Genomic DNA, 54,584 nt, shown 5'->3' with positions numbered 1-54,584 from the left:
TTGGCCCGAGTTTTGCTCAAGCCTGGGGATGCGGGCGAACTCCCAATCCTTGCAGAGAGACGACAAGACCGACTGCGTGCCGGACATCGCCATGCGCGATGCCGGCCACGCGGCGCCCCCGTTTGGCTGGCGTGCGCGTCTGGCGCTGGGCTTCGAACGCCGCGGCGAACGCAGCGTGCTGGCTCGCCGCGAACACCTGGGGCCGTTGCGGGTGCAGAAAGCGCTGTACCCGGAAGGCGATGCGGTCAGCCACGCGATCCTGCTGCACCCGCCGGCAGGCATCGCTGGAGGCGATTCTCTTACGATCGACGTGTCGGTCGGCGCAAGTGCCAGTGCGCTGCTGACCACGCCCGGCGCCGGCAAGTGGTATCGGGCTGACGGCCGACGCGCCGAGCAACGCATTCACCTCAACATCGAGGCCGGCGGCAGTCTCGAATGGTTGCCGCAGGAAAGCATGGTGTTCGACGGCGCGGACGGCGATGCGGCGCTGGAGGTGAACCTCAGCGGCGACGCACACTTCATCGGCTTTGACCTTTGGTGCCTTGGCCGCCGCGCGCGCGGCGAACGCTTCGAGCGCGGCCGCATGCATACCCGCCTGCGTATCGCCCGTGATGGCCGCCCGGTCTTCGCCGAACAGGCAACACTGCGCGGCAGCGATGCGCGTTTCGCGTCCGCCGCGGTGCTCGGCGGCGCCACCGTATTCGGCAGCCTGTTGGCAGCCGCCCCCAACATCGACGCTTCGCTGATCGAAGCCTGTCGTCATGAGCGCCCCACGGCCGGGCTAGGCGCCGTCACCCGCCTGCCCGGCCTGCTGGTGGCCCGCTACCGCGGCGACGACGCCGAGGCCGCACGCCACTGGTTCGCCGCCCTCTGGGCCATCGTAAGGCCGGCGCTGCTGAACCGCCCCGCCTGCCCGCCCCGCATCTGGAACACCTGATTTCCGCGAGAGACCCATGGAACTGACGCCCCGCGAAAAAGACAAGCTGCTGATCTTCACCGCCGCGCTGCTCGCCGAACGCCGCCGCGCCCGCGGACTGAAGCTGAACTACCCGGAAGCCGTCGCCTTCATCTCGGCCGCAATCATGGAAGGCGCGCGCGACGGCCGCACCGTCGCAGAACTGATGAGCTACGGCACCACGCTGCTGAGTCGCGACGACGTGATGGACGGCGTGCCAGAGCTGATCCCCGAGATCCAGGTCGAGGCCACCTTCCCCGACGGCACCAAGCTGGTCACGGTGCACCACCCGATCATCTGACTCTCACGTACTCACGACACGCCATGGAAGACAAGATCGAACACGCCCGTCTGCTCGCCCGTTTCAAGCTGCAGGTTCGTCGTCAGCTCGACCAGAGCGTCGACCTCGACCGCCTGGTGCAAGACGCCGAATACGCCCGCACCCGGCTTGCCGAAATCGAAGACCTCGCCGAGGACGAAGAACTGCTGGTGATGTTGCTGACCCTGCGCGAGATCCTCGTGCCGCGCAAAGCGGCTCCGGCGGCAACGGCCGATCTGGCACCGCCACCAAAGGCGGCCGAATCACGCAACTACAAATTCGGCGCGCGGGGCTGGTAGACGTGCAGATCGAACAGCTGACGCCCGCCACCTTTACGGCACACCGTGAGGCGCTCGCCACCCTGCTGATTGACGCGGTGGAGGGCGGCGCATCGGTCGGATTCGTGCTGCCGATCAGCCGTGACACGGCGCTGGCATGGGTTGACGGCCTCGCCGACTCGATCGCCGATGGCTCGCGACTGCTCTGGCTCGCGCATGACGCGGGCCGCCCACTGGGCACCGTTCAGCTCGAACTCGCGATGCGCCAGAACGGCCGCAACCGCGCCGAAGTGCAGAAACTGCTCGTGATGCGCGGTGCGCGTCGCCAAGGTATTGCTCGCGCACTGATGGCCGCGCTGGAAGACGCCGCACATGCGTTGCAGCGCGGCCTGCTGTTCCTCGACACCGAAGCCGGTTCGCCGGCCGAAGACTTTTATGGCGCGCAGGGCTGGCAGTACATCGGCGGCCTGCCCGAGTTCGCCTGCTCGCCAGACGGCGTCTGGGCCGCCAACGCGATCTATTACAAGACCCTGTTCCGCAGGAGCGCCACATGATTCCCGGAGAACTCGACACGCCCGAGGGCGACATCGAACTCAACGCCGGCCGGCCAACGATCACCCTGGTCGTCGCCAACACCGGTGACCGCCCGATCCAGGTCGGCTCGCACTATCACTTCGCCGAAACCAACGCGGCGCTGGATTTCGACCGCGCCGCCGCACACGGCTACCGCCTCGATATCGCTGCGGGCACCGCGGTGCGCTTCGAGCCGGGCCAGACCCGCACGGTCACGCTGGTCGCACTCGCGGGCGAACGCAAGGTGTTCGGCTTCCGCGGCCTCGTGATGGGAGAGCTGTAATGGCGAAAATCTCGCGCCGCGCGTATGCGGAAATGTTCGGCCCCACCACCGGCGACCGCGTGCGCCTCGCTGACACCGAACTCTGGATCGAAGTCGAGAAGGACTACACCCTCTACGGCGAGGAAGTGAAGTTCGGCGGCGGCAAAGTGATCCGCGACGGCATGGGCCAGGGCCAGAAGCTCTCACATGAAGTGGCCGACACGGTGATCACCAACGCGCTGATCCTCGACCACTGGGGCATCGTCAAGGCCGACATCGCGATCAAGGCGGGCCGCATCGCCGCGATCGGCAAGGCCGGCAACCCGGACATCCAGCCCGGCATAACGATTGCCATCGGCGCCGGCACCGAGATCATCGCCGGCGAGGGCATGATCATCACCGCCGGCGGCATCGACACGCACATCCACTTCATCTGCCCGCAGCAGATCGACGAAGCGCTGATGAGCGGCGTGACTACCATGCTGGGCGGCGGCACCGGGCCGGCCACCGGCACCTTCGCCACCACCTGCACGCCGGGCCCGTGGCACATCGCACGCATGCTCGAAGCGGCCGATGCCTTCCCGATGAACCTCGGCTTCCTCGGCAAGGGCAACGTATCCCTGCCAGGCCCGCTCGCAGAGCAGATCGAAGCCGGCGCGATCGGGCTCAAGCTGCACGAAGACTGGGGCACGACGCCGGCCGCGATCGACAACTGCCTCGCCGTGGCCGAGCAGTACGACGTGCAGGTCGCGATCCACTCCGACACGCTCAACGAATCGGGCTTCGTCGAAGACACCGCCGCCGCCTTCAAGGGCCGCACCATCCACACCTTCCACACCGAAGGGGCGGGCGGCGGCCATGCGCCGGACATCGTCAAACTCGCCGGCCTGCCCAACGTGCTGCCGAGCTCGACCAACCCGACGCGGCCCTACACCGTGAACACCATCGACGAGCATCTCGACATGCTGATGGTGTGCCACCATCTCGACGCCTCGATCGCCGAAGACGTGGCCTTCGCCGAGAGCCGCATTCGCCGCGAGACGATCGCCGCCGAAGACATCCTGCACGACATCGGCGCGATCTCGATGTACTCGTCGGACTCGCAGGCGATGGGCCGCGTCGGCGAAGTGGTGATCCGCTGCTGGCAGACGGCGCACAAGATGAAAGTGCAGCGCGGCGCCCTGCCGGGTGACGGTGAGCGCAACGACAACTTCCGCGCCAAGCGCTACATCGCCAAGTACACGATCAACCCGGCGATCGCACACGGCATCGCGCACGAAGTCGGCTCGATCGAAGTCGGCAAGCTCGCCGACCTGGTTGTGTGGAAGCCGGCTTTCTTCGGCGTGAAGCCCAGCCTGATCATCAAGGGCGGCATGATCGCCGCTGCCGCGATGGGCGACGCCAACGCTTCGATCCCGACGCCGCAGCCGGTGCACTACCGCCCGATGTTCGGCAGCTTCGGCGGTGCGTTGAAGACCTCTGTCACCTTCGTGTCGCAGGCCGCGCTGGACAACGGCAGCGTCGCGAAGCTCGGTCTGTCGAAACCGCTGGTGGCGGTGAAGAACATCCGCAAAGTCACCAAGGCCGACATGATCCACAACGACTGGTGCGGCCACATCGACGTCGACGCCGAGACCTATCAGGTGCGTGCCGATGGTGAGTTGCTGACCTGCGAGCCGGCCAGCGTACTGCCGATGGCGCAGCGCTACTTCCTGTTCTGACCATGGTCACCGTCGCCGACCTTCGCATCGCGCCCGCCGACCCCGGCGAGCCGGCGATCCGCGACCTGATCGCCGAGCTGGACGCGCTGATGCATGCGCTCTACCCGGCCGAGAGCAATCACTTGCTCGACGTCGAAACGCTGCGGCAGCCGCATGTGCGCTTTCTCGCTGCACAGTTGGCGGGCGATGTAGTCGGCTGCGGTGCCTACGTCGCGTATTCGGACTACGCCGAAATCAAGCGCATGTTCGTCGCCCCACGCTGCCGTGGCCTGGGCATCGCCCGCCGCTTGCTCGCCACACTCGAAGCCGACGCGGTGAACGCTGGCCTGCCGCTCACCCGGCTCGAAACCGGCATCCATCAGCCGGAAGCGCTGGGCCTCTATGAGCGCGCCGGCTACCGCTTACGCCCGCCCTTCGGCAACTACGCTGAAGATCCGCTCTCCGTTTTCATGGAAAAGGCGCTGCATCTGGCGCCCGCTTGAATCATGCTGCTGATTGAATCGCTCTACACCGGCGACGCTACGCCGACCGAAAAACTGGTTCTGAACTTCGACGCCCGCACCAAGAGCCGGCTGCGGACGCAGCTCGCGAGCAGTGAGGAAGTCGGCCTGTTCCTGCCACGCGGCACGATCCTGCGCGGCGGCGATTTGCTGCAAGCGAAGGACGGCCGGGTCGTCGAGGTGGTGTCGGCCCCCGAAGCCCTGCTGGAGGCGCAATGCGCGGGCGCCTTTGAGCTTGCCCGCGCCGCCTATCACCTTGGCAACCGCCATGTGGCGGTGCAGGTGGGCGCCGGCTGGCTGCGCATCCAGGCCGACCATGTGCTGGAAACCATGCTGATCGGGCTCGGCGCGCAAGTGCGTCCGGTGACCGCCGCATTCGAGCCGGAGGCGGGTGCCTACGCCCACGGCCACCACCATAGCGAACGCGGCGCCACCGAAGCCAAGATCCACATGATGGCCGGCGCATGAGCCTGAGCATTAGCACCGCCGCACCGGATTCGGACGACGCGCGGGCCTTGCTCGATGCGCTGTCCGACACGCTCGCCGCAATCACCGGCGATAGTGGCCGCAGCAGCTTCGACCCCGCCGACGTACGCGGGCCCGGCGCGCGCTTCGTGATCGCCCGCGACGCGAGCGGTGAAGCCGTGGGCTGCGGCGCCTACCGCCCGCTGCAGCCAGGCATCGCCGAGCTCAAGCGCATGTTCGCGCGCACACGCGGCGGCGGCATCGGACGCGACCTGCTTGCTGAACTGGAACGCAGCGCCGCCGCCGATGGCTATCGCGAGTTGTGGCTGGAAACCCGACGCGTGAACCTCACGGCGGTCGCCTTCTACCGCGCCCACGGCTATCGCGAGATCCCCAACTTCGGCCGCTACATCGGCCGGCCCGAGGCGATCTGCTTCAGCAAGACGCTTGCCGCGAACGAGGCCGCCGCGTGAGCTCGCTCGCCGCGCTGACCCGCCTGCTGCATCTCGCCAGCCCGGCCCTGCCGGTCGGCGCCTTCAGCTATTCGCAGGGGCTTGAGTGGGCGGTGGAGTGCGGCTGGGTCAGTAACGAAGCACAGGCGCGCGACTGGATCGGCGACCTGATGCGCTACGGCATCGCACGCTGCGAAGCACCGGCGCTGGTGGCGATGATGCGTGCCTGGCGCACCGGCGAAGTGAGCGAAGTGCTGCGGCTCGACGCGGAATTCCTCGCTACCCGCGAATCCATGGAACTGCGCGCCGAGACCGTGCAGATGGGCTACTCCTGCGCGCGCCTGCTGCGCGAACTGGAATCCTTGCCCGCCTTCACTCGCCAAGCCCTGACCGGCATCGGCGAGCTCTCCTACCCCGCCGCCTGGTCCGCTGCCGCCGCTGCCTGGACCCTGCCGCCGGAAGACGCGGTGGTGGCCTACCTTTGGGCGTGGCTTGAAAACCAGGTGATGGCCGCGGTCAAGATCGTGCCGCTCGGCCAGAGCGCTGGCCAGCGGCTACTCGTTGCCCTCGGCGAACCGATCCCCGCGCTCGCACGTGCGGCGATGACGATCGGGCCGGATAAATGGGAGAACTTCACGCCTGGGTTGGCGTGGGCAAGTGCGATGCATGAGGGGCAATACACGAGGTTGTTCAGGTCATGAACGGCGAGCGTGTTTCGCTTCTTTCGACTTCGGTGCATTTGTCGCCATGTTGCGGCTGGTCCGTTCAAGCCGGGTCCCGCCCCGGCGGGCGGAGTACTTTCTTTGTACGAACAAAGAAAGTACCCAAAGAAAGTCGCCCCGCTTCAACGCCCCTTGCTGCGCAAGGGGTGCCCTGTGCTGCTCGAAACATCGGGTGGCTGCGGAACTCGGCCCTGCGGGCCTCAAACAGTCCTCGCCACCGCCGCTGCGCGTCGGAACCCGATGCCTCTGCGCTGCTCGGCGTTTCAGAGGGGGATCGAAAAACGTCGACGATCGCCCGTTGCAGGCTGCTCGTAGCCCGGATCCAGGCCGCCGGCCGGAATCCGGCAGGTGCGCTTGAACATCTGGATACGTCCACCCCGGATTCCGCTCTCCTTCATCCAAGCTACGAACATCACACACGCGTTGCTCAACCGATGGTTTTGACTTTGGGTCCCGTCGAGAGCGCCGAGCAGCGCAGCGAACTCGGGGAATCGGCGCGCAGCGACGACGGCGAGGACTGTCTGAGCGGCGGGCGTAGCCCGGCGCGAGTTCCGCAGCCGCCCGATTTCGCGAGCAGCGCAGGGAAGTCAGGTGCGCAGCACCTGACCGCGAACGCCGGGTCGCCTTTTCTTGGTTACTTCTTTTGGCGAAGCAAAAGAAGTAACACGCCCGCCGGGGGCGGGACCCCGGCCGACGAAGGCCTGCAAACCAACAACGCCAATCGCAAGCAGCAAGCGCGAAACCGCACACCAAGCGTTGGGCTTCGCAAGACTCAGCCCAACCTACTTCCCCGCGTCCGCCTGCATGGCGCTTTCGCCAATTCAAGAAGACTCACACCATGACCACCCAACAAGCCCTCCGCGTCGGCATCGGCGGCCCCGTCGGCTCCGGCAAGACCGCCCTCACGCTCGCGCTGTGCCAGGCACTGCGCGAGAAGTACAACATCGCTGTCGTCACCAACGACATCTACACCGCCGAGGACGCGCAGTTCCTCGTGCGCAACGAAGCGCTGGCGCCGGAACGGATCATCGGCGTGGAAACCGGCGGCTGCCCGCACACCGCGATCCGCGAAGACGCCTCGATCAACCTCGAAGCGATCGACCGCCTGAACCAGCGTTTCGCCGGGCTGGAGATCATCTTCGTCGAATCCGGCGGCGACAACCTCGCAGCGACTTTCTCCCCCGAGCTCTCGGACCTCACGCTTTACGTGATTGACGTATCGGCCGGCGACAAGATCCCGCGCAAGGGCGGCCCGGGCATCACGAAGAGCGATCTGCTGGTGATCAACAAGATCGACTTGGCACCGCTGGTGGGCGCCTCGCTGGAGGTGATGGACCGCGACGCGAAAAAAATGCGCGGAGAAAAGCCATTTGTTTTCAGCAATCTCAAATCCGGGCAAGGACTTTCGGACATCATCGCTTTCATCGAAACCCAGGGCATGCTAGCCCCCGCCTGACTATTCAAGGAGAACACCCATGCGACCCATCCGCCCCCTGCTCGCTGCCGGTCTTGTCATGGCATCGGGTACTGCCCTTGCCCACCCTGGCCACGAGGCAATGAGCCTGGCTAGCGGCTTCAGCCACCCCTTCGGTGGCGTGGATCATCTGCTCGCAATGCTGGCCGTCGGACTCTATGCCGCCCGCCAGGGCGGTACGGCACGCTGGGCACTGCCGGCCACCTTTGTCGCGGCAATGCTGACGGCGGCTGGGCTGGCACAAGCGGGCATGCACTTTCCGCTGATTGAGGCCGGTGTCGCTGCATCCGTGCTGGTGCTGGGGCTGCTGATCGCGGCGGCGGCACGTCTGCCGCTTGCGCTCACCGCACCACTGGTCGCGACGTTTGCCGTTTGCCACGGTGCCGCACACGTCGCCGAGAAGGGCGATGCGGGCCTGCTCGCCTACGCGGCCGGCTTCGCGTTGGCGAGCGCGGCACTGCACGGCTGCGGTTGGCTGATCGGGCGCCGGATTCCGGAAAGCGCGTCGGGCGCACGTCTGCAGCGTGTTGCAGGCGGCGCACTGGCCATCGCAGGCGGCATGCTGCTGGGCGCCTGAGCGCGACGAAATCGGAGCGTGGCGCCGGGCGCCAGCGGCTTGCGCCGCGCCACGTCTGACCGAAGGCAAACCGCCGGGCGCGGCTTGCTCAAACGGATGATTGACACCTGCCCGCAAGCGGCAGGATGCTGCGCCAACACACTGCGTGGAGCTTGGCATGCTGGCATGGATCTCGCGACTGCTGGGCTTGGGAACGGCTAAACGCCAGGAAGCGGAGGCGCCGAACGAACCGGCCGCCGCGCAGGCAGCGACGATCTCGCCCACCCCCGAAGCGGAGCCGGCGCCTGCTGCAGAAGGCGCGTTGTTGCAGCAGGTCTTGCTGGACAAACAGCGGCGCGCCACTGGCTACCTCTTCTCGCTTCAGGCCGGACGTACTGGCCAATTGGCGGATCAGTCACCGCGGGTCCGCGCCCTGCTCGACGATTTGCTGATTGCCCGGCTGCTGACCCTCGCGCCGCACTGGCCCGCGCAGCGCAGCGCATGGATCGCAATTGACGACACTTCGCTGGCGCACGGTTCGCTGCCACGGCTGGCCGCGCTGCGCACAGTGCTCCATGTCCAGCCCGCCGAGCCGGAACAGGCGGCCGCGCCGGAGACGGTCAGCCGGATCCGTAGCCTTCAGCGCGAGGGCATCCGTATCGGCCTGGACGCAGCGCCCGGCGCACCGTGGTTCGAGTCGCTCGCCTGGCTCGCCGACGTCTTCCTGCTGGATTTTCACCAAGCGCCGGCAACACTGCAGCGCTATCACGCCCAGTTGGGCGGGCAGTTTGCGCTGATTCCGCGGGTTGCCACCGGCGTCGACACACTCGACGCGCTCGATGCCGCATGGAAGCTGGGCTGCAGCGAAGCAGCCGGCGCCTTCGCGCAGCTACGGGGCAACTGGCAAGGCAACCGCATCGCGCCCGGCCCCCTGCGCGTCGCAGCACTGCTCGCGCGGATCGGCAGTGACACCGAGAATCGCGAAATCGCCGCGGCGCTCAAGCAGGACATGGCGCTCTCCTACCGGCTGCTACGCTTCGTGAATACCGCCTCGGGCGGGCTGCAGCACACGATCGGCTCGATCGAACAAGCCCTCGTTCTGCTCGGTCGCGAACAGCTCTACCGCTGGCTGGCCTTGCTGGTGTGCGCGAGCGCGCAGCGCGGCGAGGGCGACGCGATGATGGAAACCGCGCTGGTGCGCGCCCGCATGCTCGAAGTGCTGGCCGATCGTGTCGCACCGGAGGCGCGCGACGATCTGTTCGTTACCGGGCTGTTCTCGCAGCTCGACATGCTGCTGCAGGTGCCGATGGAAACCGCGCTGGAACCGCTTGCGCTCACGCCCGCAGTGCGCGAAGCCTTGCTGGGGCGCCGCGGCCCATGTGCCGACTGGCTGGCCGTGGCCGAAGCCGGCGACAACAGCGACCCGGTCGCGCTGCTTGTCGCATGCCGCAAGCTCGGTATCCCGGCCATGCGGGCTGCGAGTGCGCGCATTACCGCGCTGGCCTGGGTACACAGCCTCGCGGCCGCACCGGACACTCAGGCGGCCTAGACGTCCATTCGCCGGTCCGGAAGCTGGTAAAGCAGATCCGGCAAGCCTTCCTCGTTGTCCGCTGCCGCGCCCTCGCGACGCAGCAGCACTTCAAAACCACGATGCTCGTAGAAGCGGCAAGCGCGCGGGTTGTCGCGGAAGCACCAGAGCCGAACCGGGAAGGGCAACTCGCATACCGCGTAACCGAGCAGTGCGCTGCCAACGCCGGTATCCACCGCATCCGGACGCACATAGAGTTGGTCGACCCAGCCACAGCCCCCGCGCTCCGCCAGCGCGCAGAAACCGACGATACGGTGGCCACGCTCGGCGACCAGCACACGGGAACACGGTATCAGGTGCAGCGCCACCCATTTGCGCACCGACTCGTCGTCATGCGCGAGCGGAATCGACGGCATCAGCGCCTTGCGTGAGGCAAGCAGCACATCGGCGACTGCATTGGCGTCGCGCCGCACTGCCGGGCGGATATTCAGCATTGCCTCAGGCCGCCGCCACAGCCGGCGGGCCGCGCCGCAGCAGGCCGCCAAGGCGCCAGGCCGCGGTGCCGCAAGCGACTGCGCTGAGGGCCAGCACCAGGCGCGTATCGAGCAGGATCAGCGCTGCGCCGACCAAGGCAACCGCAACGTTGGCGAGGCAGAAGGTGGTCGAGAGCAATCCCATCACCGCGCCCTGGCCGTGCTGGTCGAAGCTTTGCGACCAGTGCACCGGCATCGACGTACTGTAGATCGACAATGGCACGCCGATCAGCACGATCACCACGATGCCAAGCGTCGACCAGCCGGTTGCCAGCACCACAAAGCAGGCAGCCACCACCCACGCGGTGCTGCGCGCAGCGGCGAGCGGCCTGAATCGCTGCCCGATGCGCGGCCACACCAGCGCGCTCATCAAGGTCATCAGCAGGCACATGCCGGCGGTGACCCAAGAGATACCGGTCGGCCCCAGCCGAGCGAACTCGACCAGCCACAAGGGGTAGAACTCGTAGAAGCCATTCAGACCGAAGGTGAACGCAAGTTGGAGCCAGAATACACGCCGAACCGCCGGATCCTCCAGCAGCCGGAAGGCGTGTTGCTCACGCGCGAAGGCAACCCAGCCACGGCCGCCGGGGTCCGCTTTCGCGCCGGTGTTGGGCACCAGCCAGGCGAGCAGTACCAAGGCCGGCAGCATCATCGCCGCGGCCACCACGAACGGCACCCAGCCACCCAGCGGCATCAGGAAGCCACCCAGCAACGGGCCGACCAGCCAGCCGATGTAGAGCGAGGCATTCACCATCGAGAACGAGCGCGTCTTGTCGATCTGCGGATGCAGGTCCGCGGCGATCGCGCGGGCAATCGCGGCATTGCCTTCGCAGAGGCCGGTCGCAAAGCGTGCAAGAGCGAAGAGCGGGAAGTTCTCAGTCACAAGCGCAAATGCACTCAACGCGTAGCCAAGGATCGCAAGGGTTAGCGTGGCAAGCATGATGCGACGGCGGCCGTAGCGATCGGACATCGGGCCCAGCACCAGGCTACCGAGCAAGATGCCGAAGGGGTTCAGGGCAATCGCGATACCCAGCAGCAGCTTCGGATTGAGCCCGGCCCAGTGGGTGAAGCCGTTGACCGGGCCGTCGATGAACAGCGGCGAGAGAATCGGGTACGGCAGCGCGACGCCCACGGTGGACATCAGGGCGACGCAACAGACGGAGAACAACACCAGGCGCGGGTGACGCATAAATTTGAAGCGCCGCCAATCGTTGTGCGATCGCGGCGCTGGCTCATTTAATTGTTGAGTATTTTACTCAACAATCGCCGGATTGGCGAGCCGGTCGGTGCCGCGCGGGTAGCGCGGGCAACGCCGTGGGCCCTGCATGCGGCGGATCACGCCGAGGCAGGTGCAGGTTGGTCGAAACTTGAAATGCGTTGCTGTGCGCGGGCCACCGCGCTGACCAGGGCAAGGATCGCGGCGGTCGTGACGTTGCCGTGCAAGCCGGCGCCAAACGCGCTGCCGGGCACGCCTTCCATCGCGATCTCGACGAAGGCAATCGCGCGGGCATCGGAGCCCGCCGTCAGCGAGCGCTCCTCGAACGACACCACTTTCACCGGCAAGCCCAGCGCGTGCACCGCAGCGTCGAGCGGGCCGTTGCCAGTGCCCTCGCGGCGCGTCTCAACACCGCCGTCGCGGGTAACAAGGCGGATGCCCTGCTGCTCACCGGATTCAAACAAGTGGTGCTCGACATAGGCCGGCGACTCCGCCGCGAGGTAGGTCTCGCGGAAGATGCGCCAGAGCTCGGACGCCGTCACTTCGCGGCCGACATCATCGAGATGGCGCTGTACCTCGGCTGCGAACTCCACCTGCATGCGGCGCGGCATCGCCACGCCGTAATGCTCTTCGAGCAGGTAGGCGATGCCGCCCTTGCCCGACTGACTGTTCACACGGATCACCGATTCGTAGCTGCGGCCGAGGTCCTTCGGATCGACCGGAAGATACGGCACTTCCCAGATCGCGTTCGGGTCCTGCACCGCGAGGCCCTTCTTGATCGCATCCTGGTGCGATCCGGAGAAGGCGGTGAACACGAGGTCGCCCACATACGGGTGGCGCGGGTGGATCGGCAGCTGCGTCACCTCTTCCGCCACGCGCGCGACGGCGTTGATGTCAGAGAAGTCGAGCTTCGGGTCGACGCCCTGGGTGTAGAGGTTGAGCGCAAGCGTCACGAGGTCGACGTTGCCGGTGCGCTCGCCGTTGCCGAAGAGGCAGCCTTCGATGCGGTCGGCGCCCGCCATCACCGCGAGTTCGGCCGCCGCCACTGCGCAGCCGCGGTCGTTGTGTGGATGCACGCTGAGGATGATGCCGTCGCGGCGTGCGAGCTTGCGATGCATCCACTCGATCTGGTCGGCGTACACATTCGGCGTGGCGCCCTCCACCGTCGCGGGCAGGTTGATGATCACGCGCTTCGCCGGCGTCGGCGCCCACACCGCGGTCACCGCATCGACGATCTCCTTGGCGAATTCAAGCTCGGTGCCGGAGAACACTTCCGGGCTGTACTGGAAAGTCCAATCCGTCTCCGGCCGTTCGACGGCCAGCTGCTGGACGAGCTGTGCGCTTTCTACGGCAATCGCCTTGGTGCCTTCGCGATCGGTGTTGAACACGATGCGGCGGAAGTTCGGCGCGGTGGCATTGTAGAAGTGCACGATCGCGCGGCGCGCGCCGGCGAGCGACTCGAAGGTACGGCGGATGAGGTGCTCGCGCGCTTGGGTCAGCACGCCGATCGTCACGTCGTCCGGGATGTGGTCGCCTTCGATGAGCGTGCGGACGAAGTCGAAATCGGTCTGCGAGGCGGAAGGGAACGCGACTTCGATTTCCTTGAAGCCAACTGCGACGAGGGTCTTGAAAAGCTTGAGCTTGGCGGCGCCGGACATCGGCTCGAAGAGGGCCTGGTTGCCGTCGCGCAAGTCGGTCGAGAGCCAGATCGGCGCCTCGGTGATCACCTTGTCCGGCCAGCGGCGGTCGGCAAGGCGGACAGGTTCAAATGCTCGGTACTTGGTGGCGGGCTGCTTCAACATCGTTTTCTCCTGGATGCGCTTTCGATACGGACATTTCGAGTCGCGGCGCGGGCCCCGATCAGGGACTCCCGGACTGCCAGGCTGCCGCTGTACACGGCCCGGCAGTCGGTCAGCAGTCGTAGCGCAGAGAACAGGTGAATCAGGGTCAGCATGGGAGTCTCCTCGGGATCGGGGATACCGCCGGCGGACGCGCGAAGACGCACGAATCCCGCAAGGCGGACGGGTACAACTCAACAGGAGGGGTTGGGATTTAGATGCGCGCGGGGCGCAGCAGTCGGCCCAGACCCAGGAACAGGGTCAGGGAGGTCAGGCTCAGCAGGAGAGCGAGGGCCGATTGCAGTTGCATGGCTCAAACCATAATCGGCGCGACACCGATCCGTCAAGTGGGTTTGATCGCAGTCAACGTGGCAAACTTGATCCGCGTTATGGCCATTAGCGGCTTGCCGTTCAATGATCGCCGCCCTGGCACCCGTGGCGGTAGTCATTCACGCAATCGATGCGCTAGACTGGCCCGGCTGCTCTAACCATCCGAGAGAGGACAAGAGACATGAAGCAAATCCTGACCGCCGTTGCCGTCGCTGGCCTGCTGGCTTCCGGCGCGGCCTTTGCCGACGCGGGCGCCGACCTGGCGAAAGCCAAGAACTGCCTGGCCTGCCACGCTGTCGACAAAAAGGTCGTTGGCCCCGCATACAAGGATGTTGCCGCAAAGTACAAAGGCGACAAGGGCGCCGAAGCGAAGCTGATCGACAAGGTCAAGAAGGGTGGTTCGGGCGTGTGGGGCAATGTGCCGATGCCGCCGAACCCGCAGGTGAATGACGCCGAAGCGAAGCAACTGGTGCAGTGGGTGCTGAGCCAGAAATAAGCGTCTCGCCGCAAAGCAAAAAGGCCGACTTGAAGTCGGCCTTTTTTGTTACGGGCGCGTCAGGCGCGCACCAGATCGGTCTTTACCTTGGTCTTAGATTTAAGCTCGTTGCAGCGGTTGCACCACCAGTTGCTGGCGCCACAGGCAGCGATCTTTTCCAGCTCGCTGCCGCAGTCGGCACATTCGCCGCGCACTCGGTAATCCGCAGCGCAGGCTTCGCAGTGCCACAGCTTGCCGCGCGATTCGAGCGGCGTGGCATGGACGGGGCATAGACGTTCCATCGCAATCACCCGAACTGAAGGCTATCGGCGAACGCCACCGCGGCTACCAGCGCCTTGCTGACATCCTCCGCGCGGAGCTGCAGCTTGCTGATCTGTTCGCCGAGCAACGCCGGGTCGAGTCGCTCACACGCGATTGCGAGATCGAGGAAGGGGCGATAGATCCCTTCTCCGCGCAGCAACGCGTCGTTGATGGGCTCAGGCAGCGTCATTTCGCTCAACACCGCTTCGGGCGTGGTGCCGAGCAGCACATGGATCAGCGAGAAGGCGCCGGTGATGAAGAGGTTATCGACCTCGCGTTTCTCGACGAAGGCCGCGCCGATCAGTTCCATGAAGCGGCCACGCGCAATCGCGGCCTGCATCAGGGCCGGCGCGAGCGGATCCTTGCTCGCGGACACCAGCAGCAGCGACAGCCACTTGTTCAGCTTGTCCATGCCAAGAATCGTGACCGCATGGCGGAAGGACTGCACCTCGACCATCAGGCCGAAGGCCGGCGAATTGATGTAGCGAAGCAGCTTGTAGGACAAGGCCACGTCAAGCTTCAGCGCCGCCTCGATTTCCTTGACCTCGGCCTCGTTGCGCACGAGGTTCAGCAGGCGGACGATCTGCGCATGCGAGGGGGCGAGCTCCTTCGCCGCCTTGACGCCTTTCAGGAAGAACCAGCCAGAAGCGCCGTCATAGCCGTTCTGCACCGCAGTGGCGAAGGCCGGCAGATCGGGCAAACCCGTCGCGATCGCGATGCCGGGGAAGCCCACGGGCTTGGGCGTTTTGTTTGCATCGGCCAGCACGAAGCGGAATTCGGCCCCGTCGGGCAGCGCCATGCCCGGCTGATACCACGAGAGGCACACGTTGATGCCCGCTTCCTGCAGTTGCGGAATCAGCGCCTTCGTCTGCTCGTACGCCAAGGCCGGTGCCGGGATCTCGACCATCGTGTTGGGCGGCATCTGCCAGTCCATCAGCTCGGCGGTCGGCACCAGTCGGCCGAGGCTGACAAAAACCGTATGGTTGCTTGGCCAGCTGGCGGACAAGGCATTCAGCGCCGCCACGGCCACCGGCACACTGGGCGCATGCACGACCAGGCGGTTTGCGGTGATCGCGCGCTGCTTGTTGACGACCGGTTCGCGGGTGATCAGAACGGCTTGGCTCATATCGGCACGGTATCAGGTTGAACTGCTGTCGGACGAAAAGCTGAAGGCATCGGCAAAAAACGCGTCGGCCGGCAGACCGCAGCGGGTCGTAAAGTCCGCCCGCGCGGCGTCGATCATCGGCGGCGCCCCGCAAGCGTAGACCTGCACGCCGCTCATGTCCGGAAAATCTGCCAGCGCGGCTTGGTGGACCAGACCGGTGCGGCCTTGCCAGCCCTCCGGAGGCATATCGGATATGACAGGCACAAACTTGAACCCGGGCAGGCTCGCTTCCCACTCGCGGGCAAGGTCGAACAGGTAAAGCCCGGCGCGGTCGCGCGCGCCCCAGTACAGCGTGACCGGGCGGTGATTGCCGGTCGCGATCATGTGTTCGATCAGGCCCTTCATGGGCGCGAAGCCGGTGCCGCCGGCGACCATCACGATCGGCTTGCTGCTCTCACGCAGGTAGAAGCTCCCGAGCGGCCCCTCGAAGCGCAGGATGTCGCGCTCCTTCATGGTGTTGAACACATGAGTGGTGAAGCTGCCGCCTTCGACGAGGCGGATATGCAGCTCCATCTCGCCCTCGCGCTCCGGCGCATTCGCGATCGAGAAGCTGCGACGCTTGCCGCCGGCAAGCAGGAAGTCGATGTACTGACCGGCGAGGAAGCGGAAGGTATCGTTGGCCGGCAGCTTCAGCGTCAGCACGATCACGTCGTCAGCGGCGCGCACGATGCTCTGCACCCGGCAAGGCAGCTTCTTGATCGGGATGTCGGTGATGCGGCGCACATCGCGCACCTCCAGCACCAGGTCGGAGGTGGGCTTGGCGCAGCAGAACAGGGCGAAGCCCGTTTCGCGCTCGGCCACCGGCAAGGTCGTCTCCGGCGATTTGCCGTGATCCACCGACCCCTCCAGAACCCGGCCTTTGCACGATCCGCAGGCGCCGTCGCGGCAGCCGTAGGGCAGCATCAGCCCGGCGTCCAATGCGGACTGCAGGACCGAGGTATCGGGGTTGGCAGGAAATTCGAGACCGGCGGGTTGAAGCTTGACCTGGTAAGACATGGAAGTGTTGAGCTTGAAGGCAATGCGATAATCCGGGGATGGTAGCCCAACGCAACCCGAAACGCCGCCCCGCCCGCGCAACGACCGGCCGACGCCCGGCCGGCAGACTTACTCGCCGCCGTGTGCTGATCGTAGGCAGCGGCGACGTCGCTGCGCGTGCGATTCCGCTGCTGGCAAAGCGCGCGCGCGTATTCGCACTGGTTCGCCGTGCTGAAGCGGCCGCGCCGCTGCGCGCCCTGGGGGCGCTGCCGCTGCACGCCGATCTCGACGATGCGCGCAGCCTGCGCCGCCTGGCCGGCATTGCGCCGGCCGTGCTGCACTTTGCGCCGCCGCCTGATCGCGGCGATGGCGATCCGCGCAGCCGCCGCCTCGTCGCCACACTGGCGCGTCGCGGGCTTCCGACACGCCTCGTCTATATCAGCACAACCGGCGTGTATGGCGATTGTGCGGGCGCCTCGGTGCCGGAAACGCGCCCCTTGCGCGCAGGCACCGCACGTGCCAAACGCCGCGTTGCCGCGGAACGCACGCTGCGCGCATTTGCGCGGCGCAGCGGCTGCCGGCTCGCGATCCTGCGTGCCCCCGGCATCTACGCGGCCGAACGACTGTCGCTCGCCCGGCTGGAACGCGGTGACCCGGTACTGCATGCCAGCGAAGACGTGTTCACCAATCACATTCATGCCGACGACCTCGCGCGGCTGGCAATCGCCGCGCTCACGCGTGGCGGCAATTGCCGCGCGTGGAATGCGAGCGATGATTCCGACCTGCGTATGGGCGAGTGGTACGACCGCATGGCCGACACCTTCGGCCTGCCGCGTCCGCCACGCGCCACGCGCAGCGAGATCGAGCGCGTGCTGAGCCCGATGATGCTGTCCTTCATGTCCGAATCCCGCCGCCTCGACAACACCCGCCTGCACCGGGAACTCCGCGTGCAGCTTCGCTATCCGACCGTCGATGCCGGGCTCGCACACGCGCGTGCCTGGTTCGATCAACACAAGGGAAACAAGCAATGATGTACATGTGGCTCAAGGCGATCCATGCCTTCTTCGTCGTCAGCTGGTTCGCCGGCCTGTTCTACCTGCCGCGCATCTATGTGAACCTGGCGATGGTGCCGGCCGACAGCCATGCCGAACGTGATCGCCTGCTGATGATGGCGAAGAAGCTCAAGCGTTTCATGCTCCCGCTGATGATCGGCACCTGGATCTTCGGTCTCTCGATGATCTTCTACGGCGGGCTGGAAGCAGCCAAGGTCTGGCTCTCGCAGGGCTGGTTGCATGCCAAGCTGTTCATCGTGCTGCTGCTAACCGGCTACGACGGCTACTGCGGCCGTTTGCTGCGCGACTTTGCCGCTGGCCGCAACACCAAGAGCCATGTGTGGTTCCGCGTCTTCAACGAAGTGCCGGCGGTCGCGCTGCTCTTCGTCGTGATCCTCGTGATCGTCAAACCCTTCTGAGATCGCGCCGATGAGCGAGAACTTCTTCTCCCCCTGCCCGCGCGGGCTCGAGCCCTTGCTCGCCGACGAACTGACGGCGCTCGGCGCACAGTACGTGAAGCCGGTGCATGGCGGCGTCGCTTTTGCCGGTGACTGGGCCCTGTGCTGGCGGGTTAATCTGGAGAGCCGCATCGCCACCCGCGTGCTGTGGCGCGTGGCCGAACGCGGCTACCGCAGCGAAGACGACATTTACACGCTCGCACGCGAACAGGCGTGGGAGAAGTGCTTCTCGGTGGACCGCACGCTGCGCATCTATGTCACCGCGATCCGCTCGCCGCTGCGTAGCCTGAATTTCACGACGCTGCGCGTGAAGGACGCGATCTGCGATCGCTTCCGCGATGTGCGTGGCCGCCGCCCATCGATCAACACCGAGGCCCCGGACATCCGGGTATATGCCTTCCTCACCGCCGAAACCTGCACGTTGTACCTCGACACCTCGGGCGAACCGCTGTCGCGGCGCGGCTTCAAGCGCGCCAAGCACGAAGCGCCGCTGAAGGAGAACCTCGCCGCCGGCATCCTGAAACTGAGCGGCTGGCAGCCCGACGAAGCCTTGCTGGATCCGATGTGCGGCAGCGGCACCTTCCTGATCGAGGCCGGGCTGATCGCGCTGGACATCCCGCCGGGCGCAGAACGCGATTTTGGTTTCGAACGCCTGCACAGCTTCGACCCGGTGGCTTGGAAACGGCAACGCACGATGGCGCTGCAGCGTCGCCGCCCCGCGGACGACGTACGCCTGTACGGCGCGGACATCGACATGCGTGCGGTGGACGCAGCGCGCTACAACCTGCGCGAAGCCGGGCTGGATGATCTGGCGCAGTTCCGCACCAGCGACATCCTGAAGCTCGAAGCCCCGGAGTCGCGCGGCGTGCTGCTGTGTAATCCGCCTTACGGCGTTCGGCTGACCGCGCCGCGCGCGGCAGCCGGCCGGCGCGATGAACCGGCGCCCGCGGCGGAGGGCGAGGAAAGCGAACTCGCCGCCTGGTATCCGAAGCTCGGTGACCACCTGAAGCACGCGTTTGCCGGCTGGCAGTGCTTCTTCTTCAGCGGCGACCCGGCCCTGCCGAAGAAGATCGGCCTCAAGGCAAGCCGCCGCACGCCGCTGATGAATGGCGACATCGAATGCCGACTGTTTGCCTACGACGTGGTCGCGGGCTCCAATCGCCGCGTGCGGGACGAAGCGCCCGCCGAGGACTGAGGGCGATCAGGCAACGGTTGTGCCGTCCCGTGCGATCAGGCTGACCGGGGCGGCCGCCAGCCGCAGTGAGAGCGAGCGGCGGCGCCGTATCGGCATGTGGTCGTAGAGCAGCAACTCGGCCGGCCGCCACATCGCCACCCAGGCAAAGATCGTCAGGCTTTCGCGCACCGCGCGCGCGAAGCGCGATGTCGAGTCGGGGTCGATCGTGTTCGCGAAGCCGAGCAGGATTGCGACGACGAGCAGGCCAATCACGGTCGCGATACGGCCGCTGCGCATCACGCGCGACAGGTCGCGCGTCGCGGCGAGCGCTTCGTCCTCGAAATGGCGGCGCAGCGCCTTGACCACCCGTTGAACATCGCCGGGCCGGTCTTCGTCGACAACGAACTCGATTCGCAGCGGCACGTTGCCGCGCTTCGAATCCGCTTCGTCAAGCAAACGCTCCGCGACATCCGCATGCAACGCGGGGCCGGCGAACGGCGAGTCGTCCGGCGCCAGCAGGGCGGCCACCGAGCGCATTTCGAGACGCAGACAGTTCGGTTCGTTCGTTCTTGTCATGCCATCACCCCCAGTGCAGACGGACGATGGTAGCCCCGCGGCGTGTCAATCCGCCATCAGGTTCCGTACATGCAAGCCTTCAGCGACAAAGGTTTCGATCAGTTCGGCCTGGTGTGCGAAGTCGCGTGTTTCCATCTGCAGAATGACCTCCGTTTTGCCCACCGGCACATGCAGCTCACCGCGCCGGTGCTCCACATGTCGCACGTTGATCCCGAGCGCGGCGACCGTCTTGAGCAGGCTCAAAAGCCGGCCAGGGCTGTCCGGGATCGTTACCGCCACGCTCATCAGGCGGCCGCTTGAGGCCAGCCCGTAGTCGATCGAACGGCCGACCAGCGTCATGTCGACATTGCCGCCCGAGATCACCACCACCGCGCGGTCGTTCGGCTGCAGCTTGACCTTGCCGCGCATCAGCGCCGCGAGCCCCACCGCACCCGCGCCCTCTGCGATCGTGCGGGTTCGCTCCAGTGTTGCGACAATCGCCTCGGCAATCGCGTTGTCGTCCACCGTCACGATCTCATCGACGAAACCTGCAATCACCGCCGAGGTACAACGCCCCGGCGCCTTCACCTTGATGCCGTCGGCGATCGTGTGGGCGCCCGGTGCGCAGGTTTCGAACAGGCCGTCTTTCAGGAAGTGGCGGTAGGGGGCGACCGTCTCGGTCTGCACACCGATGATTCGAATATCGGGCCGCTGCAGCTTGAGCGCCAGCGCAATACCCGAGAGCAGGCCGCCGCCGCCCAGCGGCACCACCGCCACCGTCATGTCCGGGCAGTCTTCGAGCATCTCCAGCCCGCAGGAGGCCTGGCCGGCGATCACGTCCCAGTCGTCGTAGGGATGCATGAAGGCGAGATCCTGCTCGGCCGCCACGCGATCAGCGAGCTCGCGCGCCTGCTCGAGATTCTCGCCGTGCAGCAGGATCGTCGCGCCCATGCGCCGACACGACTGGATCTTGGTGATCGGGGCGTTGACCGGCATCACCACCGTCGCCGCGACACCGGCATTGGCCGCAGCGCGCGCGACGCCCTGCGCATGATTGCCGGCAGACACCGCCACCACGCCGCGCAGATCAGGGCGTGCGGCGATCAGGCGGCGCATCTTGTGCGTCGCACCGCGGATCTTGAACGACCCCGTGCGCTGCAGGTTCTCCATCTTCAGCCACACCGGCGCGCCAAGCTCTTCGCTGAGGATGTCGTTCTGCCATTGCACGGTGCGCAGCACGGCGTCGGCGATGCTGTCGGCCACCCGGCGCAGTTGCGCCAGATCGGGACATTCCGCCGGCAGGTCGGTTAGGGGGTGCAGATTCGGGTTCGCGCTGGGGCTCATGGCGGCTCGCGTCAAAGGTGGTAGCGCCGGGTGGGCGCCGCCTCGCGGCGGATTCTGGGCCGACGGCCCCACAATCAGCAAGCCGTGCGCCGTTGGTCGGGTTCCTCAAGTCGGTTGTCATGCCCGCCGTAGACCGGGCAGTAGAATGTGTTTTCCCTCCCCCCGACGTCGGAGCCCGCATGCAAGTCTGGCTGCTGGTGGCAAGCCTCGCGCTGGTGCTGTGTGCCGTAACGCTGGCCCTGTTTCAGGCGCACCGCCGCCTGCGTGCGGCGGCTGGCGAAGAGCAGCTCAGCGCCCGCGAGCTGAACCGCCTGCGCGACATTTCCGCCTTCACCGCCGACTGGCAGTGGGAGCAGGACGCAGAACTACGCTTCGTACGCTTCTTCGGCGGCACGATCTCGCGCCACAAGGTGCCGGTTGAGCATCTGCTCGGCCACCGCCGCTGGGAAATCCCGGGTCTGGTCTGCGACCCGCAGGAAATGGCGACGCACCGCGCCACGGTGGAGGCCCACCAGCCCTACTACGACTTCGAATACGGCGTCCGCAAGCCGGATGGCGACTTCCGCTGGTACGTCAGCAGCGGCCGGCCGGAGTACGACGAACACGGCAACTTCACCGGCTATTTCGGCTACGCGCGTGACGAAACCCGGCGCAAGCAGGCCGAACTGGCGCTGCAGGAGAGCGAGCAACGCCTCGCGACGATCCTCGATGCGCTGCCGGTTGCGCTGGTCGTGCTCGACGCCGCAGGGCGGGTACAACTCTGGAACGCTGCCGCGCAGCGGCTGTTCGGCGTACGGCGCGAGGACATCGTTGGCCGCAGCGATGCGCGCAACGCCCAGGGCGCCATGGCCGCCGCCGTGTTGGGTGAGCATTTGCTCGGCCATGCCGACCCGGCCACCGTGGCGCCGCGCAGCGAGGAGATCCGCTGCGAGACAATTCGCGGCCAAACGCTGTGGTTGCATGTGCTCAGCGTGGCGCTGTACGACAGCAACGAAGCCTTCTCCGGCACGATCCGCGTGGTGCAGGACATCACCGCGCGCCGCAATGCCGAGGACAAGGCCCATCGCGAACATGCCGATCTCGACGAAGCGCAGCGCATCGCGGCCCTCGGCTCCATGCGTTGGGCGCCGGGCGAGCGCCTGGCCCATTGCTCAAGCCAGATGATCACACTGCTCGGCCTGCCGCCGGGCGAGGTGGACCAGCCGATCCGTCGCCTGCTCGGCCGCATCAATCGCCGTTGCCGGCATGAGCTGATCGCACAGTGGCGCGCGCTGCGCACCAGTGGGGTGGCGGTCGAGGCGCGCTGCGCGGTGGACAGCATGAGCGGCCGCCATCTGCTGGTGCGCGGGCATCTTGAAGTCACTGCCGAACGCGAACCCGTGCTGCGGGTGACCGCCACCGATGTCAGCGACCTCGAACTCGCCCGCGCGTCGGCGAATTCGGCCCGCGTGCTGTTCGAAACCCTGTTCGAGCACAGCCCGGTGGCGCTGAGCCTGTCCGATCTCGATCGACGCGTGCTGGTCAAGGTCAATTCGGCGTGGCGCGCGCTGTTCGGCATCGAGGCCGACGAGGCGATCGGCCAGTCCACGCTCGCGCTTGGGCTCTGGTTCGACCCGGCAGAGCGCGACGTAATGCTCGAAACCGTGGCGCGCGAAGGGCGCGTCACACAGATGGAGGTGCACGGCCAGCCACGTGACGGCGAACCCCGCGTCTGCGAACTCTCGGGTGTGCAGCTCGAACTGGACGGCCACCGGATGTTCCTGTCCTCGGTGGTCGATGTCAGCACCCAGCGGGCGCTGCAGGCCCGCGTGGAGAGCATGAACCGGGAACTCGAAATGCGCGTCGCGCACCGCAGCGAGGAACTGCGTGCCAAGCATGCCGAGCTCGGGCTCGCGATGCAGCAACTGGTGCAGGCGGAAAAGCTCGCCGCGCTGGGCGGCCTGGTCGCCGGCGTGGCGCACGAATTGAACTCCCCGCTGGGCAACACGCTGACCCTGGCCAGCAGCCTGCGCCAGCGGATCAGCAACTTCGCCCGCTCGCTCGAAGACGGCAGCCTGCGAAAATCCACCCTCGCCGGTTTCACCAAGGATGCGGGCGAAGTCGCCGGGCTGATCGAACACAACGCGCGACGCGCCTCCGAGCTGATGGCCAACTTCAAGCAAGTGGCGGCCGACCAGACCAGCGAGCGCCGTCGCCGCTTTGACCTGAAGAACACCATCGAGGGCGTGGTCGCAGCCTTGCGCCCACGTTTGGCCCATGTGCCGCAAAAGCTCGAACTCGATCTGCCGGACGACGTCGAGCTGGACAGCTACCCGGGCCCGCTCGAACAGGTCATCACCAACTTCATCAACAACGCGCTGTTGCATGCCTTTGACGATCGAAGCGACGGTCACATGCGGCTGAGCGCAGAGGCCGTGGATGCCGACCGGGTGCAGATCGTGTTTTCGGACGACGGCAACGGCATGGCGCCGGAGATCATGCAGCGCGCCTTCGAGCCCTTCTTCAGCACGCGCGTTGGCCACGGCGGCACCGGGCTCGGGCTCTATATCGTGCGCAATCTGATCGAAGCCCCGCTGGGTGGGGCGCTCAGCCTCGAATCCACCCTCGGCGAGGGCACCCGCCTCACCGTCGACCTGCCGCGAGTGGCCCCCATCGAAGCCGCCAGCCCGAGGTGAGCGCGCAGGCCTTGCGGGTTGCAGTGCACGATGGACGCTGCGCGCGCAAGCTGGGATAGTCGCGCACCCTAGTTCAGGAACCCACGCCTTGTCGCAGCCCGATCACGCGCCCAGCCTCGCTCCCCGCCCACGCCGCTGGGCCCACACCTTGTTGCGCCTGGTCGGCTGGCGCATCGACCTGCCGCCACCGACAGCAGCCAAAGTCCTGCTGATCGTGTATCCGCACACCTCGAACTGGGACTTCCCGCTCGGTCTGCTGGCACGTTGGGCCTGCGGCTGGCCAGTGCGCTGGATCGGCAAACACACCATCTTCGTCGGCCCATTCAACCGCCTGTTGCGCAGCTGGGGCGGGATTCCGGTCAATCGTGCCGCGACCGGGGGCTTCATCGAAACACTGGCGGCCGACATCCGCCGTCGCGACACCCTGATCCTCGCGATGGCGCCGGAAGGCACGCGGCGCCGCCTGGATCACTGGAAGTCCGGCTTCCTGCGCATCGCCCGCGCGGCCGACATGCAGCTGGGCCTTGCCTACATCGACTTCGCAACGCGAACGATCGGCATCCGCAGCTACATGACACTCAGCGGCGACGACGCGGCCGACATGGCGCGTATCACCGAGGCCTATCAAGGCGTGGTCGGCTACCACCCCGAACTCGCCAGCCCGATCCGGCTGCGCCCGCCCGCCAACGCGGCCGAGAACAAGCCCTAGCGGTCAGGCGCTCGGTGCGATCTCGGCGAGGCGCAGGCGGAGGCGTTCGAGCGCCCGGCCCAGCGGCACCGTAAGCCGGCGCGTGGCGGCCGCATCGCCCGCCTTGGCAGCCCCCTCGAGTTCCGCCGCAGCAGTCCCGACGCGCTCGAAACCGGCATTGCGGGCGCCGCCCTTGATCCGGTGAGCAAGGAAGCGGACGGCTTCGAGATCTTCGATGTCGAGCTTTTCGCGCAGCGCCACCAAATCTTCGGCCGAGGCCGTCACGAAGCCCTGCGCGATGCCATGCGCCCGCTCGGTTGAACCCAGCAGTGCCGCCAGATGGGCGAGGGGCTCCGCCTCCTCGTCGTGCACCTCCTCGGCCATCAGACCTTGCGGCGGCATCGCCGGCGCGCAGCCCAGCTGGGTCAGCGCCGCATGCAGCGTCTCCAGCGTCAGCGGCTTGAGTACCACGCTGTCCATGCCGGCAGCGGCACATGCGCTGGCGGTGGTCTCGCTGCCATCGGCGGTGACCGCTGCGATCGGCGTGCGCGCCAGCCCCCTCAGGCGCTCGCGCTGGCGCATGCGGGCCGCGAGGCTGATGCCGTCCTCACCCGGCATGCGGTAATCCAGCAGCACCGCGCAGTAGGTGCCGGTGCAGAAGGCCTCGAATCCCGCCTGCGATTCGCCGACCAGCTGCGCATCGAAGCCAAGCAAAGACAGCAGCTCCTTCGCAACGCGCAGGTTCAACGGCTCGTCGTCGACCACCAGCACCACGCGATTCGCGGGCGGCGCGGCGGCTGGCTCAGCTGCGCGCAACGGTGCGGGGTCCAGCGCACGGCTGAGTGCCTGCTGCAGCCGCGAGGGCAGCAGCGGCTCGGCTGCCAATTCGATGACGGCACCGCGCAGGCTGCGAATCGTGCCGCCGACGTCGCGCGTAAGCCTCACGCTGGGTTGGCCCTCGAGCGCGGGGGCGCCGTCGGACAGCGTGATCTGTGTGAAGTCGCGCGCCTCGGGGCTCACCACATGTGCCCCCCAGTTGCGCAGCCAGGCTTCGCTTTCCTGCCGCCAGAACGGGTCAGCAACCGCCATGCGAACGCAAACGCCGACGAAGCTGCGTTCATCGGCCGATGCCAGCAAGGCCGAATCCGCCTCGACGGTGAAGCTGAAGAGGCTGCCACCCTGCCCGCCGGCGGTGTAGTCGAGCCGGCCGTGCATCGCATCGGTCAGCGCACGGCAGATTGCGAGCCCGAGCCCGGTGCCGGGCGAGCCAGGTCCGCCGAGCGGCTCGAAGGGTTGGAACAGACGGTGACGCTCGCTGTCGGGAATGCCGGGGCCGCTGTCCTCCACCTCGACGATCAGGCGCCAGCGACGCGTCGTGAGCGGAGCAGCGGCGAGCTTGAGGCGAACGGCGCCACGTTCGGTGTAGCGGATCGCGTTGGATACCAGGTTTGCCATCACCTGCCGCACGCGCAGGCCGTCGAGCACCAGCGGCGGCACCTGCGGCGCGACCGAAAGCTGCAAGGCAAGCCCGCGCTCGGCGGCCATCGGCGCAAACAGCGAAGCGACATCCTCGGCCAGCGCGCGCACATCGGTCGGCTGCGGATCGAGCGAGAGCCGGCCTGCTTCGATACGGGCGAAGTCGAGCGCATCGTTCAGGATCGACAGCGCAACCCGCGCCGAGCGCGCCACGACGCCCAGCTGATAGTGCTGGTTTTCGTCGAGTCGGCCATGCGCCAGCGCGTCGACCATGCCGGTCACACCGTTCATCGGCGTGCGCATTTCGTGTGACAAGGCGGCCAGGAAGGCGGCCTTGCGGTCGGCCGAATCCAGCGCCGCATCGCGCGCCTCAGCCAGCGCCGCCTCGCTTGCCAGCCGGCGAGTCACCTCGCGCTGCAGGCGACGGTTCCAGACGACGATGATGCCGATCACCAGCGCCAGCACCGCCAGCACCGGCAGGCCGATCGACAGCACCTTCTGCCACGGCAACACGAATCGGTACTTCGGCACCAGCCAGCGTTCATTGAGCTGGTGCACTTCGGCCGGCGTCAGTGAATCGAGCGCAAGCCCGAGTAGCGCGACCAGCTCGGGCCAATCGCTGCGCACTGCGATGTGCACCTCGCTCGGCGCCTCGACCCAGCTGCCGGCCACTTTCAGCACGCCGGCGTAATCCTTGGCGAGGCGCGGCGCCACGGCGGTCAGGTCGTTGAAGCTTGCCTCGGCTTCGCCGCGCGCCACCGCATCGAGCGCCTGCTCCAGGGTATCGAACTCGATGACATGGACGCCCGGGTAGTTGCGCGCAAGCCGCGGCACCAGGAAATGACCGCGCTTCATCGCCACGACCTTCCCGAGGTACTGCCCCGGCTCGTGGAAGAAGTCGCCTTCGCTGCGCGTGACCGCCACGGTGGCGGTCGTGAGCAGCGGGCCGGCGAAGCGCGCGAACTCTTCGCGTTCGGCGCTGCGCGAAAGGCCCAAGGCGAGATCGATCTCGCGTGTGGCGAGTGCACGCTGCAGGTCAGCCAGGGTGTAGGCGCGCGGGGTCTCGATGCCAACGCCGAGGCGCCGCGCAAGAAGGTCGAACTTGTCGGCGAACAGACCCTGCATGCGGCCATCCGGCCCGCGCTCGGTCAGCGGCGCGTAGTCGGCGATATAGCCGATGCGCAGGCGCGGATGAGCGGCCAGCCACGCGCGCTGGGCTGCGTCGAGCTGCAAGGGGGTTGCGACCGGGGCCAACTGGAGCGGCACCGGCGCCCAACGACGCACGACCGCCGCGCGTTCGTCGGCACTGATCGAGGCAATCGCGCGATCGAGCAGCGGCGCGAGCGCGGCGGCCTGGCGGCCGACACCAAAGCGCAGGCCGGAATCGATCGGTACCGGGCCGCGTACCGAGAGGTTGGAAAGCAAGCCGCGTTCGACCTGATACTCGGCCGGTGCGAGCGCGCCGAAATAAGCGTCGGCACGCGCTTCGGATACCGCGCGCAGCGCATCCGCCGTCGTCGGCACCCTGAGTAACTTTGCGCGCGGGTAGCGCTGTGGCACCAGCTCGGCCGCGGCATAGCCCTCCTCGACCGCCACGGTGCGCCCTTCCAGCGTTGCGTCCGGCGACAGGCCACTGGTATCGCGCCGGGCGATCATGACGACCGGCGTGTCGAGGTAGGACTGCGTGAAGTCCATGAAGCGCTCGCGCTCGCCGGTGCGACCGATCGACGGCACCACGTCAATCTCGCCGGCACGCACTTTGGCAAACAGCGCCGCGGCGTCGCGTTCGACACGAATTTCGTAAGTCGCGCCGATACGCCGCGCAATCAGCTCGAGCATGTCGGCCGACATACCGATGTAGCGCCCCTCTGCGCTGAACTGTTCGATCGGCGCCCAGTCCTGGCGCGCGACACCGACCCGGATCACCGGATGCGTAGCCAGCCATGCACGCTCGGACGGCGTGGCTTCAACCGGTGCGGCACCGGCGGGTTGGGTCGAGAGAACGAGCACGGCAGCGCACACACGCGCAGCCCAGGCTGCAACGGCGACAAACGAGGGGCGGATGGGGGACATGGCGCGATGATAGCGGCGCGCCGGCCCGGCTACCCGCGGCACAGTTCGCAAGATTGGGAGGGAAGCCCGGCGCCGCTTCAGCGCGCGCCACCTGCCGCGATCGGTGCCGGCCCCGGCGGATCGGCTAGAATTGCGGTTTTTCCAAGCGGAGCGAAGCATGTTCTCCGGAATCGTGGCCGCAACCGGCCGCATCGTTGCGGTGACCCCGCTCGACCAAGGCGTCCGCCTGACCACCGATGTTGGCAACTGGGATCTTTCCGATGTGGCGCTCGGTGATTCGATCGCCCACAACGGCGTCTGCCTTACCGTGATCGCGAAGGAAGGCCAGCGGATGCAGTTTGACGTGTCGGCCGAAACGCTGGCCTGCACCGTCGGGCTCGCCGAGCCGGGCGAGGTGAACCTCGAGAAGGCGCTGCGTCTGGCCGACCGAATCGGTGGCCACCTTGTCAGCGGCCACGTCGATGGCGTCGGCGAAGTGCTGAAGTTCGCGCCGATCGGCGAGAGCCACGAGCTGGTGATCCGTGCCCCGCGCGCATTGGCCGGCTACATCGCCCGCAAAGGATCGATCACGGTGGATGGTGTGAGCCTCACGGTGAACCGCATCGAAGGCACGGATTTCTCGATCAACCTGATCCCGCACACGGTTGAAGTCACGACCCTCAAGCGCCTCACGCCAGGAACCAAGGTGAACCTCGAAGTCGACCTGATCGCCCGCCACGTCGAGCGCATGCTGGCCTGGGAAAAAGAAGCGTCAGCCTCCGACATGCAGACCGGCGGAGGGCAGTCATGAGCGTACTGGCACCGATTACCGCAATCATCGAAGACATCCGCGCCGGCAAGATGGTGGTGCTGGTGGATGAAGAGGATCGCGAAAACGAGGGCGACCTGGTTCTTGCCGCCGAACATGTCACGCCTGAAGCGATCAACTTCATGGCCAAGCATGGCCGCGGCCTGATCTGCCTGACGCTCACGCAACAGCGCTGCAAGCAGTTGGGGCTGGGCTTGATGGTAAAGGACAACCGCTCGCCCTTTTCCACCGCCTTCACCACCTCGATCGAGGCGGCCGAAGGGGTGACGACGGGCATCTCCGCGCAGGACCGTGCGGTCACCGTGCAGGCAGCCGTCGCCCGAAACGCAACGCCGGATTCGATCGTGCAGCCGGGCCACATCTTCCCGCTGATGGCACAGCCCGGCGGTGTGCTGGTGCGTGCCGGCCACACCGAAGCCGGTTGCGATCTCGCACAGTTGGCCGGTTGCGAGCCTGCGGCGGTGATCTGCGAGATTCTCAAGGACGACGGCACGATGGCGCGCCTGCCGGATCTGCTGGAATTCGCGAAGGAACACGACCTGAAGATCGGCGCAATCCGCGATCTGATCGAGTATCGCGCCCAGGCCGAGGTGCTGATCGAGCGCGTCACCGAAAAGACCGTGGACACCGCGCACGGGCCGTTCCAACTCTGTGCTTTCGCTGACCGGGTATCGGGCGATGTGCATCTGGCGCTGTCGCGTGGTGACGTGCGCCCCGACACCGAGGCGCTGGTGCGGGTGCATGAGCCGGTTTCGGTGCTGGACTTTCTCGACCCCGCCGGCAGTCACCACAGCTTTGGCATTGACGATTCGCTGCGCCGGATTGCCGCGCACGGTAACGGCGTGCTGATTCTGCTGCGCAGGCCCGAAAGCGGCGAAGAACTGATCGCCAAGCTCACGCCGGACAGCAACCGCCGCCCGGCGCTGAAATGGGACCCGCGGATTTTCGGTATCGGCGCGCAGATCCTGCGCAACCTCGGCGTCGGCAAGATGCGCGTGCTCGCAAGCCCGCGCAAGATCCCCAGCATGACCGGCTTCGGCCTCGAAATCACCGGTTACGACGCGCCGACCGCCTGACCCCAAACATCGCACGGCGCCCGCATGGCGCCTACAAGGACTGACATGCCCCGCTTCGAGAAGATTGCCGAGATCACCCCCGACCTCAACGGCGCCGGCCTGCGTGTCGGCATCGTGATGAGCCGTTTCAACCAGTACGTATGCGAAGGCCTGCTGTCGGCCGCGACCACTGAACTGATCAACCGCGGTGTTGCCCACGATGCGATCCAGATCGCCACCGTGCCGGGCGCACTCGAGATCCCCCTGGCGCTGCAGACGATGGCACGATCGGGCCGTTTCGATGCCCTGATCGCGCTCGGCGCGGTAATCCGCGGCGAGACCTACCACTTCGAACTGGTGTCGAACGAACAGGGCGCCGGCATCACCCGCGTCACGCTCGACGAGAGCATCCCGATCGCGAACGGCGTGCTGACGACCGAGGATGACAACCAGGCCGAATTCCGCATGCATCAAAAAGGCACCGAGGCCGCTCAGGCGGCGATCGAGATGGCCAACCTGCAAAAGGCACTCCGCGCATGAACACCCCAACCCCGAACAAAACGCCGCGCCGCCTGGCGCGCGAACTGGTGCTGCAAGGCCTGTACCAGTGGCAGCTGACCGGCAATTCGGTTCCGATGATCGAGGAACACCTTGAGATCTCGGAAGAAACCGCGGGCGACTGGGTGCGCTCCGACCGCATCCTGCTGCGCGCGTTGCTGACCGGCGCGACCGAGCACGCCAGCGAACTTGAAGCCGAGTTCGTGCCGCACATCGATCGCCCGATCGGGGAACTCTCGCCGATCGAACGCGCAATCGTGCTGCTCGGCGTGTACGAACTGAAGCACTGCCCCGAAACGCCGTATCGCGTGATCCTCAACGAAGCCATCGAGCTGGCAAAGAACTTCGGCGGCACCGAAGGGCACCGCTTCGTGAATGGCGTGCTGGACAAGTGCGCGGCGCGGCTGCGCGCGGTGGAAGTGGAACACGCCAAGAAGGGCGCGCCACGCAAGTGAGCCGCGCGCCGGTTCTGCTCGACATGCCCGGGCAGATCGACACGGCGCGCCTCACGCTGCGCCCGCCCCGCGCGGGCGACGGCGCGGCCGTCATGGAAGCGGTGTGCGACTCGTTGGTGGCGCTGCGCCAGTGGCCGGCAAACCTGCCGTGGGCAGTGCCGGAGCCAACGCTGGAGAGCTTCGAAACCTTCTGCCGGCGCGCCGAAGCCCAGTTCGTCCTGCGCGAAGACTTCACTTTCCTGATCCGGCACCGTACCGAGGATCGCCTTGTCGGTGCCTGCGGCCTTCACCGCTTTGATTGGCTCGCGCGACGGTTCGAGATCGGCTATTGGGGGCATACGCCAAGCCTTGGCCACGGCTACCTAAGCGAAGCAGTCAGCGCGATCCGCGACCTGGCCTTGCACACGCTCCATGCTCGCCGACTGGAAATCGTCACCAACGCACGCAACCTCCGCAGCCGCGCGCTGGCAGAGCGTTGCGGCTTTGTGCTGGAACACCTGCGACCGCAGAACACTCCGGAACACGGCGGCGACGCCGGCGAGGCAGCGGTTTACGTGCGTATCGCCTGAAGCGCCGCCCCCATTCCGGCGCAAATCAGTAAACAGCTAGAATACTGAAATTACGTACAGCCATCGATCTGCTGGCCGCCTGTCGGCGCGCCCGTAGAAATCGGCGCACAGCGGTATATAGTCACGCCCGCACGAACAAAATGCTTGCGCAGGGAGCCTGAATGGAATTCCAGAACTACTCGATGATCGAGACGCTGTCCCCGGCCGAGAATGCGGGCTACCCCGCCCTCGGTACGCTGGTTGAGCAGATCCTGCACCTGCTCAACTCGAACATCGTGTTCAGCGACATCATCATTCACCAGAACAGCCCGGTGATGCTGCGCCAGCCCAAGCGCCTGGTGGCTGCCTGCGACACGCCGGTAACCGGCGAGGATCTGGAGGAGTTCTTCAAGGTCATCGAACCGAACTGGGAAGAGCGCATCATGGAGCGCGCCTTCGATCGCTCGAAGGACCTCTACAGCGCCCGCATCCGCGCTAACTGCTTCACCTTCCAGGGCCGCAAGCGCCTAGGCTGCGTGATTCGCCGTTTCCCGACCGAGCCGATGCCGATGGAAGACCTCGGTCTGCGCCCGTCGATCCAGGAGCTGGTCAAGCTCAACAGCGGCCTCGTGCTGTTCATTGGCGACACCTGCCAAGGCAAATCGACGACGATCGCCTCGCTGCTCGACGAGATCAACAAGACCCGCTCGGGCCACATCATCACGATCGAAGACCCGGTCGAAACCCTGATCCCGCAGCGCCGTTGCATCATCACACAACGCGAAGTGGGCGAAGACGGCGACGTTGGCAGCTACTACCTGGGCGCCCTCGATGCACTGCGCGAACGCCCCGACGTCATCCTGATTGGCGAGATCCGTGACGCGCAAACGGCGCAGGAAGCGCTCGCCTTGTCGGAATCCGGCCCGCTGGTGTTTGCTACGCTGCACGCGAAGACCACCGAGCTGGGCCTGCAGAAGATGCTGCGCCTGCTCGGCAACACCGAAACCCAGGCGCAGACGCTGGCCAGCTCGCTGCGCAGCGTGATCTGCCAGGCGCTGATTCCGTCACTGAAGGGCGACTCCTACTACCTCGCCACCGAATGCCTGACGCCCAACGCCGAAGCGCAGGCGCTGATCGCATCGCGCAACGTCGGCGGCATCCGCCCCTTGCTCGACAAGCTCAACGCGGTGCCGGACTCCCGCTCGCACACGATGAACTCCGACCTGCAGATCCTGCTGAAAGCCAAACGCGTCGGTCTCGCCGACGCCCGCAAGGCAACCACCGACCTGGCGCGCTTCCACGAGCTATTCGAACGCTGATTGCTTCGCAGGCAACGAACGAGACGGCGGGCGCTTGCTCGCCGTTTTTCTTTTGCGAAGTGCCGGAAGGCCGGCCGACTCGCGGCCCCCGACAATACGGGGCATTATTCACCGCATCGAAGTTCGGCGGATTGGAGCGCGTCGCATGCAATTCGAATTCGAGTTCTACAGTTCAGAGATCGAACGCATCGAGGCGGACGGCAGCGAGCTCAAGGTACATTTTTCGGCCGCACATCTGCACGCGGTCGCGCCGGGCGGCACCCGCGTGCCCGGCTACGCCGGCAAGCTCATGATGCACTTTTCGAACGCCCACTGGACTGGTGCGCCTGAACGCTGCATCGGAGGGTTGGCTGACGGGAGCCTGTCGGTTGGCGCTGTGCGGCAAACACGTTTCGAACTACCGCTCGACGCATCCGGCTCGATCGTTGCGGAGTTCCGCTTGATCTCCGGTTCGCAGTTTTCCGTACAGGCGGCCCATGTCAGCTGCGCAGCCCGGGCGCCGGACCAGTTCGTCGAGAGTTATGCCTGCTGACGAATCGGCATAAAAAAGGGGAGCGCACGCGCGCTCCCCAACTCTCTTGCCGCCACCTCGGAGGCGGTGCGTTCGATCAGGCTTCCACGATCATGCGCGAGCGCATCTCCAGGTGCAGCGCGTGGCAGAAGTGCGTGCAGTAGATCCAGAACACGCCGACCTTGTCCGCCTTGAAGGTGACCGACTTGGTTTCCTGCGGGTTCACGATGAACTGAACGTCGTACTTCGGGATGCCAAAGCCGTGCGTCAGGTCTTCCACGTTGTCGAGGTTGGTCAGGATGATCGTGACCTCGTCGCCCTTCTTCAGCTTGAACTCCTGCAACTGGTACTGCGGCGCGTAGGACGCGATGCGCACCGTGACCTTGTTGCCCTTGCGCTCCACGCCGGAGTCTTCGGCCTTCTTGGTCGCGAGCGGGAAGTCGTCGAGCTGGAAGACCTGCTTGGTCTTGATGATGTCGCGCTTGACGATGATGAAGTCGTGCGGCTCCGGCCAGACCGGGTCGTCGCGCAGCAGGCGCATCTTCTCGCCCGAGATGTCGATGATCTGTTCGTTCTCGGGGTGCAGCGGGCCGACCGGCAGGAAGCGATCCTTCGAGAACTTGCAGCCGACGTTGAGGTACTTGCCGTCCGCTTCCTTGGTCTCGGACATCGAGGCGTTGATGTGACCTGGCTGGTAGTGCACATCGATGCGGTCAACCACATACTTGCTGTTCTTGTCGCCAGCGTAGAACTTGATCGCCGCGTCGATGTTCCACTTCACGACCTGCGAGTCGAGGAACAGCGTGGTGTAGGCATTGCCGCGACCGTCGAAGGCGGTGTGCAGCGGGCCGAGGCCGACTTCCACTTCGGCGACGATGGTCTTCTTGATGTCGTCGAGCTTGCCGTCGAACCACTCGTGCATCTTGGCGATTTCGATCGTGGTCGTCGTCGGCGAGAGCTTGCCGGCGCAGATGAAGTACTTGCCATCGGGCGAAGCATTCACGCCGTGCGGGTTCTTCGGCACCGGCACATACGCGGTCAGCGCGGTCTTCGGATCCTTGTTGGCTTCCTTGGTGCCGTCGACCACAGGCACCTTGCTGTCGCCGTAGGTCTTGAACTTGCCCGCCTTGACTGCTTCCTCGATGCGCGCAACGTGGAAGAACAGGCAGGCGTCCTTCTCGGCGGACATCATGTCCTGGTAGTGCACGCCCATCTCGGTGTTGTACTGGTTGGTCGCCGCAAAAGCGCCGTCGTAGGTGGTCGCAACGAGGTCGCAGTTGCCGTCGATCACCACCTGCCAGCGCACATCCATGGTCTCGGCGTCCACGCAGGTAAACAGCGAGCGGTAGGTCGCCGGGTCATCCGAGGTCTTGCCGTTGTTCGGCAGCGGAATCGAGAACTCGGCGCCGCAGAACACACGCGTCGTGCGATTGATTGCCGCATCGACCGGGTCGCGCTTGTCCGGGAAGATGCCGTGGAAGCCCTGAACGTTCGGAATGTCGGTGATCTTGTCGCATTCCATGATGTCCAGGCGGATACGGGCAATGCGCGAATTGAGCTTGTCGTTCACCCACGCATACTTGCCGTCGTAAGTGCCGTCGGCATAGCTGCCGTGCACATGGTGGGTGTCGCCAACGTGGTACAGCGGCGTGCCATCGGGCTTCGTGCCGATGATGGCCTTGGATTCGTTGGTGGTACCCCAGCCGGTCAGCGGATCGGGCGTGAATACGGGAATGCGCTTGATCTGGCGGCCGGACGGCAAACCCAGCACGCGCACGTCGCCGGAGTGACCACCGGACCACAGGCCGTAGTACTCGTCGAGCTGGCCGGGCTTGATCTCGTGTGCATCACCGCCTGCCGCCGCGGCCGCCTTGGCGGGGGCGGACTGTGCCGGCGTCGCGCCCTGTTCACCCTTGTTGCAACCGGCCAGACCCAAGGTCGCGCCGGCCAGACCAGCCATCGCCGAGCTGCCGAGGAACTTGCGGCGGCTGACGTCGGGGGTGCTCGGCTCCTGGTGTTCCTGCTTCTTGTCCATGTTCTCTCTCCTCCGGAATGGTCGGCGCGGGCCCACGCCGGTGTGGCACGGGTGCGACAATTTGACGCACGGACTCTATGCGCCGCGCGGAGGGAAAAAATTGACTCGCGACAATTTGTCGCAGGCGCCCCGAAGGCTCAGGACTCGGGCGGGCGCGCGAGCTTGCGCTGCAGGGTCCGGCGGTGCATGCCAAGCGCCCGGGCGGTCGCAGAAATGTTGCCGTCCTGCTCGGTCAGCACGCGATTGATGTACTCCCACTCGACCGCATCAACGCGCATCGGCTCATCAATCGCCTCCGCCTCGGCATCGCCTTCGGTGCGATCAAACGCCGCTTCGATTTCTGCGATGCTCGCCGGCTTGGTCAGGTAGTGCGTGGCGCCCAGCTTGATCGCTTCAACCGCGGTGGCGACGCTGGCATAGCCGGTCATCACGACGATGCGGCAATCCGGCTGCGCGGTTGCGAGCGCCTCGACGACTTTCAAGCCCGACCCATCCGGCAACTTCAGGTCCACCACCGCGCAATCGCTCGGCCACTCGCACGCGGCTCGGCAAGCGCCCGCGACATGCATTTCCGCATGGACCTCGTAGCCGCGCCGCTCAAAGGCGCGACACAGCACCTCGGACAAGGAGGGGTCGTCTTCAACGATCAGCAAACGGCGTACGTTCATGGGCTCAGTGCAGCCAGGGGGAGGGTTATCACCAGCTCGGTACCACCGCGGAACGGGCGTGCGTCCAGGCGGCCGCCGAGCCGGGCGATGGTAGCGTGGCTCAACTCGCCGTGACTTTGCGTCGGATCACGCATCGCGTCGCGCAGCGCTTCAGGCACACGCGCCCCGCAGTCGCGCACGGCAATCTGCAGACTGTCCGCCTCCACGCGCGCCGCAAGCGACACCGCGGCGGGCGCCAACGACGCGGCATGGTCAAGCAGCCACTGCAGCGTATGGCCGAGGCTTTGTTCAGCCACGACGGTGTGCGCGCTGTCGCATTCCAGATCCACGCGCACCTGCGGCTGGCGAATACGCCATTGGTCCGCCAGCTCGGCTAGCCACTCAGCCAGCGGCATGCGCCGCGCGTTTCCGCCGCGTGCTACGCCTGCCGCGCTGGCGAGCGTTTCCATGGCCGTGCGGCAACGGGCCAGTTGTCTGCCAAGTTGCGCCACGTCGCCGCGCAGCGCCGCGGGCAGCGCGGCGTCAGCCGCCAAGTCCTCAAGCGTGACGCTCATCGTCGCCAGTGGCGTCGCCAGTTCATGCGCGGTCGTGCTCGCCAAGCCCGCCAGTGCAACCAGTCGCTCCTGGTGCAGTACCGCTTCGCGCGCCGTGGCCAACTCGCGTTCGCAGCGTCGCAGCAAGTCCGCTGCACGTGCCAGGAAGCCCGCCAGCAGTGCAGCGGCCGCAACCACCGTCAGCCACATGCCGGCCTGGTGCAGTGTGAACGCGGCAACGCCGTGCACATGGGGTACCCGGCTCGGCAGCAAAGCCTGCACGCTGTAGCTCGCCACCGCGCAGGCGAACATCGCCCAACAGCCAGCACGCGGCAGCAGGTTCGCGCCCAGCGCGATCGGTACCAGATATGCGCCCACTGCGGGGCTCGCAAGCCCGCCGGTCTGCTGCACCAGCACGGATAACGCCAACGTATCCGCAAGCAACTGAAGGAAGATGCCGCGCGGCGTCAGCCAGGCCACCTGCCGCCTGCGCAGGGCACACAGCGTTGCAAGGTTGAGCGCCAGCAAGGCCAATCCGGCCAGTGCAACGCCCTCAACCGGAAGGTGCGCGCCGAACAGCCCGAGCGCGGCAAGCACCCAACACACCGCGACAAACAGCCAGCGCAAGCGCACCAACAGCATCAGGCGCGCCTGCGCAGCGGGCTCGAGCGGCGACAGCGTGCGCGGAAGGCAATGGATCGACATGGGGCGCAAGCCTAGCGCCGGCCCCTGCCGCATGCCCTTGAGCGCAAACAATTACGCAAGCGCCACCGCGGTCACTGCACCCGGCGGCACGCCTGATAGAATGAGGGTGTGGAGCCCATGAACCTGACCCATCATTTCCTGATCGCCATGCCCGCCATGGACGATCCGAATTTCGCCCGCACGCTGACCTACATCGCCGAGCACAACGAAGACGGTGCGCTCGGCGTGATCGTCAATCGGCCGATCGACATGACGCTCGGCGAGCTCTTCAGCAAGGTCGACATCGCACTCGAATCGGCCGACCTGGCCCAGCGCCCGGTCTACTTCGGCGGCCCGGTGCAGACCGATCGCGGCTTCGTGCTGCATCGGCCGGCCGGCGAGTGGCATTCGTCGCTGAAAGTGAATGACAGCGTGGCCCTGACCAGCTCGAAAGACATCCTCGAATCGCTCGGCGCGAACGGCGAGCCCGGCGAGGTACTGATCTCGCTCGGTTATGCCGGCTGGTCGGCCGGGCAGCTTGAAGACGAGCTCAAGCAGAACGCCTGGCTGACGGTGCCCGCCGACCTGAGCATCATCTTCGATCTGCCGCCCGAAGACCGGCTCGATGCCGCGATGAAACTGCTGGGCGTGGATTTCACCAACCTCTCGGACGTCGCCGGGCACGCCTGATGGCCACGGTGCTCGGATTCGACTTCGGCACCGCCCGCATCGGCGTCGCCGTTGGCGAGACCGAGGTGGGCATGGCCCAGCCGATTCAGGTGATCCAGGGCGAAGCCAACGATGCGCGCTTCGCTGCGATTGCCAAGCTGATCGACGAATGGCGGCCGACCACCCTGGTCGTCGGCCTCCCCGTGCATGTCGACGGCACCGAACACGACATGACGGCGCGCGCGCGCCGTTTTGCCAACCAGCTCAACGGCCGCTTCCGGCTGCCGGTGGTGCTGGTCGATGAACGACTTACCTCGCTCGAAGCCGAAGCGATGCTGCGCGAAGCTGGCCACGGCTGGCGCGGACGCAAGCAACACCTCGATGCCGTTGCCGCGCAACGCATTCTGCAAACCTGGTTTGAAAGCTCACATGCCACCGATGACCTTACCGGATGCTGAGCAGCTGATCGCTGCGCTGACGGAGCAGATCCGTCCCCATGTCACCGCCGACACCGCGATGGTCGGCATCCACACCGGCGGGGTGTGGCTCGCCAAACGGCTGCATGCGGCACTCGGCCTGAGCAAACCGCTCGGCGTGATGGACGTTGCCTTCTACCGCGATGACTACGGCAAGAAGGGGCTGCACCCGAGTCCGCGCAAGAGCGAGATCCCCTTCGATGTCGCGGGCGCACCGATCATCCTGGTCGACGATGTGCTCTACACCGGCCGCACCACCCGCGCCGCACTCAACGAGCTGTTCGACTACGGCCGTCCGGCGCGTGTTGACCTCGCGGTGCTGGTCGACCGCGGCGGCCGCGAGCTGCCGGTTGCGCCGCGCTTCGTCGCCCACACGCTGGAAACCCCGCTCGCCCCCACCGATAGCCTGCAACTCGAAGAGGCCGGCGAAGGCGCACTGACCCTGAGGCTGATCCATGCTTAACCCGCAACTGACCAAGGACGGCAAGCTCGCGCACCTGCTGACGCTGGAAGGCCTGCCCAAGAGCATCCTCACCGAGATCCTCGATATCGCGGCGCCGTTCACCGAGGTCGCCGAGCGCGAGGTCAAGAAGCTGCCGCTCTTGCGCGGCAAGAGCGTGTTCAACGTGTTCTTCGAGAACAGCACGCGCACCCGTACCACCTTCGAGATCGCTGCCAAGCGGTTGTCGGCCGACGTGATCAACCTGAACGTGTCCACCAGCTCGACGAGCAAGGGCGAGACCCTGCTCGACACGGTGGACAACCTCTGCGCGATGGGCGCGGACATGTTCGTGATGCGGCACGCATCGAGCGGTGCGCCCTACCTGCTCGCCCAGCACCTGCGCGCCACCGGGCGCGACCACATCAGCGTGGTCAACGCCGGCGACGGGCGCCATGCGCACCCGACGCAGGGCCTGCTCGACATGTACACGATCCGCCACTACAAAAAGGACTTCACCAACCTGACGGTGGCAGTGGTGGGCGATGTGCTGCATTCGCGCGTGGCACGCTCCGAGATCGCCGCGCTGACCACGCTGGGCGTGCCGGAAGTGCGTGTGATCGGCCCGAAGACCCTGCTGCCGACCGACGTCGAACGCATGGGCGTGCGCGTCTTCCACGACATGCGCGAGGGCCTCAAGGGCGTCGATGTGGTGATGATGCTGCGCTTGCAGAACGAACGCATGCAAGGCGCGCTGCTGCCCTCCAGCCAGGAGTACTTCAAGGTCTGGGGCCTGACCCCGGAAAAACTCGCACTCGCCAAACCGGACGCGATCGTGATGCACCCGGGCCCGATGAACCGCGGCGTCGAGATCGACTCCGCCGTCGCCGATGGCGGCAATGCGGTGATCCTGCCGCAGGTGACTTTCGGCATCGCGGTGCGGATGGCCGTGATGAGCATGCTGGCCGGACACTGAGACCAAGACGATGAAGATCCAGATTGCCAACGGCCGTGTCGTTGATCCGGCCCACAAGCTCGATACCCAGCAAGACGTGTTCATTGCCGACGACAAGATCGTCGCGCTCGGTGCCGCGCCGGCCGGCTTCACCGCGGACCGCGTGATCGACGCGCGCGGCCTGGTCGTAGCACCCGGTCTGGTCGACCTCTCCGCACGCCTGCGCGAGCCGGGTTTCGAATACCGCGCGACCCTTGAATCGGAGATGCAGGCTGCGATGGCCGGTGGCATCACCAGCCTCGCCTGCCCGCCCGATACCGACCCGGCGCTGGACGAGCCGGGCCTCGTCGAAATGCTGTGCCACCGCGCACGCAAGCTCAACTGTGCCCACGTCTATCCGGTCGGCGCGCTGACCGCGGGCCTCAAGGGCGAACGGCTGACCGAGATGGCCGAGCTGACCGAGGCCGGCTGCGTCGCATTCGGCCAGGCCAACACACCGATGAAGGACAACCTGGTGCTGCTGCGCGCAATGCAGTACGCCTCCACCTTCGGCTATCGCGTCTGGCTGCAGCCGCTCGATCCCTACATGTCGCGAGGCGTTGCCCATGACGGCGAAGTCGCGTCGCGCTTCGGCCTGACCGGCATCCCGGTCGAAGCCGAAACCGTGGCACTCGCCACGCAACTGCAACTGGCGAAGACCACCGGCGTGAAGCTCCACATCACCCGCCTGTCGTCTGCCGCCGGCCTCGATCTGATTCGCCGCGCACGTGCAGACGGGCTGGATGTCACCTGCGACGTTAGCGCGCACCACCTGCACCTGTGCGACATCGATATCGGCTTCTTCAACCCGCTCACGCATCTGGTGCCGCCGCTGCGCGCCCAGCGCGACCGCGAAGCACTGCGCGCAGCACTGGCGAATGGCGAAATCGACGCGGTGTGTTCCGACCACACGCCGGTGGACGACGACGAGAAGCAGATGCCGTTCGCCGAAGCTGCGCCGGGCGCAACCGGCCTCGAACTGCTGCTGCCGCTGACGCTCAAGTGGGGCGCCGAGATGAAGCTGCCGCTGCTTATCGCGCTGTCGCGCGTGACCGCCGACGCCGCCCGCATCATGGGCATCACCAAAGGCGGCCATCTCGGCGTTGGTGCCCGCGCCGACGTGTGCATCTTCGATGCCGAAGCGCACCGTACCGTCACCCGCGAAAGCCTGCGCAGCCAGGGCAAGAACACGCCCTTCCTCGGCTACGAACTGCCGGGTGTCGTGAAGCACACGCTGGTCGAAGGCCGCGTGATGTTCGGCGGCTGAGCGCACGCGATGCAACATAGCTTCTGGGACGAGCGCTACGGCCGGCCGGGCTACTTCTACGGTACCGAGCCGAACGACTTCCTGCGCGCGCAGGCGGCCGCGCTGCCGATCGGCGAGGTGCTGTGCATCGGCGAAGGCGAAGGCCGCAATGCGCTGCACCTGGCGCGCCTAGGGCATCGCGTCACCGCGGTGGATCAGTCCGAAGTCGGCATGGCCAAATTGCGCGAACGCGCTGCGGCAGAGCAGCTGGCGGTCGAGGCGATGGTCGCGGATCTGGCTGAGTTCGATTTCGGCGCAGCACGCTGGACGGCCATCGTGTCGATCTTCTGCCATCTGCCAAGCGCGCTGCGCGTCGATGTGCATCGCCGCGCCGCACACGCGCTGGCGCCCGGCGGGCGCATCATCCTTGAGGCCTACACGCCACGCCAACTGAACTACGGCACCGGCGGGCCAAGCGACCCGGACATGCTGTGCGAAGCGGAGGCGCTGCACGCCGAACTCGCGCCGCTGACGTTCGATCACCTGATCGAGCTCGAACGCGAGGTCATCGAAGGCCCCGCCCACAACGGCCTTGCGTCGGTGGTGCAGCTCGTCGCGCGGCGGCCAGGATGACACCCCCCACGCTCCCTACGTTCACGGCCCGTCGCCTACCGCCATGAAACTGATCGACACCGCGGCACTGGAGGCGCGCCTCGCCGACTTCGCGCGCGAACGCGACTGGGACCGCTTCCATAACCCGCGCAACCTGATCCTCGCGCTCACCGGCGAGGTTGGCGAGCTGGCCGAGATCTTCCAGTGGCTCACCGACGCACAGGCCGAGGCAATCATGCAGGGGGACGAGGCCGAGCATGTACGGCAGGAGGTCGCCGACGTGCTGCTCTACCTGATGCGGCTGGCGATGGTCTTGAAGATCGACGTGGATGCGGCCGTGCGCGACAAGATTGCGCTCAACGCGAAGAAATATCCGCCGCTGGCGGAGTAGCAGCTCGCGCGGGGCTCAGGCTCCGCCAAGCAGTGTCGGCGCGCCGTGCTCGACGTTCCAGGTCAGTTCGCTCAGCTGCGTCAGCGCCGCCACACGGCGCAGCAGTTCGCGGTCGTTCCACGGCTTCTGGAAGATGCCGAATACGCCCTCGCAGTCCCGCACCCGGCCCTGCAGGGCTTCGTGCCCGGTGATGGCAATGATCGGTAGCTGTTCGGTCGCGAGACTACCCTGGACCGACGCGATCAGCTCGAAACCATCCATGCGCGGCATTTCAAGGTCGGTAATCATCAGATGGAAGCGCTCACGGGCCAGCGCTTCTTCCGCCTCCACCCCGTCCTGCGCCAGCGTCACGCGGTAGCCCGCCAGTTGCAGCAACTTGGCAAGCTTGGCGCGAACAACCGCCGAATCATCGACGACCAGGATCGATCTTTGGCGCGATGGCACCTCGGGGCGCTCGCGCTGCTCGGCCGGTGTCAGCGGCTGCGTGCGAAAAATCGGTGCAGAACAGAAGAAGACCAGCGCGAGCCCCATCAACACCGCGATGAGGTAGCCGTAGCTCGACACGATGTCCGCGAACACGTTCCAGCTCTCCAACCATGCGCCCGAGAATACGTTGAGCATTGAATCGACCTCTGTGCGTCGCGCCGGCGGCGTGAAACTCTGACAAAAACGCCTAAATCATGGGCGCGTTCACGCGCGCGCGAAATGCCGTTCGCATTCCTGGGCGCGAAGCAGGTCACATTCGACTTCAATTCTTTCTATATGGGCCTGGGCAGAAGGCGAGTACCGGCGGCGGCGCAGGCAGCGCGGCGACCGAGGTCCCGCGCTTTGGAAACGCGAAAACCGGCGCAATCCGTCGATCGCCGCACGCCTGAGCGCTATCGCCCGCGCATCAGGGAAACAGCGGCGTACCTTTCCAGCTACCGTCTGCCTGCCGTTCGAGGCGAACGCGGTCATGGAGCCGGAAGGCGCCGGCTTTCCAGAATTCGATCACCTGCGGCGCAACGCGGAAACCGGACCAGAACGCCGGCCGTGGAATCTCGCCGATGCCGAATTTGAGCGCGAACGCGGCGACACGCTTTTCCAGCTCCCAGCGCCCTTCCATCGGCTGAGACTGTTTCGAGGCCCATGCGCCGATGCGCGAGTCACGTGCACGGCTGGCAAAGTAGGCGTCCGCCTCTTCCTTGCTGACTGGCGTGATCGTTCCCTGCACGCGGACCTGGCGCTGCAGGCTCTTCCAGTGGAACAGCAGCGCCGCCTTGGGGTGCGCGGCCAGCTCGCGCGCCTTCTGGCTCCCGAGATTGGTGTAGAAGACGAAACCCTGCTCGTCGAAATCCTTCAGCAACACCATGCGGCAGGAGGGCATGCCGTCCTCGCCCACGGTGGACAGGGCCATCGCGTTCGGATCGTTCGGTTCGTTTGCGGTAGCCTCGGCCAGCCACTCGCCGAAGAGCGTATAGGGGTTGTCGACTGCGATGCTCACAGCAGCGTCTCCGTTTCGGTATGCACTCAGTGTTCGGTAAGGCGCGCGAGACGCGCCGGATCTGCGTCGGTCACTCGCACGCGTTTCTGGCGCGACGTGGCGCCGGATTCCAGGCTGACCGAGCGCTTGGCAATGCCCAGCGTGGTGGCGATGAAGGCCAGCAGCGCCTCGTTCGCCTTGCCATCCACCGGGGGCGCAGCCAAGCGGATCTTCAGCGCATCGCCGTGCAACCCCGCGATCTCGGTTCGCTTGGCGCCTGGCTGAATATGCAGCGCCAGCACAGCACTGCCGTCGGCGCAGAGCGTCAGCCAGCTCACATCAATGCAAGACTGGCCGGCGCCATGCTTGCTAGCAGATACACCAGCACCTGCAGGACCAGCAGCAGCAACAGCGGTGACAGATCCACTCCGCCGATCGGCGGCATTCGGCGCTGCAAGGGCAGCAGGAACGGGCGGCACAGCCCATTCACCAGCGGCGCGATCGGCGCGCGCGGATTAACCCAGGACAGCACCGCCGCGACGATCACCACCATCATGATCAGCCGCACCAGGCTGATCAGAAAGGCCACACTACCGGTCAGAAGCACCGTGCCGATCAACGCCGCCGGATCGGCGAAGACGCCTTTGAGCAGCAACACCGCGGCGATGACCAGACATTCGATCAGCCAGGCCGGCACGATGCACGACAGATCCAACCCGCTGCGCGAACCGAACAGCTTCTGCATCGGCACGACGACCCAGTCCGTCGTCGCGAGAATGAAATGCCCGAGCGGGTTGATGAAGGAGAGCCGCTGCCAGCGCATCAGGGCGCGGACGAGCAGCAGGGATGTGATGAAGCTCCCGACGGCGTTCAGAACCAGAATGACCAGACCCGCAAACATCGTTGTGTATCTCCTTTGCGTTGTGCGGGGGGAATCAATCGCGCCCGAGTTCGTCGCCGAGCTCGCGACCGCGCGCGTCGGCGGCGGCCAGCGCCCGTGCGATCAGGCCTTTGAAGTCATCCTGCTCCATCGACGCAAGTGCCGCGGCGGTGGTGCCGCCTTTCGATGTGACCCGCGCGCGCAGCGTGGCCGCATCGTCCTCACTCGCCGCCGCAAGTTTGGCAGCGCCCAGCACGGTATCGATGGCCAGCGCCCGCGCCACGTCGCGCAACAGGCCGATCGCCTCGCCGCCTTCGATGAGTGCCTCGATAAAGTAGAAGACGTAGGCAGGGCCGCTGCCAGACAAGGCGGTAACCGCATCCACCTGTGGCTCGCTGCTCAACCATGCGACGGACCCGACCGCGCCCAGAATGCGCGCGGCGGCATCGCGTTCGTCCGCGGTGACGCTCGCATCAGCGAAGAGGCCGGCTGCACCGGCACCCACCAGAGCCGGGGTGTTCGGCATCGCACGCACGATTCGGCGATAGCCGCCAAGCCAGCGCACCAACGCATCGACACGGATGCCGGCGGCGATACTCAGCACCAGTTGCGTCTTCAGTTGGCCGGCAATTGGCGCGAGCGCCTCGCGCATGCTTTGCGGCTTCACCGCCAAGACCAGCACATCGCACGCAAGCGCCTGCGCATCAACGCGATCAGCCGTGCGCACACCGAAACGCGTTTCAAGCCCCTTGCGGGCATCGGCATTGAGGTCAATCGCCTGCAGGTCGCTCGCCGCGAAGCCACGTTCGATCAGGCCGCCGATCAACGCGGCCGCCATATTGCCGCCGCCAAGGAAGGTGATGCGCATAGGGTTCTCTATGGAGTCGATTCAGTAAGAGGGGTGCGAGTGCCGAAAATGGCCGTGCCAATGCGCACGACCGTCGCGCCTTCGGCGATCGCAAGGTCAAGATCGGCCGACATGCCCATCGACAGCGTATCCAGCCCCAACGCAAAGGTTTCGTTCAACTGGTCGCGCAGCGTACGCAGCAGCGCGAAACGGCTGCGAAGCAGGCCTTCGTCCTCGGTAGGCTCCGGTATCGCCATCAGGCCGCGAAGCCGCAGTTGCGGCAGAAGCGAGACTGCGCGCGCAAGTTCGATCAGCTCGCCGGGCGCGACGCCGGATTTCGAGGCCTCGCCACTGACGTTCACCTGGATGCAGATGTTGAGCGGCGCGTGATGCGGCGCGCGCTGTTCGGACAGGCGCTGCGCGATCTTCAGGCGGTCGACCGAATGCACCCAATCGAAATGGGTGGCCACCAGGCGGCTCTTGTTGCTCTGCAGCGGACCGATGAAATGCCACTCCAGACCTAGCGCAGCGAGCTGTTCAACCTTGGCGCAACCTTCCTGAACGTAGTTCTCGCCAAAGGCGCGCTGGCCTTCTGCGGCGGCCTCGACAACCGCATCCGCCGGAAAGGTTTTGCTGACGGCGAGCAGGCGAACTTCGGCCGGATCGCGGCCGGCACGAAGGCAGGCAGACTCGATCCTTGCGCGAACTGCTTGCAGATTGGCCGAAAGGGCTGTCATATAATCGTTTCGAGTCATTCGACCGGGCTGGCCAAGTATAGCAGCGCGCTTGGCGCCCACTGTCTGCGCCCCGCTTCCAGAGAGACGCCATGGATATCACCGAACTGCTTGCCTTCGCGGTCAAGAACAAGGCCTCCGACTTACATCTATCGGCCGGCCTGCCGCCGATGATCCGGGTCCACGGCGACGTGCGTCGGATCAACCTGCCGCCCATGGAGCACAAGGAAGTGCACGCCATGGTGTACGACATCATGAACGACTCGCAGCGCAAGCAGTACGAGGACGTGTGGGAGACCGACTTCTCCTTCAACGTGCCCAACCTTGCGCGTTTCCGGGTCAACGCCTTCAACCAGGACCGCGGCGCGGCCGCCGTGTTCCGGACGATTCCGTCCAAGGTGCTGACGCTCGAAGAGCTCGAATGCCCGAAGATCTTCAAGGACATTTCTCAGAACCCGCGCGGCATCGTGCTGGTGACCGGGCCCACCGGCTCGGGCAAGTCGACGACGCTCGCGGCGATGATCGACTTCGTCAATGAAAACGAATACGGCCACATCCTCACGATCGAGGATCCGATCGAATTCGTGCACGAATCCAAGCGCAGCCTGATCAACCAGCGCGAAGTGTCGCGCGACACGCAGTCGTTCAACAACGCGCTGCGTTCCGCGCTGCGTGAAGATCCGGACGTGATCCTGGTCGGCGAATTGCGCGACCTGGAGACCATCCGCCTCGCGCTGACCGCCGCCGAAACCGGCCACCTCGTGTTCGGCACGCTGCATACCTCGTCGGCCGCCAAGACGATCGACCGTATCATCGACGTGTTCCCGGCGGCCGAAAAGGAGATGGTCCGTGCGATGCTGTCCGAATCGCTGCGCGCGGTGATCTCGCAGACGCTGCTGAAGAAAAAGGACGCCACCGGCCGCGTCGCCGCGCACGAGATCATGATCGGCACGCCCGCGATCCGGAACCTGATCCGCGAAGCGAAGATCGCGCAGATGTACTCGCAGATTCAGACCGGCCAGCAATACGGTATGCAGACGCTGGACCAGTGCCTGCAGGAGCTCGTGAAGCGCAACATCGTGAGCACGGCCGAAGCCCGCCTGCGCGCCGCAAACAAAGACAACTTCCCCGGCTGATACGCATGCATAGGCCCGCTGCGCAAACCGATCTCGAAACTGTGCTACTTGCCGTGCCGGATGTACGGCTGCGCTGCGCGTTTCGACCTCGGTCCGCTCGCAACGGCCTCTGCACACGTCTGCCGCGCGAACAACAAAGGGACTGAACATCATGGAACGCGATCAGGCACTCAAATTCATGCACGACCTGCTCAAGCTGATGATCAGCAAGCGCGGGTCGGACTTGTTCATCACCGCGGGCTTTCCGCCGGCGATCAAGATCGACGGCAAGATCGTGCCGCAGTCGAACCAGGTGCTGACACCACAGCACACCGCTGAGCTGGTGCGCTCGGTGATGAACGACCGTCAGGCCGCGGAATTCGAGTCCACGAAGGAATGTAACTTCGCGATCTCGCCGGCCGGCATCGGGCGCTTCCGGACCAACGCGTTCATCCAGCAAAGCCGAGTGGGCATGGTGTGCCGGACGATTGCGCAGAAGATCCCGACGATCGACGAACTGGGGCTGCCGCCGATCCTGAAGGACATCGCGATGTCTAAGCGTGGCCTGGTGATCTTCGTCGGCGGCACCGGCACCGGTAAGACCACCTCGCTCGCCGGCCTCGTCGATTACCGCAACGAGAACAGCTACGGCCACATCATCACGCTGGAAGACCCGATCGAGTACGTTCACCCGCACAAGAACTGCGTCGTGACGCAGCGCGAGGTCGGCATCGATACCGACAGCTGGGAAATGGGCCTGAAGAACACGCTGCGGCAGGCGCCGGACGTGATCCTGATGGGTGAAATCCGCGACCGCGAGACGATGGACTACGCCGTCGCCTTCGCCGAAACCGGCCACCTTTGCCTCGCCACGCTGCACGCCAACAGTGCGAACCAGGCGATCGACCGGATCATCAACTTCTTCCCGGAAGACCGTCGTCACCAACTGCTGATGGATCTGTCGCTGAACCTGCGCGGCATGGTGTCGCAGCGCCTGATTCCGATGAAGGATCGCAAGGGCCGCGTGCCGGCAGTCGAGATCCTGCTCAACTCGCCGCTGATTTCCGACCTGATCTTCAAAGGCGAGATCGCGGAGATCAAGGATCTGATGAAGCGCTCGCGCGAGCTGGGCATGCAGACCTTCGATCAATCGCTCTTCGAGCTGTACGAACAGGGGCTGATCAGCTACGAGGATGCGCTGCGCAACGCCGACTCGATCAACGACCTGCGCCTGCAGATCAAGCTCAACAGCAAACATTCGGACCGCGACCTGTCGGCGGGCATCCAGAACCTCGACATCGTCTGAACGCCGCACCGCGCTGAATCGTGTCGGCACTTGGCGCCGACACACACTGCATACACATCAAGCGCAGCATGCCGACCTGCCCATTACCCGGAGGCTCGACATGCTGCGCTTGATGCTCTTCACCGCCGTGCTTTCGATCTCGGCGCCTGCCGCGTGGGCCGACAACGGAACGCTCGACAAGGCGCTGCCTGCCTTTGATCGGATCGAAGTGAGCATGCCCTTCGACGTGAGCTGGCAGGCGGGGCCACCGCATGTGTCGGCCGAGGGTGATGCCGAATACATCGAACGCCTGCGGTTTGAGGTACGCGACAGCAAACTGTTCGTTGACGCCCGCCCTGGCAACTTCAGCTGGTTCGGGGCCGAGCGCAAGCTCAAGATCCGCATCAGCTCGCCCGGCCTGCGCGAAGCCCGGCTGATCGGTTCGGGCGATCTGATGCTCAATGCGCTGAGCGGCGAGGCGCTTGCGATCAGCCTTTCCGGCTCCGGCGACCTGGTCGCGCACGGCGTCAAGGCGAAGCGTCTCGATGTGCGTTTGTCCGGCTCGGGCGACGTGGTCGCAGACGGCGAAACCGACACCTTGCAGGCCGCGCTTTCGGGCTCCGGCGATATCAAGCTGAAGGCGCTGCAAGCGCGAGAGGCAACGCTGGCGCTTGCCGGCTCCGGCGACATCGAAGCGCGCGCCGGCGAGCGGGCTGCCGCCAGTTGCACCGGCTCGGGCGATATCGATGTGTACGGCCCCGCCACACAGCGCGAAGTCAGCAAGGTCGGCAGTTGCGACATCGACTTCCACCCGTGACCCAGGCCGCGAGGCTAGCGCGCCGGCCTGTTAGAATTACAGGTTACCCGCAACCCTAGCCAGGAAGTCCCGTGAAGATCGTCTGTCTCGACCTCGAAGGCGTACTCGTCCCCGAAATCTGGATCGCCTTCGCCGAAGCCACCGGCATCGAAGCCCTGCGCCGCACCACGCGTGACGAGCCGGACTACGACAAGCTGATGAAGTATCGCCTCGACATCCTGGCCGAGAAGGGGCTGGGCCTGCCACAGATCCAGAAAGTGATCGCCGGCCTGTCGCCGCTCGAAGGCGCCAAGGCGTTCCTCGACGGGCTGCGCGAGCAGTATCAGGTCGTGATCCTGTCCGACACCTTCTACGAATTCGCCAAGCCCCTGATGGAACAGCTCGGCATGCCGACGCTGTTCTGCCATCGCCTCGAAGCGGACGCCACCGGCAAGCTGGTGAACTACCACCTGCGCATGCCGGATCAGAAGCGCGCCGCGGTGAAGGCTTTCCAAGGGCTCAACTTCAAGTGCATCGCCGCCGGCGATTCGTACAACGATACCGCGATGCTCGGCCAAGCCGAAGCCGGCATCCTGATGCACCCGCCCGAGAACGTGATCCGCGAGTTCCCGCAGTATCCGGTGGCGCGCGACTACGACACGCTGCGTCGCTACATCGACGAAGCCGCCGCCCGCATCTGAGCCTTGCCCGGGGCGCCGGACGGCGCCCCTTCTGGACGCATCCCCCCATGCACACGCAACGCTTCTACACCCTCACCGCTTCGTGCCCCGACCGCGCCGGCATCGTCGCTCGCGTGACCGGCTTCATTGCCGAGCACGGCGGCTGGATCTTCGAATCCAACATGCACACCGATCACGAAGCGCAGCGCTATTTCCTGCGCATCGAGATCCGCGCCAATTCGCTGCCCTTCCTGCTGGCCGAGTTGCGCGAGCGCTTCGCGCCGATTGCGCGCGAGTTCGACATGGACTGGAAGATCACCGACAGCGCGGTGAAGAAGCGCGTCGTGCTGATGGTGAGCAAGCAGGAGCACTGCCTGTACGACCTGATCGGCCGTTGGCAGAGCAAGGAGCTGGACATCGAGATCCCCTGCGTGATCTCGAACCACGACACCTTCCGCGGCTTCGTCGAGTGGCATGGGATCCCGTTCCACCATGTGCCGGTCAATGCCGACAACAAGCCGGCCGCCTATGCGGAAGTGCGCCGCATCTTCGAGGAGGTGCGTGGTGATGTGATGGTGCTGGCGCGCTACATGCAGATCATCCCGCCGGAGATGTGCCGCGACTATCCGGGCCAGATCATCAACATCCACCACAGCTTCCTGCCCAGCTTCGTCGGCGCCAAGCCCTATCACCAGGCGCACACCCGCGGCGTGAAGCTGATCGGTGCGACCTGCCACTACGTCACCGAAGAACTGGACCAGGGGCCGATCATCGATCAGGACGTGATCCGCGTGGATCACTCCGACTCGGTCGAAGACATGGTCCGCTACGGCAAGGACATCGAGAAGGCGGTGCTCGCGCGCGGCCTGCGCTACCACTTGGAAGACCGGGTGCTGGTGCATGGCAACAAGACGGTCGTCTTCCGCTGAACCTGCCCCCGTCCGCAATCAGGGCGCCCGCGAGTGGGCGCCCTTTTTGTTGGGGATGCCGCATAGCCGCCATCTATCGACGGCATCGAGACAGTCGATTGGCCTCAACGCTCGTGGCTACCTAAACTCGGCACATCGATCACACACGACCAGCAGGAGCACGACATGCGCGCCTTCCTCCACACAGCGGCCGAGGTTCTCGTCGAGACGCTTGCAGCCCTCGGCGAGGCAGGCTGAACCGCAACACGGCGAGATCGCACCGACGCGCGGGCACCACGGCCGCAGGGCCACGTACAATTGCGCGATGCTCGCTCACGGAGTAAACCGATGACCCGCCGCATCGCCCTTGCCTTCACCGGCGCCTCCGGCATGCCCTACGGCATCCGCCTGCTCGAATGCCTGCTGGCGGCCGGCGTGAAGGTCGAGTTGCTGTACTCGCAGGTCGCCCAGATCGTCGCGCGCCAGGAGATGGATCTCGCGCTGCCAGCGCGGCCAGCCGAAGTGCAGGCCCTCTTTGCCGAACGTTTCGGTGCCGCCGAAGGGCTGCTTGCCGTGTATGGCCGCGAAGAATGGTTCGCGCCGCTTGCCTCCGGCTCGAATCCGCCCGACGCGATGGTGATCTGCCCTTGCACGATGGGCACGCTGGCTTCGATCGCCGCAGGGCTGTCGTCCAACCTGATCGAGCGTGCCGCGGACGTTTGCCTGAAGGAGCGCCGCCCACTGGTACTGGTGCCACGGGAGACGCCCTTCTCCACGCTGCATCTGGAAAACATGCTGAAGCTCTCGCGCATGGGCGTCGTGATTCTGCCGCCCAGCCCCGGTTTCTACACGCATCCGCAGACTGTGCAGGACATGGTGGATTTTGTCGTCGCGCGAATCCTCGATCAGCTCGGTGTGCCCCACACGCTGATCGCCCGCTGGGGCGAGACTCCGGAGGTCGATGCATGAGACGCGTAATCTGGACCAGCGCACTGATCGCGCTGACGCTGGCCGGCTGCAGCAAGCTGACGATGCAGAACTATCAGAAGCTGCAAACCGGCATGACACAGCAAGAGGTGGAAGCCCTGATCGGGTCAGCCGGCAGTTGCGACGAAACGCTGGGCATCCGCGCCTGCACCTGGGGCGATGAAGCGCGCAATGTGAAGGCGAACTTCGTCGCCGGCAAACTCGTGCTGATGTCCGCGCACAACCTCAAGTAGGCGCGAACGCGGGCGTTACAACTCGGCGCGCGTATCGCCAACGTCGAGATAGCGACGGCGCAGCACCAGGATATCGGGCAGGCAGGCTTCGAAAGCGGCCACCACGGCAGGGTCGAAGTGCCGCCCGGACTGGCCACGGATGTAGGCCAGCGCCTCGTCGAGGGACATGGCCGGCTTGTATGGCCGCACCGACATCAGCGCGTCGAACACATCGGCGATCGCCACCACGCGCCCCTCAATCGGGATCGCTTCACCCGCCAGCCCGGCCGGGTAACCGCTGCCATCCCATTTTTCGTGGTGCGATAGCGCAATCGAGCGTGCCGCGCGCAGCAGGTCGTCGTCGTGAATGCCGATGATCTCGGCGCCGATCGTGGCGTGCAGCTTCATCGTCGCCCACTCCTGCGGATCCAGCGGACCCGGTTTGAGCAGGATGTTGTCCGGAATGCCGATCTTGCCGATGTCGTGCATCGGCGCCGCCATCAGGATCAACTCAGCAGTCGCCGGCCCGAGGCCGTAGGCCAGCGCGATCAGCCTTGCACTCTGGCTCATTCGCATCACATGGTTGCCGGTCTCGTTGTCGCGGAATTCCGCCGCGCGAGCCAGGCAGCCGATCAACTGGCGGCGCGATTCGCTCAGCTCACCGGTGCGCTGCGCCACCATGCGCTCGAGTTCCTGCGTCTGGTCATACAACGCGAGGTGGGTGCGCACACGTGCGCGCACGATCGCAGGGCTGATCGGCTTGGTGATGTAGTCGACCGCGCCAAGCGACAGCCCGAATTCCTCGTCCTCGGCGGCGTCCATCGCCGTTACGAAAATTACCGGGATACGGCGGCGGTCCGGATTCGCCTTCAGGCGCCGGCACACTTCATGGCCACTCATGCCGGGCATCATCACGTCGAGGAGGATCAGGTCGGGCGGTGCATCCGAGTAGATCTGCCGCAGCGCGCGTTCGCCGCTGTTGGCCACCTTGACGCGGTACTCATCCTTGAGCACCGCGGAGAGCAGGTCCAGGTTGTCGGCGGCATCATCGACGATCAGCACCGTCGGCCGGGAACGCAGGTCAAGCATTGATGCACCCTTCTCGCGCGAACGATTTGCCGCCAGCCCGATGCCGGCGGTTCATCCGGGCCTGCGCGCGGCCCTCACGACCGGTTTACGGGCGAGTGGCCGCCGGCTTGAGCAAGCGCTCATTCGCCCAGCCAGCGCTGCATGAACATCGCCTTGCCCCACGCCGGGTCCAATGCATAATCGGCAAAGCCGCAGGCCTGATACAGCGCACGCGCTGGCGCATTGCCTTCGAGCACCTCCAGCGTCACCTTGCAGCAATCCAGCGACTGGGCCAGCGCGATCACCTGCTGCATCAGCGCGCGCCCGACCCCGCAGCCGCGGTGCGCGGGGAGCACGGCAAAGTCGTGCACATTGAGCAGCGGCGCTGCCGCAAAGGTTGAAAAGCCCTCCATGCAGATCGCCAGGCCAGCCGGCTGCTCTTCGACATAGGCCAGCAACACATGAACGCCGGGGCGATCGGCGAGCGCGCGCGGCAGGCGTGCCTTGGCCTGATCGCTGAGCCCGTCGCCACCACCGGCCGGGTCGTGGGCGTAGGCGTCCAGCAGCAGCAGCATGGCGGCAGCGTGTTCGGGTTGGTGCAGGTCGGCGCGGAAGATGTCGAGCTTCATCGTGTCGGTTCAGGTGCGGGTCAATGGGAGCTGAGGCAGCGCCTCGAGCGCGCGCGTCACGGTCTGGCGGCGTACCGCTTCGCGCGATCCGTCGAAGCGGTGCAGTTCTGCAAGGGTCATGCCTGCGCGACTCGCCCAGGCGATCCAGACGGTGCCGACTGGCTTCTCGGGCGAACCGCCGGTCGGGCCGGCGACACCGGAGACCGCGATCGCGTGACTCGCGTTCGAGCGGGCAAGCGCGCCTTCGGCCATCTCGCGCACCACCGCTTCGCTTACGGCGCCGTGTTCGGCGAGCGTCGCGGCACGCACGCCGAGCATCTCCTGCTTGGCGTCGTTGGAATAGGTGACCCAGCCGCGATCGAACCATGCAGAGCTGCCCGAGGTTGCGGTGATCACTTCTGCGATCCACCCGCCGGTGCAGGACTCGGCGGTTGCAAGCGTGTGTCCGCGGGAGGCGAGCCAGTCGCCGGCGTCCTGCGAGAGTCGTTCGAGCTCGTGTTCCATCAGCCGATCAGCCTTTTCAGAATCGCCAGCACCAGTAGCGCATAACCGGCCGCCAGCAGATCGTCGAACATTACGCCGAGGCCGTGCTTGAAGCGCGCGTCGCACTGGCGGATCGGCGGCGGCTTGACGATGTCAAAGCCGCGAAACAGGACGAAGGCCAGCAGCTGCCACAACAGGCCCGCCGGGGTGAAGAACAGCACCAGCCACATCGCAACGAACTCGTCCCACACGATGCCACCGTGGTCGATCTCACCCAGCTTGCGGCCGGTCACTTCAATCGCAAACGCCCCCAGCACGAAGCACCAAGCGAGAAACAGCAGGAA

At 65.9% G+C, this 54,584-nt stretch carries 63 protein-coding genes (1 of these 63 only partly in view); 40 read left to right on the top strand and 23 right to left on the bottom strand.

The window, feature by feature from the left end; all coding sequences use genetic code 11:
• Positions 1-49: 49 nt before the first annotated feature.
• The 13 genes from JY500_RS02385 (at position 50) to JY500_RS02325 (ending at position 9,826) form a co-directional block, all read left to right on the top strand.
• A complete protein-coding gene (locus JY500_RS02385) occupies positions 50-937 on the top strand; it encodes an urease accessory protein UreD (RefSeq protein WP_246479752.1) in 888 nt (295 codons plus the stop codon).
• Positions 938-953: 16 nt separating this feature from the next.
• Positions 954-1,256, top strand: a complete 303-nt coding sequence (locus tag JY500_RS02380; RefSeq protein ID WP_206254945.1) for an urease subunit gamma — start codon at positions 954-956, stop codon at positions 1,254-1,256.
• Positions 1,257-1,279: 23 nt separating this feature from the next.
• Entirely contained in the window at positions 1,280-1,573 is a 294-nt protein-coding gene (locus tag JY500_RS02375) for a hypothetical protein (protein ID WP_206254944.1), read from the top strand.
• Positions 1,574-1,575: 2 nt separating this feature from the next.
• Positions 1,576-2,106 carry a GNAT family N-acetyltransferase gene (locus tag JY500_RS02370; RefSeq protein ID WP_206254943.1) on the top strand — a complete coding sequence of 177 codons (531 nt, stop codon included), beginning with the start codon at positions 1,576-1,578 and terminating at the stop codon, positions 2,104-2,106.
• The gene (locus JY500_RS02365) at positions 2,103-2,408 is read left to right on the top strand and encodes an urease subunit beta (RefSeq protein ID WP_206254942.1); all 306 of its coding nucleotides are present in this window, start codon (positions 2,103-2,105) and stop codon (positions 2,406-2,408) included. The genes JY500_RS02370 and JY500_RS02365 overlap by 4 nt, the downstream gene beginning before the upstream one ends.
• Positions 2,408-4,108, top strand: coding sequence for an urease subunit alpha (gene ureC / locus JY500_RS02360; protein WP_206254941.1), 1,701 nt, complete (start codon positions 2,408-2,410; stop codon positions 4,106-4,108). The genes JY500_RS02365 and ureC overlap by 1 nt, the downstream gene beginning before the upstream one ends.
• Before the next feature lie 2 nt (positions 4,109-4,110).
• A complete protein-coding gene (locus tag JY500_RS02355) occupies positions 4,111-4,590 on the top strand; it encodes a GNAT family N-acetyltransferase (RefSeq protein ID WP_172201259.1) in 480 nt (159 codons plus the stop codon).
• Positions 4,591-4,593: 3 nt separating this feature from the next.
• The gene (gene ureE, locus JY500_RS02350) at positions 4,594-5,076 is read left to right on the top strand and encodes an urease accessory protein UreE (RefSeq protein ID WP_172201261.1); all 483 of its coding nucleotides are present in this window, start codon (positions 4,594-4,596) and stop codon (positions 5,074-5,076) included.
• Positions 5,073-5,546 (top strand): GNAT family N-acetyltransferase, encoded by a 474-nt coding sequence (locus JY500_RS02345; protein ID WP_206254940.1) that lies wholly within the window; start codon positions 5,073-5,075, stop codon positions 5,544-5,546. The genes ureE and JY500_RS02345 overlap by 4 nt, the downstream gene beginning before the upstream one ends.
• On the top strand, positions 5,543-6,226 hold the full coding sequence (locus JY500_RS02340; RefSeq protein ID WP_206254939.1) for an urease accessory protein UreF: 684 nt from the start codon (positions 5,543-5,545) through the stop codon (positions 6,224-6,226). The genes JY500_RS02345 and JY500_RS02340 overlap by 4 nt, the downstream gene beginning before the upstream one ends.
• A gap of 859 nt (positions 6,227-7,085) precedes the next feature.
• Positions 7,086-7,703, top strand: a complete 618-nt coding sequence (ureG, locus tag JY500_RS02335; protein WP_183635969.1) for an urease accessory protein UreG — start codon at positions 7,086-7,088, stop codon at positions 7,701-7,703.
• A 19-nt stretch (positions 7,704-7,722) separates the two neighbouring features.
• Positions 7,723-8,298 carry a HupE/UreJ family protein gene (locus JY500_RS02330; protein ID WP_206254938.1) on the top strand — a complete coding sequence of 192 codons (576 nt, stop codon included), beginning with the start codon at positions 7,723-7,725 and terminating at the stop codon, positions 8,296-8,298.
• A 157-nt stretch (positions 8,299-8,455) separates the two neighbouring features.
• Positions 8,456-9,826 carry an EAL and HDOD domain-containing protein gene (locus tag JY500_RS02325; protein ID WP_206254937.1) on the top strand — a complete coding sequence of 457 codons (1,371 nt, stop codon included), beginning with the start codon at positions 8,456-8,458 and terminating at the stop codon, positions 9,824-9,826.
• Here the strand turns inward: JY500_RS02325 and JY500_RS02320 are convergent.
• The 4 genes from JY500_RS02320 to JY500_RS02305 form a co-directional block, all read right to left on the bottom strand.
• The gene (locus JY500_RS02320) at positions 9,823-10,299 is read right to left on the bottom strand and encodes a GNAT family N-acetyltransferase (protein ID WP_172201273.1); all 477 of its coding nucleotides are present in this window, start codon (positions 10,297-10,299) and stop codon (positions 9,823-9,825) included. The two genes, JY500_RS02325 and JY500_RS02320, sit on opposite strands and share 4 nt — an antisense overlap.
• A 4-nt stretch (positions 10,300-10,303) precedes the next feature.
• Positions 10,304-11,527 (bottom strand): MFS transporter, encoded by a 1,224-nt coding sequence (locus tag JY500_RS02315; RefSeq protein WP_206254936.1) that lies wholly within the window; start codon positions 11,525-11,527, stop codon positions 10,304-10,306.
• Between the two features lie 146 nt (positions 11,528-11,673).
• Entirely contained in the window at positions 11,674-13,356 is a 1,683-nt protein-coding gene (gene leuA, locus JY500_RS02310) for a 2-isopropylmalate synthase (RefSeq protein ID WP_206254935.1), read from the bottom strand.
• Positions 13,350-13,508 (bottom strand): hypothetical protein, encoded by a 159-nt coding sequence (locus tag JY500_RS02305; protein WP_206254934.1) that lies wholly within the window; start codon positions 13,506-13,508, stop codon positions 13,350-13,352. Before JY500_RS02305 ends, leuA begins: the two co-directional genes overlap by 7 nt.
• A 395-nt stretch (positions 13,509-13,903) precedes the next feature.
• Here JY500_RS02305 and JY500_RS02300 point away from each other — a divergent pair, with 395 nt between their 5' ends.
• On the top strand, positions 13,904-14,218 hold the full coding sequence (locus JY500_RS02300) for a c-type cytochrome (RefSeq protein WP_172201281.1): 315 nt from the start codon (positions 13,904-13,906) through the stop codon (positions 14,216-14,218).
• A 59-nt stretch (positions 14,219-14,277) separates the two neighbouring features.
• On the opposite strand, the gene JY500_RS02295 is transcribed toward JY500_RS02300, so the two are convergent.
• Genes JY500_RS02295 through JY500_RS02285 form a run of 3 tightly spaced genes read right to left on the bottom strand, consistent with a single transcriptional unit; the run spans position 14,278 to position 16,679 of the window.
• Positions 14,278-14,499, bottom strand: a complete 222-nt coding sequence (locus tag JY500_RS02295) for a zinc ribbon domain-containing protein (protein ID WP_172201283.1) — start codon at positions 14,497-14,499, stop codon at positions 14,278-14,280.
• Between the two features lie 5 nt (positions 14,500-14,504).
• On the bottom strand, positions 14,505-15,644 hold the full coding sequence (locus JY500_RS02290; RefSeq protein WP_172201285.1) for an EAL and HDOD domain-containing protein: 1,140 nt from the start codon (positions 15,642-15,644) through the stop codon (positions 14,505-14,507).
• Between the two features lie 12 nt (positions 15,645-15,656).
• The gene (locus JY500_RS02285) at positions 15,657-16,679 is read right to left on the bottom strand and encodes a CDP-6-deoxy-delta-3,4-glucoseen reductase (protein WP_172201287.1); all 1,023 of its coding nucleotides are present in this window, start codon (positions 16,677-16,679) and stop codon (positions 15,657-15,659) included.
• 38 nt (positions 16,680-16,717) lie between these two features.
• Between JY500_RS02285 and JY500_RS02280 the strand changes: the two genes are divergently transcribed.
• From JY500_RS02280 to JY500_RS02270, 3 genes are read left to right on the top strand one after another with little or no spacing between them, the layout of a single operon-like run.
• A complete protein-coding gene (locus JY500_RS02280) occupies positions 16,718-17,689 on the top strand; it encodes an NAD(P)H-binding protein (protein WP_206254933.1) in 972 nt (323 codons plus the stop codon).
• Entirely contained in the window at positions 17,686-18,129 is a 444-nt protein-coding gene (locus tag JY500_RS02275) for a CopD family protein (RefSeq protein ID WP_206254932.1), read from the top strand. Before JY500_RS02280 ends, JY500_RS02275 begins: the two co-directional genes overlap by 4 nt.
• Positions 18,130-18,139: 10 nt before the next feature.
• Positions 18,140-19,363 (top strand): THUMP domain-containing class I SAM-dependent RNA methyltransferase, encoded by a 1,224-nt coding sequence (locus JY500_RS02270; RefSeq protein WP_206254931.1) that lies wholly within the window; start codon positions 18,140-18,142, stop codon positions 19,361-19,363.
• 6 nt (positions 19,364-19,369) lie between these two features.
• On the opposite strand, the gene JY500_RS02265 is transcribed toward JY500_RS02270, so the two are convergent.
• Both JY500_RS02265 and ilvA read right to left on the bottom strand, forming a co-directional pair.
• Entirely contained in the window at positions 19,370-19,918 is a 549-nt protein-coding gene (locus JY500_RS02265; RefSeq protein WP_206254930.1) for a hypothetical protein, read from the bottom strand.
• A gap of 45 nt (positions 19,919-19,963) precedes the next feature.
• Positions 19,964-21,241 carry a threonine ammonia-lyase gene (gene ilvA, locus JY500_RS02260; RefSeq protein ID WP_206254929.1) on the bottom strand — a complete coding sequence of 426 codons (1,278 nt, stop codon included), beginning with the start codon at positions 21,239-21,241 and terminating at the stop codon, positions 19,964-19,966.
• A gap of 179 nt (positions 21,242-21,420) precedes the next feature.
• Between ilvA and JY500_RS02255 the strand changes: the two genes are divergently transcribed.
• Entirely contained in the window at positions 21,421-23,916 is a 2,496-nt protein-coding gene (locus JY500_RS02255; protein WP_206254928.1) for a PAS domain-containing sensor histidine kinase, read from the top strand.
• A gap of 88 nt (positions 23,917-24,004) precedes the next feature.
• Complete coding sequence (locus tag JY500_RS02250) at positions 24,005-24,625, top strand: 1-acyl-sn-glycerol-3-phosphate acyltransferase (RefSeq protein WP_206254927.1); 621 nt, start codon at positions 24,005-24,007, stop codon at positions 24,623-24,625.
• A gap of 3 nt (positions 24,626-24,628) precedes the next feature.
• Here the strand turns inward: JY500_RS02250 and JY500_RS02245 are convergent, their stop codons facing one another.
• Positions 24,629-28,153: a transporter substrate-binding domain-containing protein gene (locus tag JY500_RS02245; RefSeq protein WP_206254926.1), complete on the bottom strand. Its 3,525-nt coding sequence runs from the start codon at positions 28,151-28,153 to the stop codon at positions 24,629-24,631.
• Positions 28,154-28,310: 157 nt separating this feature from the next.
• Here JY500_RS02245 and JY500_RS02240 point away from each other — a divergent pair, with 157 nt between their 5' ends.
• From JY500_RS02240 to JY500_RS02210, 7 genes are all read left to right on the top strand, one after another.
• Positions 28,311-28,943, top strand: coding sequence for a riboflavin synthase (locus tag JY500_RS02240; RefSeq protein ID WP_206254925.1), 633 nt, complete (start codon positions 28,311-28,313; stop codon positions 28,941-28,943).
• The gene (gene ribBA, locus JY500_RS02235; RefSeq protein ID WP_172201298.1) at positions 28,940-30,037 is read left to right on the top strand and encodes a bifunctional 3,4-dihydroxy-2-butanone-4-phosphate synthase/GTP cyclohydrolase II; all 1,098 of its coding nucleotides are present in this window, start codon (positions 28,940-28,942) and stop codon (positions 30,035-30,037) included. Before JY500_RS02240 ends, ribBA begins: the two co-directional genes overlap by 4 nt.
• Positions 30,038-30,082: 45 nt before the next feature.
• Positions 30,083-30,556 (top strand): 6,7-dimethyl-8-ribityllumazine synthase, encoded by a 474-nt coding sequence (ribH, locus tag JY500_RS02230; RefSeq protein WP_172201300.1) that lies wholly within the window; start codon positions 30,083-30,085, stop codon positions 30,554-30,556.
• The gene (gene nusB / locus JY500_RS02225; protein ID WP_206254924.1) at positions 30,553-31,029 is read left to right on the top strand and encodes a transcription antitermination factor NusB; all 477 of its coding nucleotides are present in this window, start codon (positions 30,553-30,555) and stop codon (positions 31,027-31,029) included. Before ribH ends, nusB begins: the two co-directional genes overlap by 4 nt.
• Positions 31,026-31,598, top strand: a complete 573-nt coding sequence (locus tag JY500_RS02220; protein WP_206254923.1) for a GNAT family N-acetyltransferase — start codon at positions 31,026-31,028, stop codon at positions 31,596-31,598. The genes nusB and JY500_RS02220 overlap by 4 nt, the downstream gene beginning before the upstream one ends.
• 161 nt (positions 31,599-31,759) lie before the next feature.
• The gene (locus tag JY500_RS02215) at positions 31,760-32,896 is read left to right on the top strand and encodes a type IV pilus twitching motility protein PilT (protein WP_172201306.1); all 1,137 of its coding nucleotides are present in this window, start codon (positions 31,760-31,762) and stop codon (positions 32,894-32,896) included.
• A gap of 145 nt (positions 32,897-33,041) precedes the next feature.
• The gene (locus tag JY500_RS02210) at positions 33,042-33,428 is read left to right on the top strand and encodes a hypothetical protein (RefSeq protein WP_206254922.1); all 387 of its coding nucleotides are present in this window, start codon (positions 33,042-33,044) and stop codon (positions 33,426-33,428) included.
• Positions 33,429-33,504: 76 nt separating this feature from the next.
• Here the strand turns inward: JY500_RS02210 and nosZ are convergent, their stop codons facing one another.
• The 3 genes from nosZ to JY500_RS02195 form a co-directional block, all read right to left on the bottom strand.
• On the bottom strand, positions 33,505-35,442 hold the full coding sequence (gene nosZ / locus JY500_RS02205) for a TAT-dependent nitrous-oxide reductase (RefSeq protein WP_206254921.1): 1,938 nt from the start codon (positions 35,440-35,442) through the stop codon (positions 33,505-33,507).
• A 137-nt stretch (positions 35,443-35,579) separates the two neighbouring features.
• Positions 35,580-36,110 carry a response regulator transcription factor gene (locus JY500_RS02200; protein WP_172201311.1) on the bottom strand — a complete coding sequence of 177 codons (531 nt, stop codon included), beginning with the start codon at positions 36,108-36,110 and terminating at the stop codon, positions 35,580-35,582.
• Positions 36,107-37,348 carry a HAMP domain-containing histidine kinase gene (locus JY500_RS02195; protein ID WP_206254920.1) on the bottom strand — a complete coding sequence of 414 codons (1,242 nt, stop codon included), beginning with the start codon at positions 37,346-37,348 and terminating at the stop codon, positions 36,107-36,109. The genes JY500_RS02200 and JY500_RS02195 overlap by 4 nt, the downstream gene beginning before the upstream one ends.
• Before the next feature lie 117 nt (positions 37,349-37,465).
• Between JY500_RS02195 and JY500_RS02190 the strand changes: the two genes are divergently transcribed.
• Genes JY500_RS02190 through JY500_RS02160 form a run of 7 tightly spaced genes read left to right on the top strand, consistent with a single transcriptional unit; the run spans position 37,466 to position 42,154 of the window.
• The gene (locus tag JY500_RS02190) at positions 37,466-38,017 is read left to right on the top strand and encodes a YqgE/AlgH family protein (protein WP_172201315.1); all 552 of its coding nucleotides are present in this window, start codon (positions 37,466-37,468) and stop codon (positions 38,015-38,017) included.
• The gene (ruvX, locus tag JY500_RS02185) at positions 38,017-38,454 is read left to right on the top strand and encodes a Holliday junction resolvase RuvX (protein ID WP_206254919.1); all 438 of its coding nucleotides are present in this window, start codon (positions 38,017-38,019) and stop codon (positions 38,452-38,454) included. Before JY500_RS02190 ends, ruvX begins: the two co-directional genes overlap by 1 nt.
• On the top strand, positions 38,435-38,935 hold the full coding sequence (gene pyrR, locus JY500_RS02180) for a bifunctional pyr operon transcriptional regulator/uracil phosphoribosyltransferase PyrR (RefSeq protein WP_172202610.1): 501 nt from the start codon (positions 38,435-38,437) through the stop codon (positions 38,933-38,935). The genes ruvX and pyrR overlap by 20 nt, the downstream gene beginning before the upstream one ends.
• The gene (locus JY500_RS02175) at positions 38,928-39,887 is read left to right on the top strand and encodes an aspartate carbamoyltransferase catalytic subunit (protein ID WP_206254918.1); all 960 of its coding nucleotides are present in this window, start codon (positions 38,928-38,930) and stop codon (positions 39,885-39,887) included. The genes pyrR and JY500_RS02175 overlap by 8 nt, the downstream gene beginning before the upstream one ends.
• Before the next feature lie 10 nt (positions 39,888-39,897).
• Positions 39,898-41,172 (top strand): dihydroorotase, encoded by a 1,275-nt coding sequence (locus tag JY500_RS02170; protein ID WP_206254917.1) that lies wholly within the window; start codon positions 39,898-39,900, stop codon positions 41,170-41,172.
• A 9-nt stretch (positions 41,173-41,181) separates the two neighbouring features.
• Positions 41,182-41,784 carry an SAM-dependent methyltransferase gene (locus JY500_RS02165; RefSeq protein WP_206254916.1) on the top strand — a complete coding sequence of 201 codons (603 nt, stop codon included), beginning with the start codon at positions 41,182-41,184 and terminating at the stop codon, positions 41,782-41,784.
• A 43-nt stretch (positions 41,785-41,827) separates the two neighbouring features.
• The gene (locus JY500_RS02160) at positions 41,828-42,154 is read left to right on the top strand and encodes a nucleotide pyrophosphohydrolase (RefSeq protein ID WP_206254915.1); all 327 of its coding nucleotides are present in this window, start codon (positions 41,828-41,830) and stop codon (positions 42,152-42,154) included.
• Between the two features lie 15 nt (positions 42,155-42,169).
• Here the strand turns inward: JY500_RS02160 and JY500_RS02155 are convergent, their stop codons facing one another.
• The 6 genes from JY500_RS02155 to JY500_RS02130 form a co-directional block, all read right to left on the bottom strand.
• Positions 42,170-42,775, bottom strand: a complete 606-nt coding sequence (locus JY500_RS02155) for a response regulator (protein ID WP_206254914.1) — start codon at positions 42,773-42,775, stop codon at positions 42,170-42,172.
• 271 nt (positions 42,776-43,046) lie between these two features.
• On the bottom strand, positions 43,047-43,667 hold the full coding sequence (gene pdxH, locus JY500_RS02150; protein ID WP_206256387.1) for a pyridoxamine 5'-phosphate oxidase: 621 nt from the start codon (positions 43,665-43,667) through the stop codon (positions 43,047-43,049).
• Complete coding sequence (locus JY500_RS02145) at positions 43,664-43,960, bottom strand: DUF167 domain-containing protein (RefSeq protein ID WP_425493200.1); 297 nt, start codon at positions 43,958-43,960, stop codon at positions 43,664-43,666. The genes pdxH and JY500_RS02145 overlap by 4 nt, the downstream gene beginning before the upstream one ends.
• Positions 43,951-44,517, bottom strand: coding sequence for a YggT family protein (locus JY500_RS02140; RefSeq protein WP_206254912.1), 567 nt, complete (start codon positions 44,515-44,517; stop codon positions 43,951-43,953). The genes JY500_RS02145 and JY500_RS02140 overlap by 10 nt, the downstream gene beginning before the upstream one ends.
• A 34-nt stretch (positions 44,518-44,551) precedes the next feature.
• On the bottom strand, positions 44,552-45,364 hold the full coding sequence (gene proC / locus JY500_RS02135; protein ID WP_206254911.1) for a pyrroline-5-carboxylate reductase: 813 nt from the start codon (positions 45,362-45,364) through the stop codon (positions 44,552-44,554).
• A gap of 8 nt (positions 45,365-45,372) precedes the next feature.
• Entirely contained in the window at positions 45,373-46,080 is a 708-nt protein-coding gene (locus JY500_RS02130; protein WP_206254910.1) for a YggS family pyridoxal phosphate-dependent enzyme, read from the bottom strand.
• Between the two features lie 89 nt (positions 46,081-46,169).
• On the opposite strand from JY500_RS02130, the gene JY500_RS02125 reads away from it, so the two are divergent.
• The 7 genes from JY500_RS02125 to JY500_RS02095 all read left to right on the top strand — a co-directional run bounded on the left by JY500_RS02125 (position 46,170) and on the right by JY500_RS02095 (position 52,081).
• On the top strand, positions 46,170-47,213 hold the full coding sequence (locus tag JY500_RS02125) for a type IV pilus twitching motility protein PilT (RefSeq protein ID WP_172201337.1): 1,044 nt from the start codon (positions 46,170-46,172) through the stop codon (positions 47,211-47,213).
• A 151-nt stretch (positions 47,214-47,364) separates the two neighbouring features.
• The gene (locus tag JY500_RS02120) at positions 47,365-48,498 is read left to right on the top strand and encodes a PilT/PilU family type 4a pilus ATPase (protein ID WP_172201339.1); all 1,134 of its coding nucleotides are present in this window, start codon (positions 47,365-47,367) and stop codon (positions 48,496-48,498) included.
• 100 nt (positions 48,499-48,598) lie between these two features.
• Entirely contained in the window at positions 48,599-49,294 is a 696-nt protein-coding gene (locus JY500_RS02115) for a head GIN domain-containing protein (protein WP_206254909.1), read from the top strand.
• Between the two features lie 71 nt (positions 49,295-49,365).
• On the top strand, positions 49,366-49,974 hold the full coding sequence (gene thrH, locus JY500_RS02110; protein ID WP_172201343.1) for a bifunctional phosphoserine phosphatase/homoserine phosphotransferase ThrH: 609 nt from the start codon (positions 49,366-49,368) through the stop codon (positions 49,972-49,974).
• 47 nt (positions 49,975-50,021) lie between these two features.
• Complete coding sequence (gene purU, locus JY500_RS02105) at positions 50,022-50,882, top strand: formyltetrahydrofolate deformylase (RefSeq protein WP_172201345.1); 861 nt, start codon at positions 50,022-50,024, stop codon at positions 50,880-50,882.
• Positions 50,883-51,209: 327 nt separating this feature from the next.
• The gene (locus JY500_RS02100; RefSeq protein WP_206254908.1) at positions 51,210-51,830 is read left to right on the top strand and encodes a flavin prenyltransferase UbiX; all 621 of its coding nucleotides are present in this window, start codon (positions 51,210-51,212) and stop codon (positions 51,828-51,830) included.
• Positions 51,827-52,081 (top strand): hypothetical protein, encoded by a 255-nt coding sequence (locus tag JY500_RS02095; RefSeq protein ID WP_172201349.1) that lies wholly within the window; start codon positions 51,827-51,829, stop codon positions 52,079-52,081. Before JY500_RS02100 ends, JY500_RS02095 begins: the two co-directional genes overlap by 4 nt.
• Positions 52,082-52,096: 15 nt before the next feature.
• Here JY500_RS02095 and JY500_RS02090 read toward each other — a convergent pair whose 3' ends face one another.
• From JY500_RS02090 to JY500_RS02075, 4 genes are all read right to left on the bottom strand, one after another.
• The gene (locus JY500_RS02090) at positions 52,097-53,149 is read right to left on the bottom strand and encodes a response regulator (RefSeq protein ID WP_172201350.1); all 1,053 of its coding nucleotides are present in this window, start codon (positions 53,147-53,149) and stop codon (positions 52,097-52,099) included.
• Between the two features lie 119 nt (positions 53,150-53,268).
• Complete coding sequence (locus JY500_RS02085; protein WP_172201352.1) at positions 53,269-53,757, bottom strand: GNAT family N-acetyltransferase; 489 nt, start codon at positions 53,755-53,757, stop codon at positions 53,269-53,271.
• A gap of 9 nt (positions 53,758-53,766) precedes the next feature.
• Complete coding sequence (pncC, locus tag JY500_RS02080) at positions 53,767-54,264, bottom strand: nicotinamide-nucleotide amidase (RefSeq protein WP_206256386.1); 498 nt, start codon at positions 54,262-54,264, stop codon at positions 53,767-53,769.
• On the bottom strand, positions 54,261-54,584 hold the 3' portion of the coding sequence (locus JY500_RS02075; RefSeq protein WP_172202612.1) for a phosphatidylglycerophosphatase A family protein. Its footprint extends 159 nt past the window's final position; 324 of the gene's 483 nt are visible here — the last part of the coding sequence; its start codon lies off the right edge, out of view; its stop codon occupies positions 54,261-54,263. The genes pncC and JY500_RS02075 overlap by 4 nt, the downstream gene beginning before the upstream one ends.

This window comes from Niveibacterium microcysteis, from assembly GCF_017161445.1.
In the GTDB taxonomy this organism is placed as follows: domain Bacteria; phylum Pseudomonadota; class Gammaproteobacteria; order Burkholderiales; family Rhodocyclaceae; genus Niveibacterium; species Niveibacterium microcysteis.
This window is presented reverse-complemented; position numbering and strand designations above follow the sequence as displayed.

Bases quoted from the DNA above. Each gene is read 5' to 3' on its own strand.
- JY500_RS02380 (WP_206254945.1), top strand. From the start codon at position 954: ATGGAACTGACGCCCCGCGAAAAAGACAAGCTGCTGATCTTCACCGCC.
- JY500_RS02375 (WP_206254944.1), top strand. From the start codon at position 1,280: ATGGAAGACAAGATCGAACACGCCCGTCTGCTCGCCCGTTTCAAGCTG.
- JY500_RS02365 (WP_206254942.1), top strand. From the start codon at position 2,103: ATGATTCCCGGAGAACTCGACACGCCCGAGGGCGACATCGAACTCAAC.
- ureC (WP_206254941.1), top strand. From the start codon at position 2,408: ATGGCGAAAATCTCGCGCCGCGCGTATGCGGAAATGTTCGGCCCCACC.
- JY500_RS02355 (WP_172201259.1), top strand. From the start codon at position 4,111: ATGGTCACCGTCGCCGACCTTCGCATCGCGCCCGCCGACCCCGGCGAG.
- ureE (WP_172201261.1), top strand. From the start codon at position 4,594: ATGCTGCTGATTGAATCGCTCTACACCGGCGACGCTACGCCGACCGAA.
- JY500_RS02345 (WP_206254940.1), top strand. From the start codon at position 5,073: ATGAGCCTGAGCATTAGCACCGCCGCACCGGATTCGGACGACGCGCGG.
- ureG (WP_183635969.1), top strand. From the start codon at position 7,086: ATGACCACCCAACAAGCCCTCCGCGTCGGCATCGGCGGCCCCGTCGGC.
- JY500_RS02330 (WP_206254938.1), top strand. From the start codon at position 7,723: ATGCGACCCATCCGCCCCCTGCTCGCTGCCGGTCTTGTCATGGCATCG.
- JY500_RS02325 (WP_206254937.1), top strand. From the start codon at position 8,456: ATGCTGGCATGGATCTCGCGACTGCTGGGCTTGGGAACGGCTAAACGC.
- JY500_RS02320 (WP_172201273.1), bottom strand. From the start codon at position 10,299: ATGCTGAATATCCGCCCGGCAGTGCGGCGCGACGCCAATGCAGTCGCC.
- JY500_RS02315 (WP_206254936.1), bottom strand. From the start codon at position 11,527: ATGCGTCACCCGCGCCTGGTGTTGTTCTCCGTCTGTTGCGTCGCCCTG.
- leuA (WP_206254935.1), bottom strand. From the start codon at position 13,356: ATGTTGAAGCAGCCCGCCACCAAGTACCGAGCATTTGAACCTGTCCGC.
- JY500_RS02305 (WP_206254934.1), bottom strand. From the start codon at position 13,508: ATGCTGACCCTGATTCACCTGTTCTCTGCGCTACGACTGCTGACCGAC.
- JY500_RS02300 (WP_172201281.1), top strand. From the start codon at position 13,904: ATGAAGCAAATCCTGACCGCCGTTGCCGTCGCTGGCCTGCTGGCTTCC.
- JY500_RS02295 (WP_172201283.1), bottom strand. From the start codon at position 14,499: ATGGAACGTCTATGCCCCGTCCATGCCACGCCGCTCGAATCGCGCGGC.
- JY500_RS02290 (WP_172201285.1), bottom strand. From the start codon at position 15,644: ATGAGCCAAGCCGTTCTGATCACCCGCGAACCGGTCGTCAACAAGCAG.
- JY500_RS02285 (WP_172201287.1), bottom strand. From the start codon at position 16,679: ATGTCTTACCAGGTCAAGCTTCAACCCGCCGGTCTCGAATTTCCTGCC.
- JY500_RS02280 (WP_206254933.1), top strand. From the start codon at position 16,718: ATGGTAGCCCAACGCAACCCGAAACGCCGCCCCGCCCGCGCAACGACC.
- JY500_RS02275 (WP_206254932.1), top strand. From the start codon at position 17,686: ATGATGTACATGTGGCTCAAGGCGATCCATGCCTTCTTCGTCGTCAGC.
- JY500_RS02270 (WP_206254931.1), top strand. From the start codon at position 18,140: ATGAGCGAGAACTTCTTCTCCCCCTGCCCGCGCGGGCTCGAGCCCTTG.
- JY500_RS02265 (WP_206254930.1), bottom strand. From the start codon at position 19,918: ATGACAAGAACGAACGAACCGAACTGTCTGCGTCTCGAAATGCGCTCG.
- ilvA (WP_206254929.1), bottom strand. From the start codon at position 21,241: ATGAGCCCCAGCGCGAACCCGAATCTGCACCCCCTAACCGACCTGCCG.
- JY500_RS02255 (WP_206254928.1), top strand. From the start codon at position 21,421: ATGCAAGTCTGGCTGCTGGTGGCAAGCCTCGCGCTGGTGCTGTGTGCC.
- JY500_RS02245 (WP_206254926.1), bottom strand. From the start codon at position 28,153: ATGTCCCCCATCCGCCCCTCGTTTGTCGCCGTTGCAGCCTGGGCTGCG.
- JY500_RS02240 (WP_206254925.1), top strand. From the start codon at position 28,311: ATGTTCTCCGGAATCGTGGCCGCAACCGGCCGCATCGTTGCGGTGACC.
- ribBA (WP_172201298.1), top strand. From the start codon at position 28,940: ATGAGCGTACTGGCACCGATTACCGCAATCATCGAAGACATCCGCGCC.
- ribH (WP_172201300.1), top strand. From the start codon at position 30,083: ATGCCCCGCTTCGAGAAGATTGCCGAGATCACCCCCGACCTCAACGGC.
- nusB (WP_206254924.1), top strand. From the start codon at position 30,553: ATGAACACCCCAACCCCGAACAAAACGCCGCGCCGCCTGGCGCGCGAA.
- JY500_RS02215 (WP_172201306.1), top strand. From the start codon at position 31,760: ATGGAATTCCAGAACTACTCGATGATCGAGACGCTGTCCCCGGCCGAG.
- JY500_RS02210 (WP_206254922.1), top strand. From the start codon at position 33,042: ATGCAATTCGAATTCGAGTTCTACAGTTCAGAGATCGAACGCATCGAG.
- nosZ (WP_206254921.1), bottom strand. From the start codon at position 35,442: ATGGACAAGAAGCAGGAACACCAGGAGCCGAGCACCCCCGACGTCAGC.
- JY500_RS02200 (WP_172201311.1), bottom strand. From the start codon at position 36,110: ATGAACGTACGCCGTTTGCTGATCGTTGAAGACGACCCCTCCTTGTCC.
- JY500_RS02195 (WP_206254920.1), bottom strand. From the start codon at position 37,348: ATGTCGATCCATTGCCTTCCGCGCACGCTGTCGCCGCTCGAGCCCGCT.
- JY500_RS02190 (WP_172201315.1), top strand. From the start codon at position 37,466: ATGAACCTGACCCATCATTTCCTGATCGCCATGCCCGCCATGGACGAT.
- ruvX (WP_206254919.1), top strand. From the start codon at position 38,017: ATGGCCACGGTGCTCGGATTCGACTTCGGCACCGCCCGCATCGGCGTC.
- pyrR (WP_172202610.1), top strand. From the start codon at position 38,435: ATGACCTTACCGGATGCTGAGCAGCTGATCGCTGCGCTGACGGAGCAG.
- JY500_RS02175 (WP_206254918.1), top strand. From the start codon at position 38,928: ATGCTTAACCCGCAACTGACCAAGGACGGCAAGCTCGCGCACCTGCTG.
- JY500_RS02170 (WP_206254917.1), top strand. From the start codon at position 39,898: ATGAAGATCCAGATTGCCAACGGCCGTGTCGTTGATCCGGCCCACAAG.
- JY500_RS02165 (WP_206254916.1), top strand. From the start codon at position 41,182: ATGCAACATAGCTTCTGGGACGAGCGCTACGGCCGGCCGGGCTACTTC.
- JY500_RS02160 (WP_206254915.1), top strand. From the start codon at position 41,828: ATGAAACTGATCGACACCGCGGCACTGGAGGCGCGCCTCGCCGACTTC.
- JY500_RS02155 (WP_206254914.1), bottom strand. From the start codon at position 42,775: ATGCTCAACGTATTCTCGGGCGCATGGTTGGAGAGCTGGAACGTGTTC.
- JY500_RS02140 (WP_206254912.1), bottom strand. From the start codon at position 44,517: ATGTTTGCGGGTCTGGTCATTCTGGTTCTGAACGCCGTCGGGAGCTTC.
- proC (WP_206254911.1), bottom strand. From the start codon at position 45,364: ATGCGCATCACCTTCCTTGGCGGCGGCAATATGGCGGCCGCGTTGATC.
- JY500_RS02130 (WP_206254910.1), bottom strand. From the start codon at position 46,080: ATGACAGCCCTTTCGGCCAATCTGCAAGCAGTTCGCGCAAGGATCGAG.
- JY500_RS02125 (WP_172201337.1), top strand. From the start codon at position 46,170: ATGGATATCACCGAACTGCTTGCCTTCGCGGTCAAGAACAAGGCCTCC.
- JY500_RS02120 (WP_172201339.1), top strand. From the start codon at position 47,365: ATGGAACGCGATCAGGCACTCAAATTCATGCACGACCTGCTCAAGCTG.
- JY500_RS02115 (WP_206254909.1), top strand. From the start codon at position 48,599: ATGCTGCGCTTGATGCTCTTCACCGCCGTGCTTTCGATCTCGGCGCCT.
- purU (WP_172201345.1), top strand. From the start codon at position 50,022: ATGCACACGCAACGCTTCTACACCCTCACCGCTTCGTGCCCCGACCGC.
- JY500_RS02100 (WP_206254908.1), top strand. From the start codon at position 51,210: ATGACCCGCCGCATCGCCCTTGCCTTCACCGGCGCCTCCGGCATGCCC.
- JY500_RS02095 (WP_172201349.1), top strand. From the start codon at position 51,827: ATGAGACGCGTAATCTGGACCAGCGCACTGATCGCGCTGACGCTGGCC.
- JY500_RS02090 (WP_172201350.1), bottom strand. From the start codon at position 53,149: ATGCTTGACCTGCGTTCCCGGCCGACGGTGCTGATCGTCGATGATGCC.
- JY500_RS02085 (WP_172201352.1), bottom strand. From the start codon at position 53,757: ATGAAGCTCGACATCTTCCGCGCCGACCTGCACCAACCCGAACACGCT.